Below are 56,794 nucleotides of genomic sequence, written 5' to 3' on the forward strand. Positions count from 1 at the left end.
GGGCTTGAGTATCGTGGCTTTGCTATTGATTCCATTTTGTTGGTTGCTTTCGCCGATTAAGAGCGAAGGCGGTGCAGGAGCACATTAAAATGAACAAGTTTTCGCGATTTCAGCCGTCGCTGACGTTGCTGGCGCTGTCATTGCTGCTGGCCGGTTGCGCCGTTGGGCCGGATTATCAGCCACCGCAGGCGCATACGCCGGGCGGTTACCATGACTTACCTTCACAACAGGCGTCAAAGCCGCTGGCGGCAGCGACCAATCCGCTGTGGTGGAAAAGCTTTAACGATCCGCAGCTGGACAGCCTGATTGAGCGCGCCATTGCCGGTAACTTAACGCTGCAGCAATCCGTGTTGCGCATTGCCGGCGCACGCGAACAGCTGGCGCAAGCGCGCGGAGGGTTATTCCCCTCGCTTAACGGCTCGGCAAAAGTCACGCGGCAGCAGTTGGGATTAAAAGGCCTGCTGAAGTCGAACGGCGTTTACGATCAGGTGGACAGCGATGTTGCTAATCAACTGAATGGATTAGATCACTCGGTCACCTTGTATCAGGGCAGTTTTGATGCCAGCTGGGAGCTCGATTTATGGGGCAAAGTTCGTCGCCAGATGGAAGCGGCGGACGCACAACAGCAGGCGGCTATCGAGCAGCGTAACGATGCGCTGGTTTCACTGGAAGCCGAAGTCGCGCGTGCCTATCTCCAGTTACGTGGTTCGCAGGCGGTGTTAACGACCTTGCAGCAACAGATTGCGGTGGCGCAGCAAACCTGGGAACTGACGCAAAGCCAGCAGAGGAACGGTTTGGCGCCCACCACGGATGTGGAAAATGCCCGGGCACAGTTAGCCTCGCTTAACGCGCAGCTGCCGCAATACCAGGCGCAGCAGTTACAGGCGATGAACGGCCTGGCAGTGCTGCTGGGCAAAACGCCGGGGGCGCTGGATAACGAGTTAATGTCGGAAAAACCGCTGCCCGCGTTGCCGAAAATGGTGCCGGTCGGTATTCCTTCTACGCTGGCGCGGCGCCGTCCGGATATTCGTCAGGCGGAAGCTACGCTGCATGCACAAACGGCCAATATTGGCGTGTCGGTGGCCGATCTGTTCCCAAGCCTTTCGCTCACCGGGCAGCTCGGTGTGCGCAACACCGATGCCAGCTATCTGGATGACTGGAGCAGCCACTTCTTCAGCGTTGGGCCGTCACTCTCGATTCCCATCTTCCAGGGCGGGCGTTTAGTCTCCAGCGTTAAACTGGCGCGCGCTCAGCAGGCAAATGCGGCGCTGGACTATCGCCAAACGGTGTTAACCGCGCTGCAGGATGTTGAGAATGCGCTGGTGAGCTATCGCGCCGATCAGCAACAGGTCATCGCGCTGGATGAGACCACAGGTGCACTGCAACGCGCCTTCGATCTTGCCAGCGACAGTTATCGCCAGGGCATCTCAACCTTCCTTGATGTGTTAGATGCACAGCGTCAGCTGGCGCAGGCTAAAGCGCAATCGACGCAGGCGCGGATGCAAAGTGCGCTTGATCTGGTGGCGTTATATAAAGCGCTGGGCGGCGGCTGGGAGCCTTATCAAAACGTCGACCTTCCCGACTATTCTGTGTTTGGTCCCGCAACGGAAGTGCATTAATTTTTGTTTGATAGCCGGTTAACCACCGGCTTTTTTTCACCGCAACGAAAAAAAATGAGATTTCTCTCTCATCCTCCGCAATATAATAAACGCCTATATCATGGGGTTTTCCGTTACACCATTAATCCTTTTTTACCTTTATGCTCACTTATGCTGCAGCGCGCAATAGTAGCTAAATGGTTGTTTATAACCTGGGAATATTGGTTTGAAATCGATTCCAGTTCTGCTTAAGCAACAAAAGAGGCGTGTTAATTCATGGTTAATTAAAGCCAACCTCGTCGGCATAACCCTCAACGTAAGTAATATGTAAGCGACTTCAGATTAATCCAGGCTATAAAATTAATTTATTTTTTTATTTGAATTAGGTAATCTTGCCACTACAGTTTATTTAACCCCTTAAGCAAGGACATTGTGATGAGTGATGCATTTAAAGTTCTGAACAACATTCGCACATTACGTGCGCAAGCTCGTGAGCTGCCATTGACCGATCTGGAAGAAATTCTGGAAAAATTAACCGTTGTTGTGACCGAGCGTCGTGACGAAGTTCATGCAGAAGAAGCGCAGAACCGCGAAAAAGAAGAGAAGCTGTCTAAATATCGCGAAATGCTGCTGGCTGATGGCATTGACCCGAACGAATTACTGGGCGCTTTAGAAGTTGGTAAAAAACGCGCTAAGCGTGCACCACGTCCAGCAAAATATTCTTACACCGACGAAAACGGTGAAGTAAAATCATGGACTGGCCAGGGCCGTACTCCAGCAGCGATTAAGAAAGCGCTGGATTCCGGTAAGAGCCTGGATACTTTCCTGATCAAATAATCCGCACAATCCTTGTAAGTGGGAGCCGAAGGCAAATGTCTTCGGCTTTTTTTATTTATTTAATTCACTTTATTCTTCACATTGCAGCTGCGTTAGCTGCCGATGCTCGCCCCTGTTGCTTACTGCTGCAAGCCCCCGGCGACTCATCTACGGTAACGCGAATTATTTTGTGTATCAGCTCAACACGTTCAGTGGATTACGCCCTCTGCTTCAGGCGCAGAGGTAGCGCCCAGGTGCCCGCTTCTGGCATAATGCCCGCTGTTTTTTCCTCCACTGCGTAACAAAGGTCAATGCCGTGTTAGTTTCCAGCAATATCACCATGCAGTTCGGCAGTAAGCCGCTGTTCGAAAATATCTCCGTTAAATTTGGCGGCGGTAATCGTTACGGTTTAATCGGTGCGAACGGCAGCGGTAAATCTACCTTTATGAAAATACTGGGCGGCGACCTGGTGCCGACGGGTGGAAATGTTTCCCTCGATCCGAATGAGCGTATCGGTAAGTTACGCCAGGACCAATTTGCCTTTGAGCAATATAGTGTGCTGGATACCGTTATCATGGGCCACAATGAATTGTGGGCGGTGAAGCAAGAGCGCGATCGTATATATGCCTTGCCAGAAATGAGCGAAGAGGAAGGCTATAAAGTGGCCGACCTGGAAGTCGAATACGGCGAGATGGATGGTTACAGTTCTGAATCACGTGCCGGCGAATTATTACTGGGCGTTGGCATTCCTGTGGAGCAGCATTACGGCCCAATGAGTGAAATTGCGCCAGGCTGGAAATTGCGTGTGCTGTTAGCACAGGCATTATTCGCCAATCCAGATATTTTGTTGCTCGATGAACCGACCAACAACCTGGATATAGATACCATTCGTTGGTTGGAGCAAGTGCTCAACGAACGTAACAGCACCATGATCATCATTTCGCATGACCGCCATTTCCTGAATATGGTTTGTACGCATATGGCCGATCTGGATTACGGTGAGCTGCGCGTTTATCCGGGTAATTATGACGAATATATGACCGCGGCGACCCAATCGCGTGAACGTTTATTATCAGATAACGCGAAGAAGAAAGCGCAAATTGCCGATCTGCAATCGTTTGTGAGTCGCTTCAGCGCCAACGCCTCTAAATCGCGTCAGGCGACTTCGCGTGCCAAGCAGATTGATAAAATTAAACTGGAAGAGGTAAAAGCATCCAGCCGTCAAAACCCGTTTATCCGATTTGATCAGGATAAAAAGCTGTTCCGTAATGCGCTGGAAGTCGAAGCGCTGACCAAAGGTTTTGATAACGGCCCGCTGTTTAATAAACTTAACCTGATGCTAGAAGTCGGCGAAAAATTAGCGATTTTGGGTGCCAACGGTATTGGTAAAACCACGCTGTTAAAAACGCTGGTGGGTGAACTGGCACCCGATAACGGCACGGTGAAATGGTCTGAGAATGCGCGTATTGGTTATTACGCACAGGATCATGCGGAAGATTTTGCCGATGATCTGACGGTGTTCGACTGGATGAGCCAGTGGAAGCAGGAAGGCGATGACGAGCAGGCGGTGCGCAGCATTCTGGGGCGTCTGCTGTTTGGGCATGATGAGATCAACAAGCCCGCTAAGGTGCTGTCAGGTGGTGAGAAGGGCCGCATGCTGTTTGGCAAGCTGATGATGCAGAAGCCGAACATCCTGATTATGGATGAACCGACTAACCACCTTGATATGGAATCGATTGAGTCGCTCAACATGGCGCTTGAGATGTATGAAGGTACGTTGGTCTTCGTCTCGCATGACCGTGAGTTTGTCAGCTCGCTGGCTACGCGCGTAATGGAGATGAAAGGTGATCGTATTGTCGACTTCACCGGCAACTATGAAGATTACCTGCGCAGTCAGGGTATTGTGTAAACCGTAATAGCCAGGTGCGCAGAGATGCGCACCTGGCTATTGAATTATCGCCTCTTAACCCGATAAACGCGTTAACCGATTTGCCCAATATTCACATACTGGGTCTCCAGATACTCCTCCAGCCCAATGTCCGCACCTTCGCGTCCCAGACCCGAGGCTTTCACGCCGCCAAACGGCGCCACTTCGGTGGATATCATGCCTTCATTCACCCCGACCATTCCGCTCTCCAGCTGCGGTGTAACGCGCAGCGCACGCGCCAGATCGCGGGTAAATAGATAAGCGGCCAACCCATAAGGTGTGTTATTCGCGCGCTTAATGACTTCCTCCTCCGTGCTGAAACGGAAACACGCGGCCACCGGACCAAAGGTCTCCTCCTGTGCCAAACGCATATTTTCATTCGCATCGGCTAGCACCGTTGGCTGGTAAAAATTGCCACCCAGCGCATGGCGTTCTCCACCGCAAACCAGACGCGCTCCCTGCTGCAATGCATCCTGCACATGTGCTTCAACCTTCTCGACAGCACGATGATGGATAAGCGGTCCCTGCTGCGCGTTGGGTGTCAGGCCGGGCGCGACCTTCAACGCACTCACCGCATCAGCCAGCCGGGTGACGAAGCGATCGTAGATCCCATCCTGCAGGTAAAAGCGATTCACGCAGATACAGGTTTGGCCGCTGTTGCGGAATTTCGCCGCCATTGCGCTCTCCACTGCAGCATCAAGGTCGGCATCATCAAACACAATAAAGGGCGCGTTGCCACCGAGCTCGAGCGAGAGTTTTTTCACCGAACTCGCCGCATCACGCATCAGTAACTTGCCCACCGCTGTCGAGCCGGTGAACGATATCTTACGCACCACATCGCTATGGGTTAGCGTATGACCAATCTCCACCGTTTCGCCGCTGACTGCATTCAACACGCCCGGCGGCACGCCAGCCTGTTCTGCCAGTACCAGCAGAGCAAATGCCGAAAGCGGCGTTTCGTTGGCCGGTTTTACAACGGCGGTACAGCCAGCAGCCAGTGCTGGACCGAGTTTGCGCGTGAGCATCGCCAGCGGAAAATTCCACGGCGTAATCGCGGCGACAACGCCCACCGGCTGTTTCAGCGTCAGGATCAGGTTGCCCGGTTTGGTGGTGGGAATCGTTTTGCCGTTGGCCCGTTTGCCTTCTTCGGCAAACCACTCAATAAAACTGGCGGCATACAGCACTTCGCCACGCGCTTCTGCCAGCACTTTGCCCTGTTCCTGCACCACTAATTGGGCCAGCGCTTCCTGGTTTTCGACGATCAGCTGATACCAGCGCTGCAAAATAGCGGCGCGTGCTTTGGCCGTCTGCGCCCGCCAGGCGGGCAGGGCGGCGGCGGCGGCCTCAATGGCGCGCGTGGTCTCTGCTGCACCCACGCAGGCGACCTGCGCCACCCGGGTGTCATCGGCGGGGTTGGTCACTTCGTAAGTACGATCGCTCTCCAGCCATTGTCCATTGCAATACCAGCCGCTACGCAGCAGTGATGTTGTCATGCGAAACTCCTTGCAGATCGGGATTGGCAAACAGGGTGCGTGCTGCGCGGCTATGGCGCGCGATGCGTTTTCCTGCGGTGTAATCGTTGATGAGATCGCAAGGCGTATAATTGCGTTCCAGTTCAAAACGCTCCTCGCTATCCAGCGGGGTATGTAATGCCGCAATGGCGCTATCGAGTTGGGCGACGCTATCGGCTCCCACCAGCATCGCATCAACGCCGGGATGAGACAGCACCCACGCTTGCGCAATCTGCGCACTCGACATACCGCGCGCGGCGGCCACGCGAGCCACCGATTCTGCAATCTGCAACGAGGTTTCGTCGGCGTACATTTCGCGAGTGAAGAAGTCGGTTTGATTACGCACGGATTGCACATCGCCGCTGAGTAAGCCGCGCGCCAGCGGGCTGAACACCGACACGCCCAGTCCCTGATCGCGACAGAAGGGCATCATCTCGCGCTCTTCTTCACGGTAGGCGCAGTTAAGCTGTAGCTGCATATTGATTGGCTTGACGAAGCCGTTGCGCTCGCAGCACCACAGAATCTTCGCCAGTTGCCAGCAATACATGGTGGAGACACCCACATAACGCGCTTTACCACTGCGCACGATGCTGTTCATCGCCTCCCAGGTCTCTTCAATCGGGGTATTCACGTCGAAATAATGCAGCATGTAGATGTCGACATAATCGGTGCCGAGGCGGCGCAGGCTGCCGTCGATGCTATCGAGAATGTGCTTACGTGAATGGCCCTGATTATTCTGACCACCGCCCAGCGGATACCCGACTTTGGTCGTCAGCACCAGCTCATCGCGCTGGGCGAGGCGTTTAAGTACGCGGCCTACCACTTCTTCACCCGCACCGCTGGAGTAGAAGTCCGCCAGATCGATAAAGTTGATGCCCTTTTCCAGCGCGTGGCGAATGATAGGCTCGCTTTGCGCTTCGTCGAAAATCCACGGTTTCCAGTTTTTACTGCCCATGTTCATGGTACCGAGGCAGAGGCGTGATACCTGTAAACCGCTGTGGCCCAGTTTGATATATTCCATGGCTGCAACTCCTGTCACTTCGGGGAATAGAATGGATTGCCCAGCTCGGGCAACGCGCGGATCAGCTGCTGACGCCCCGGCAGTTTCTCCATCGCCGCCGCAATCGCCACCGTGCAGGCGCGATAATTATTGGCGAACACTTCATCCAGATCGCTACAGCCGGGATTGACCCAGTTGGCTGTAACGATGCACCACTCATCTTCGGCTTCCGGCGGCAGCGTGCCCTGCAGCTGCGCTTCGGTGACCGCTTTCGCAATTGCCGCTTGCGATGCGCCCCACGTGGCGTTGCCGTGTAAATCACTGTCGATGGCCGCTTTGTTGACATACAGCGTCATGGGTTTCGCGGGGACGTTGGGTTTGATCACCACCATAAACGGACAATGTCCCTGCGATGGTGTGGCCAGACTCGTGGCGAACGCCTGGCCCACCACGCCATTGCGCGGTCCAATCATGATATTGATGTGTGAGGCATTTACGCCGTCGCCTGCGAAGCCTTCACCGATATACATTTCCATCATTGCCTCTCGTTACAGATGTTGCGTTGAAGTTGAAGGGGGGGGATTGAGCGTAGGCTCAGCCGGTGGCGTTTCCTGCGACGCATCGGTGAGCGTCAACCCTTTGGTTTCCGGCGCCCAGGCAATGGACACCAGCGCACCCAGAACCAGAATGGCGGCCAGCAGCGCCATGGTGCCGGCAATGCCATAATTGACGATGGCAAGTGGCAGCAGCAGCGTACCCACGGCCGAGCCGAGTCGACTCATTGACGTGGCGAAGCCTACGCCACGGGAGCGAACATCGGTGGGGAAGCTCTCGGCCGGGAAGACGCCAACCAGATTGCTTACCGCCGACATCACCAGCGTGAAAGCGGCAAACAGCACAATCAGCCAGATGCCTGCGCTGTTATGCAGCAGGCTCAGAAGCAGTAGGCAAGCCGCGAGAAACACAAATGAGCCAATCAGGAAACCGCGGCGAGAACAAAGCGCGGTCAACACAATGCCAAGCACGGCACCAACCAGCAGCAGGCCGCTCAGCAGCAGATCGGTTGCGAAGCCCTGATCCAGTCCCATCTGGCGCAAAATGGCCGGCAGAAAGGTGTAGATGGCGAAATAGGGGATCACCAGGCAAACAAAAAACAGGCAGTTAAATGCGGTGCGGCGGCGATAGCGCGGACGGAACAGGGCGCTCAGGCTGCCATCCTGGGTCTGTTGGCGCTCCTCCTGGAGCGTGACGTTTGGGCCGAAAAGGCGATGCACAATTTTCACTGCTTCGTCTCGACGGCCGCGCCGCAGCAGCCAGCGCGGTGATTCTGGCGTACCAATACGCAGCAGCAAAATGGCAAAGGCGGGCAGCGCCGACGATGCCAGCAGCCAGCGCCAACCTTCTGCGTCGGTTTGCAGCGCCAGATGGCCGACAAAACTTGCCGCCACGTAGCCGACAGTCCACAGCACGCTAAACGCGCCAAGCAGCACGCCGCGATGTTTGCGTGGTGCAAATTCAGCCAGAATGGTGTGGCCCACGGCGAAGTCTCCGCCGAGCCCAAAGCCGATCAGCATGCGTAACAGGAAAAGCTGTTCTGCCGACTCGACGAAAAACTGCATACCGGATGCCAGCGTAATAAGGATAAAGCTAAAGCAGAAGATCTTCTGGCGACCGGCGGTATCGGCGATCCAGCCCAAAATCAGGCTGCCGAGAAACAGGCCTAGCAGCGCTGAACTGCCGATCATGCCTTGCCAGAACGGGGTCAGGGCCATCTGCGGCGTCATTTGCGTCAGCGCGAAGCCAACCGAACCGAGAATGTAGCCATCAGTAAGATGGGCGCCAAACGTCAGCCCGGTGATTTTCAGGTGAAAGCGATTTAAGGGTACATCATCCATCAGAGTCGTTTGCGTCATGTTCCTTCCTCCTTCGGGGAGAGATGGTTGTTATTTTATTGTTATCTGGATGAGAAATTACTGTGACACTTGCTTAAGGGGCAGGCCAGTGCGAAAAAGTCATACCCCTATTCCGCAATTTCCTGTGATTGCACTCATAAAATTGCATGTCGGTTCTCCGTGTTAGTAAGGGCTGTGATTAGATTGGCGCTCTGTTTTGCTGCCATGTCTGCCGGAGGCAGGGATGAGAAAATTACCTTCTCTCAGTATGTTGCGACTGTTTGAAGAGACCTGCCGCACGTTGAGTTTCAGTAAATCTGCCGATGCGTTGTTCATGACGCAAAGTGCCGCCAGCCGGCAGATGCGGCAGCTGGAGACCTTTCTAGGTAAGGATCTGTTCGTGCGCAGCCACAGCGGTTTGCTGCTTACGCCAGAAGCGATCCAGCTGCTGCCGGTGGTACGCCAGTCTTTGGATCTGCTGGAGGAGGGGGTGCGCAACGTACAGCAGCACAATCCGCGTCAGCATCTGCGTCTGCAGGTTGCGCCTACTTTTGCCACCCGCTGGTTGGCCCCGCGCCTGGTTACGCTGCGGCAACAGCATCGCCAGCTGCAAATTATGCTGATCAGTGAGGCGCGCCAGAAATACAGCGATTTCGATTGCGCCATTCGCTTTGGATCGCAGGAGGAAGCGCACGCGGCGGGCACCACCGGTGAGTGGCTGTGCCATGAAACGCTGGTGCTGGTGGGCAGTCCGCTGTTGATGCTGGATGGCCTGTGGCCAGAGATCAGCCTGATGCCGCAGCTGCACGTGCTGAATGGCGACAGCCGTCTGGATAACTGGTCGCGCTGGTATCAGGCGTGCGGTGCAGCCCCGCCGCTGGAAGATAACGGGCTGGCTTTTAGCACGCAGGATCAGGTGATCAATGCCTGTGTGACCGGCGCCGGTTACGCGGTGCTCGATCGTGCGATGGTGCGCAATGAACTTAACAGTGGCGTGCTGGCGCTGGTATCGCCCCATTTGCTCTCCAGCGCCAATGGCTACTGGCTGGAAGTGCCGGGCGGCAAGCAAACGCTGCCGCGCGTCACGGTATTTCGCGACTGGTTGCTGGCGGAGATGCAGCGTTTTACCGCTGCGATGCCAGCGGCCAGTCTTACGCTTTAAACGAAAGGGTGGTGTGCAGTGGAGTTAATTGATTTGTTAAAGAACGCGCCAGTGGTGGCAGCGGTAAAGGATGCTCAGAGCCTGCAACTGGCGCTTGATTCACCCTGTCAGGTGGTCTCGGTGCTCTATGGCAATATTTGCAACATTGGACGCATCGTCGGCCAGATCAAACAGGCCGGGAAAATCGCTTTCGTTCATGTCGATCTGCTGGAAGGCAGCTCGCGTCAGGAAGTGGTCATCCAGTTTTTGAAAATCGTCACCCAGGCGGACGGCATCATCAGCACGAAACCGGCGATGCTCAAAGCAGCGCGTCAGCATGGTTTTTGGGCTATTCACCGCCTATTTGTGCTGGATTCCATCTCGTTCAATAACATCGATAAACAGGTGGCGCAGTCGTCTCCGGATATCGTGGAGATCCTGCCTGGCTGTATGCCTAAAGTGCTGGGCTGGATCACTGAACGCATCAGCCAGCCAATTATTGCGGGCGGTCTGGTGTGTGATGAAGAAGATGCGCGACTGGCGCTGGCGGCCGGGGCGCTGGCGGTGTCTACCACCAACGCCAGCGTTTGGCCGCTGGCGCAGCGGCGCTAAACGTTAGCCAGCGGGCTTAAGCGCTGAAGCAGCGGATCGAGTACCGCGTGCAGCTGCTGATAAACCTGCTGGTTAAGCCGTTGATAATGCGCATGATGGCGAGCATCTGGCGTAAAGGTCTCGCCCGGTTTCACAAGCGCCGCCACGGCATCCTGATAATTCTGCCAAACCCCAACGGCCATACCGGCATTGATGGCGCAGCCAATCGCCGCCGAGCTGCGCATGGCATTGCGCCGTGCCGGGACACCAAAGATGTCAGCAAACAGCTGCATAAACAGATCGCTGTTAGCACCACCACCTGAAATCACCAGTTGCGTTAACGGTCGATCAAGGGCTTGCATCATCGGATCCACATGGTTCTTCATCGTCAGTACAATGCCTTCGAGCAGCGAACGGAACAGATGCGCCCGCGTGTGGCGTCCGTCAAAACCGATGATGGCGCCCTTGCGCCAGGGAGCTTCTGCTGGCGCGGCCCAGTCGTGCAGGGTGATCAAGCCATCACTGCCAGGCGGCACCGTGCTGGCCTCAGCACTGAGCAGGCTTTCGATATCCACGCCCTTATCGCGCGCATCCTGTACCGCAGCGGCACCAAATTGATCGCGGAACCAGCTGACGGTCCACATGCCACGCCGCACGCCCATGCATTCATAAAGAAACCGTCCCGGCAGCGCGGCCTGGAAGGGCCAGAAGCGATCGCTGCTGCGCGGTTCTGCGTCGCCATGTACCATTGCGCCAATGTAGGTGCCGAGTGATATCAGCGCTTCACCGCCTGCCAGCGCCCCGGAACCCAAAGCTTCTACCGCTTTATCATGCGCGGTGGCGATAATCGGTAACCCCGCGGGCAATCCACTGGCCTGCGCGGCGGCCGAGGTGACCTCACCCAGGATTTCGCCCGGCCGCACCACGTCGAACAGCTGAGCGCGCTGCAGGTTACACGCCGCCATTTTACCGGCATCCCAATCCTGGCGGAGATCGTCCATCGGCCACCAGCCAATGTAGTTGGCGCTGGTATCCTGCGTCTGGCCGGTTAAACGGTGCGTAATGTAACCTGAGGTGGTGGTCACCCAGCGCACGCTACCGTATTCATCGGCATGCTGATAAGGCTGATTAAGACGCGCATCCATCCAGTTGATGACCGGCCATGCCAGTTCGCCATCGGCACGCATTAATACGCGACAGCAACGAATGACGCATAATCCGGCGGCCAGCAGCTGATGATCCTGGCCGCCCAGCTGATGAAAGCGAGCCATGGCTGCGCGACACGCCTGCTGCACCGCTGTCCAGAGATCGTCATCCGGATGCTCCGCACGGTTCGGCTGTGGAATTTCCAGCGTGCGAAGCGGCTGCTGCGCGCTGCACATCACGTCGCCATGAGTGTGGAAGATCACCACTTTGGCACTTTGGGTACCGACATCAATTCCCATTAAATAACGCGCTGACATAGTTACACTCCTTTTACTGGCGCGGTGCTGGCGGCGGGGCTTATCCGCTTAATCTGACCCATCAATAATGCGGTAAACAGCAACACCATCAGGCTGGCAATGCCGCCCATCACCCACATATTTCGATAGGCGAGGGCGGGAGGCAATGCGTCCTGCCAGTAGCCAACGATGGGATAGACAAACACATCTGGCAAGAAGCCGATCACCGAGCAGATGCCAATGGTGGTGCCAAGAATCTGTTTTGGCGTATTCACTTCGCCGATGCAGGCAAAATAAAGGCCACGTGAGGCGTAACAGGTAAATCCCATCAGCAGGATTAAACCAATCGCCAGCGCCAGGCTCACGGGTGTCCGCGTGACCATATATAACAGTGCCACCACGACAAGGCAGATCGCGGCGAAAAATTGGATCACTCTCGTAGGTGAACGCCAGCGGCTGTAGCTGGTGACCATGCCGCCAAGCGGGCCGCAGATAGCGCGAAACACTTTGTTGATAATGATGCCCATATAGCTTGCCGCCACCAGAGACATACCATAGATTTCAGAGAGATAGTTGGTGGAGTAGCTGAGAATGGCGTAGATGGTATACACGCCAAAGATGATCATGCTGCAGTACCAGGTGGTCGGCATTTTCAACACCTGCAGCGCGTGCTGCAGGCTAAAGGCCGAAGTTTCTTCCTGCTCATCGGGTACAAAACCATCGCTCACCAGAAACCAGCAGGCGATCCCGAGTGCAATGTAGGTACCGCTATAGATCAGAATGACCGCCTTTAAGCTGTTCGGATCGTCGGGATGAAACTGCGCGAAGACCCATACGGTAAACAGCGCCAGCCCCATGACGCCAACCCCACGCAGCCCCTCCATCCAGCCCATGATCTTGCCTTGCTCATCACGCGTGCCGAGTAACGATGCGGCTTTGATTGAGACCGCCCACAGCAGCAAAATGGTGGTAATGGCGAAGGCAACCTGAATTAACAACATTGCCCACAGCGGCGGATAGGTTGCCATCACAGCACCCAGAAGGCCGGTGGCGATCATCGCACCGGACATGACTTTTCGGTGCGAAAACTTATCGGAAATAATGCCGCCAGGCGCGTACAGCAAAATAGCGGTGATACCAAAGGTGCTCATAATGATACCGATTTCAGTATTCGAAAAGCCCATGAATTTTGCCATCGGAATCTGATAAATGTAGCGTAAATAGGCCAGGTCGAAGCTAATGCCGCCGCTGATGCTAATTACCGCCAACGTTAACCAGCGGGTAATATTTTGAGTTTGCATCTTCGATCCCCAAATTAAAAACAAAAAAAAGAGAAAAGCGTCCTCTCCACTTTCGTGGAAAGTTACTTTTCTCTTCGTCTCAGACAGTAACGGACGGCATTTTTAACACGGCAGCCGAGAAAGGTGTTGTGAAGAAAATCACAAATTAAAAGGAAGTGGATATTTCAGCTTTTTCTTATTTCGCTTAATAAAATCCCAGCATTTTTTATGATTTTTATTCTGCCGGAATTTTGTGATGGCGATCGCTTTAAATTTAGAAAAGCCCATGTTAGCGTAATTAACAGTTACTCGAGATTAGGAGAAAAGTAACTTCTTCGCTTCACCGCGAAGGAGCTTGCTTTTCTCCTTTTTTATTGCCCGTTATTCAGCCAGGAGGTTAATAATGACGACGGAAGCGCTGGAGAGTTTTTCTCTCGACTTCTTTGGGTTGCATGGAAAAAGCGCGATTGTCACCGGTGGCAACAGCGGATTAGGCCAGGCATTTGCCGTGGCGCTGGCCAAAGCCGGCGCCAATGTGTTTATTCCTGACCTCGCCGCTGCGAATCCGGAAACACGCCAACTGATTGAAAATTGTGGTGTGCGTGCCGAATTCATGCAGGCCGATATCACTCAGGCCGGTGAACCGGCGCGCATTGTCGCGGAGTGTCTGGAGCGATTGGGTCAACTGGATATTCTGGTGAACAATGCTGGGATCTGTAAGCTGAATTCCGTGCTGGAATTTGATCGCGCGGATTGGGATCCGATGATCCAGGTAAATCTTACCGCGGCATTTGAAATGAGCCATCAGGCCGCGAAAATAATGGTGCCGCAAAAGCACGGTAAAATTATTAATATTTGTTCCCTCTTTTCCTGGCTGGGTGGGCAAGGATCGCCCGCTTATGCGGCCACTAAACATGCTATTGCCGGCTTAACCAAAGCCTATTGTGATGAGTTGGGACAACACAATATTCAGGTCAACGGGATTGCTCCCGGTTATTACGCCACGCCTATTACGCAGGCGACGCGCAGTAATCCGGTTACTAATCAGCGCGTACTGGATCATATTCCCGCTAATCGCTGGGGAAATACGCAGGATTTAATGGGGGCGATGGTCTATTTAGCCAGTCGTGCATCAGATTATGTCAACGGCCATTTATTGGTGGTCGATGGTGGATATCGGGTTCGTTAATTTATACCCGTGATACTTGAAGATTTAGAGGAATATATTATGACGCTTTCACGTGAAGCCATTGTCGAGCAGTTAAAAGAGATCGCTGGCCCGCAGCAGATTATTACCGATGAGGCAGAGTTACGCCGCAGCAGCCATGACCGTTTTCGTAAATATGCCGATATTCACGGCGTTTATACCATGCCGATTCCTGCGGCGGTGGTGAAGTTGCAAAATACGCAGCAGGTCGCGGATGTGCTGGCGTTTATGAATCGTCACCAGATCAATGGTGTGCCACGCACCGGCGCCTCTGCCACCGAAGGGGGATTAGAAACGGCGGCACCGAATTCTGTGGTGCTGGACGGGTCCAGCATGAATAAGGTCATCAAGATCGACATTGAAAACATGCAGGTTACCGCGCAGTGCGGCGTGACGCTGGAGGTACTGGAGAATCAGCTGCGCGCGCAGGGCTATACCACCGGTCATTCGCCGCAGTCCAAACCGCTGGCGCAGATGGGCGGTTTGGTGGCAACACGCAGCATTGGTCAATTCTCAACGTTATACGGTGCGATTGAGGATATGGTCGTTGGTCTGGAAGCGGTATTCCCCAATGGTGATATCACTCGCATCAAAAATGTGCCACGTCGCGCGGCGGGGCCGGATATCCGTCATGTGATCATTGGTAATGAAGGCGCGCTGTGCTTCATCACCGAGGTCACGGTGAAGATGTTCAAATACCAGCCAGAGAACAACCGCTTCTATGGTTATCTGCTTGATTCAATGAAAACCGGCTTCTCAATCCTGCGCGAAGTGATGGTTGAAGGTTATCGCCCTTCGATTGCGCGTCTGTACGATCCGGAAGATGCCAATCAGCACTTTAGCCACTTCTCGCAGAATAAGTGCGTTCTGATATTTATGGCAGAAGGGACGCGCGGCATCAGTGAAGCGACGGGCAAAGGGATTGAAGCGATAGTGGCGCAACACAAAGCGTGTCAGCCGGTCGAGAGCACGCTGATTCAGAACTGGTTCGAAAATCTCAACTGGGGACCCGACAAAGTGCAGGCCGAGCGCGACGTCATCTTGCGTACCGGGAATATGGGCTTCACCACGGAGGTGTCGGGAGATTGGTCAACCATCAACGCGATTTATGAAAACGTACTAAAACGCATCCGTACTGAATTTCCGCATGCGAAAGATATCACCATGCTCGGTGGACACTCCTCACATAGCTATATCAATGGTACCAATATGTATTTTGTCTATGACTACAACGTGGTGGATTGCCGCCCGGAAGAGGAGATGGCGAAATATCATGTACCGCTGAACGGCATGATTGTGGAAGAGACGCTGAAGCTGGGTGGCTCCATGGTGCATCATCACGGCATTGGTAAACATCGCGTACAGTGGGCGAAAGAGGAGCACGGCAGCGCATGGCCCATTTTGCAGGCGCTGAAAACCGCTTTCGATCCGAATGGAATTATGAATAAAGGCACCATTTTCCCGCAGGAATAAAGATGAGCGAGTCGCTATGAATGGCGTAATGCTCGTCAGTTAAGCGTAAACCGGTCACCATCAATGGTGAGCCTACGTGGATATCGCCGGGTTTTCGTAGGGTGCGCATTCATGCGCACCTGCATAAAAAGGCATTTTTTTGCTTAGGTGAGCGGCATTACGCCATGTCTGGCGACTTATTTACCGCAAACCTCGCAATGCGTATCCTGCGCCACGTTCATGCTGCGAAATTCTGCACTCATTGCGTCGTACATCAGCAACTTCGCGCTCGCGGGGGTGCCAAATCCAGTCAGCACCTTTAAGGTTTCCATCGCCTGCATAGCCCCGACGATACCCACCAGCGGTGCCATTACGCCCGCTTCGACACAGCTCAATACCTGATCGCCGAATAAACGGCTGATGCAGCGATAGCAGGGCTCGCCGGGTTGCCAGGTAAATACGCTCAGCTGACCTTCCATACGAATCGCTGCCCCAGAAATCAGCGGCACCTTGTGCTGAAAACAGAGACGGTTGATCTGCTCGCGCGTAGTAACGTTGTCAGTGCAATCCACCACCGCGTGGTGCCGTGCGATAAGTGCGCTTAGCTGTGCATCATCCAGCTGAGCATCAATCGCTTCCAGCTGGCAATGGGGATTGATGGCCGCCAGCTGCTGCTGCGCGGAGGCTACTTTCGTCACGCCAATTTTTGCATCGCTGTGCAGAATCTGGCGCTGCAGGTTACTCAGGCTGACGGTATCGAAATCGAGCAGCGTGAGATGGCCTACACCCGCCGAGGCCAGATAAGGTGCGGCTGCACAGCCCAGTCCGCCCAGCCCGACGACCAACACGCATGCAGCCTTAAGTATCTCCTGGCCGTCAAAATCGAAGCCGCGCAGCACGATCTGGCGGTTATAGCGCAGCATCTCTTCATCACTCAGCTCCATGTGCACTAGCCCTCCAGCAGACTATTAAAGGCTTCAACCTCCACCCATTCGCCGGCTTCCACATCGCCGCGATCGCGCTCCAGCACCACAAAACAGTTAGCCAATGCAAACGAACTGAATACGTGTGAGCCCTGCGCGCCGGTGCTGCGGACTTCCAGCACGCCGTCATCACCGCGGCTGAGAATCGCACGCTGGAAATCGAGACGACCCGGCGACTTTTTCAAACGCTGCGTGGCGCGCGCGCGTTGGCGCAGCGGCATGATGCGCGTGGTTTGCCCGGTCAGCGTCGCCAGCAGCGGCTGTACCAGCTGATAGAACGTCACTGCCGCAGAGACCGGATTTCCCGGCAGGCCGCAGAACCAGCTGTTTGCCAGCCGTCCAAAGGCAAAGGGTTTGCCCGGCTTGATGGCCAGCTTCCAGAAGGTAATAGCGCCGAGCTCTTCCAACATCGACCGCGTGAAATCGGCTTCGCCGACCGACACGCCGCCGGTGCTGATCACCACATCGGCCTGACGATCGGCTTCAGTAAAGGCATTACGCAGCGCAGCCTGATCGTCGGCAATCACACCCAGGTCGATCACTTCGCAGCCGAGTTTATTGAGCATCAATGCCACGGTAAAACGGTTGGTATCGTATATCTGACCCGCAGCCAGGGGGTGGCCAACGGCCTGCAATTCATCGCCGGTAGAGAAAATGGCGACGCGCAATTTGCGCAGCACATTCACTTCGGCGATGCCGAGAGAGGCCAGCAGCGGCAGTTCAGCGGCGCCGAGGCGTACGCCAGCGTCGAGAACCTGTTTTCCTGCCTGGATATCTTCACCGATGCGACGGATATTCTGGCCCCGCTGCACGGGCGCGGTAATGACAATGCCACCATCGCGCTGCTCAGTTTGCTCCTGCATGACCACGGCATCGCACCCGGCGGGAATGGGCGCGCCGGTCATAATGCGAATCACGCTGCCCGCTGGCCACTCGCCGTTAAAGGGGGCACCGGCGAACGCTTTGCCGGCAACCGGCAGCAGGCGCTCGGGTGCGCTATCCGCCAGACGAACGGCGTAACCGTCCATGGCTGAGTTATCAAAAGAGGGCACATCGAGCGGTGAGTTAATCGGTTTAGCCGTGATGCGCCCGGCGGCTTCAAACAGCGAAACGTTGAGCGAATCGCTAATGGGCGTTAACTGCTGCAGCATCTTTTGCTGCGCGTCTTCGAGGGAGATTAATCCTGCGGTAAAAGGTTCCATGTCCATCTCTGCCTGGTTAATTTCAGATGCGGTCTATTATGGGTAATGCGTGGCCGTTAAGCGAGCGCGCACGTTACTCATTCACCGCACATTCCGCAGCGGCGCGATTTATCGCGCAATAAATTGCGTCGCTACGATGCGTGCGATCTGTGATATCGCTTGTCTTGGTTTGCAACTATGCAGCTAATAAACACATAGCGACCAAAAAAGCATAATCCACAATAAAAGGTTATGACCGTGAAGGCAGTTTCTGCTTTACAAGATGAGGGGGGCTTTCTATAGTCGAAAATTGCCAAAAAAAGATGAAAACCATTCTAAATCAGTGTTTTTGGTTCTGATTCCTTTACAGGGTACCGGTTATGGCCAGAGCAGTTATCGCAATTCACGGCGGCGCGGGCGCGATTACGCGTGCGGCAATGAGCGCCGAAAAAGAGCAGCACTATCGTCAACAACTGAACGCAATCGTTACCGCCGGCCAGCAGATTCTGGCGGCTGGCGGCAGTGCGCTGGATGCGGTGACAGAAGCCGTACGCCTGCTGGAAGAGTGCCCGCTGTTCAACGCGGGTAAAGGGGCGGTCTTCACGCATCAGGGCAGCCACGAACTGGATGCCAGCATCATGGATGGCCGCACGCGGGACGTGGGTGCCGTGGCGGGCGTCAGCCATATCCGCAATCCGATCCTGGCGGCGCGTATGGTGCTGGAAAACAGTCCGCACGTTCTGTTTATTGGTGCTGGCGCAGAAGCGTTCGCCGCAGAACAGGGCTTAACGCCGGTTGAGGCCGATTACTTCTCCACGCCGGAGCGCTGGGAACAGCTGCAGCGCGCGCTGCACAGCCAGCAGATGGTGCTCGATCACGACGGCGAAGCAAGCAGTCACAGCGACGATCCGCTGGATCCGGATCGCAAATTCGGTACGGTTGGCGCAGTCGCGCTCGATCTTCAGGGTAATCTGGCAGCCGCCACTTCCACCGGCGGTATGACCAATAAACAGGCCGGGCGCGTTGGTGACTCACCGCTGGTCGGCGCGGGCTGCTATGCCAGTAACGACAGCGTTGCTGTCTCCTGTACCGGCACCGGTGAAGTGTTTATCCGTACGCTCGCCGCCTATGACGTGGCGGCGCAGATGCACTACGCCGGACGCTCGCTGCAGCAGGCCACCGCCAATGTCATTCACGACAAAGTGCAGGAACTGGACGGCAGCGGCGGGCTGATTGCGGTGGATGCCGCAGGTAATGTCGCGCTGCCGTTTAACAGCGAAGGTATGTATCGCGGATTCGCCTATGTTGATGGCGATGTTGAGGTAGCGATCTACCGCGACAGCTAAGGAGCAGGCATGACGGACCAACAGCTGCAGTTTGCGCCGGAGCAGGTTCTGGCGGTGCGCGATCTTAACGTGCGCTTTGAGCATGAAGGACGCATTACCGAAGCGGTGCGCAACCTGTCGCTCGACCTGCATCGCGGTGAAACGCTGGCGCTGGTGGGTGAATCGGGTTCGGGCAAATCCGTCACCTCACTGGCGCTGATGCGTTTAATTCAGCAGGCCGGTGGCGAGGTGAGCGGTGAAATCCAGCTACGTCGCCGTAATGGCGACGTGCTGGATGTGATGCGCGCTTCCAGCGGTCAGATGCGCAAGGTGCGCGGCGCTGATATGGCGATGATTTTTCAGGAGCCGATGACCTCGCTTAACCCGGTTTTTACCGTGGGCGAGCAGATTGCGGAATCCATCCGTTTGCATCAGGGCAAAAGCCACCAACAGGCGCTGGCGGAAGCGCGGCGCATGCTCGATCTGGTGCGCATTCCCGAAGCGCAAAATGTGTTATCACGCTATCCGCATCAACTCTCGGGCGGCATGCGACAGCGCGTAATGATTGCCATGGCGCTGTCGTGTAAACCGGCGCTGCTGATTGCCGACGAACCCACCACCGCACTCGACGTCACTATTCAGGCGCAAATTCTGCAGTTGATCCGCGTGCTGCAAAAAGAGATGCAGATGGGGGTGATTTTCATCACCCATGATATGGGCGTGGTGGCGGAGATGGCCGATCGCGTGCAGGTGATGTATCGCGGCGATGTAGTAGAGCGCGCGTCGGTGCAGCAGCTGTTTGCCGATCCGCAGCAGCCGTATACCCGCGCATTACTGGCGGCGGTACCAAAGCTCGGCGCCATGCACGGCCAGCCGTTACCGGCAAAATTTCCCTTACTGCATGCTAACGGTCGCGAAGAAATTGCTGCACCGCAGGATACGGTACGCCACGATCGACCGCCGATTTTACAGGTCCGTGATTTGGTTACGCGTTTCGATATTCGCGGCGGGTTGCTCAATCGCGTGAAGCGTCGCGTTCACGCGGTGGAGAAAGTCAGTTTCGATCTTTACGCCGGTGAAACGCTGGCGCTGGTGGGCGAATCCGGCTGTGGTAAATCTACTACCGGACGTTCACTGCTGCGGCTGGTAGCCAGCCAGGGCGGCACGATTACCTTTGATGGCCAGCGCATTGATGCGTTGCAGGGCAATGCGCTGGCGTCGCTGCGCCGTGATATTCAGTTTATCTTTCAGGATCCGTACGCCTCACTCGATCCGCGGTTAACCGTGGGTTTTTCCATTATGGAACCGCTGCTGGTGCATCAAACCATGGATCGCCGTCAGGCGGAGAAGCGCGTCGCCTGGCTATTGGAACGTGTTGGCCTGCTGCCGGAACATGCGCAGCGCTATCCGCACGAGTTTTCCGGCGGGCAGCGGCAGCGCATCTGCATTGCGCGTGCGCTGGCGCTCAATCCCAAAGTGGTGATTGCCGATGAATCGGTGTCGGCGCTGGATGTGTCAATTCAGGCGCAGATCATCAACCTGATGCTCGATTTGCAGCGCGAATTTGGTATCGCCTTCTTATTTATCTCGCACGATATGGCGGTGGTAGAACGTATCAGCCATCGCGTGGCGGTGATGTATCTTGGACAGATTGTGGAGATGGGACCGCGCCAGGCCGTGTTCGAACAGCCGCGTCATCCTTACACCAAAAAACTGATGGCCGCGGTGCCGGTGGCCGATCCGGCCCACCGGCATCGTGAGCGGGCGCTGATGGTGGATGAGATCCCCAGCCCGATTCGCCCGCTGGGTGATGAGCCGGAAGTGGCGCCCTTACTGGAAGTGGCACCGGGCCATTTTGTTGCCCGCCACGCAATTAGCGGCGCCTGAGCAGCAAATAACCGCACATCTTTGGATGTCGCGCATGACAGGGATTACAGGAGAACGATAACGATGCACCATATTATGCGAAAAGGGGTTATCACTGCCGGTTTGTTGAGTTCGGCGCTGGCGCTGCCCGCGTGGGCGGCGAAAGATGCGGTGATTGCGGTGGCCTCAACCTTTACCACGCTCGATCCTTACGATGCCAACGATACGCTGTCGCAGGCGGTAGCGAAGTCTTTCTATCAGGGCTTATTCGGCTTTGATAAAGACATGAAGCTGACCAACGTACTGGCGGAGAGCTATCAGGCGAGCAGCGATGGCCTGACGTACACCATCAAACTGCGTTCCGGCGTGAAATTCCAGGATGGCACCGATTTCAATGCCGAAGCGGTGAAAGTTAACCTCGATCGCGCCAGCAATCCGGATAACCACCTCAAGCGCTATAACCTGTTCAAATATATCGCCACTACCGAAGTAGTTGATCCGAGCACGGTGAAGATCACCCTGAAACAGCCGTTCTCAGCCTTCATCAACAACCTGGCGCACCCGGCGGCGGTGATGATTTCACCGACCGCGTTGAAGAAATATGGCAAGGATATTGGCTTCCATCCGGTGGGTACCGGCCCGTTTGCCTTTGATACCTGGAATCAGACCGACTTCGTGAAAGTGAAGAAGTGGGATGGCTACTGGAAAAAAGGCTATCCGAAGCTGGATAGCATTACCTGGCGTCCGGTGGTGGATAACAACACCCGCGCGGCAATGCTGCAAACCGGTGAAGCAAGCTTTGCTTTCCCGGTACCCTTTGAGCAGGCCAAACTGCTGCAAGGCAACAGCAAGCTCGATGTGGTGACCACGCCGTCGATCATGCAGCGCTATATCAGCCTCAACGTCACGCAAAAGCCGTTTGATAATCCGAAAGTGCGTGAAGCGTTGGAGTACGCGATTAACCGTCAGGCGCTGGCGAAAGTGGCCTTTGCCGGTTACGCCACGCCAGCTACCGGCATCGTGCCGCCAACCATCGACTTTGCCCAGAGCTATCCGGCGATCAAATACGATCCGGCTAAAGCGCGTGAATTGCTGAAAGAAGCCGGCTTCCCGAACGGCTTCGAAACCACCTTGTGGTCATCGCATAACCACAGCACCGCGCAGAAAGTGCTGCAGTTCACTCAGCAGCAGCTGGCGCAGGTGGGCGTGAAGGTGAAGGTGACGGCGATGGATGCCGGTCAGCGCGCGGCTGAAGTAGAGAGCAAAGGGCAGAAAGAGAGCGGTGTGCGCATGTTCTACACCGGCTGGTCCGCTTCAACGGGTGAAGCCGATTGGGCGCTGACGCCGCTGTTCGCCACGACGTCCTGGCCGCCAGCGATCTTTAACACCGCGTTCTACAGCAATCCGCAGGTGGATAAAGATCTCGCCGATGCGCTGAAAACCACCGATCGCGATCAGAAGGCCAAACTGTATAAAGACGCGCAGGATCGCATCTGGAACGATCATCCGTGGATCCCACTGGTGGTCGAGCAACTGCTGTCTGCCAACAATAAAAACCTCAGCGGTTTTTATGTCATGCCCGATACCTCATTCAATTTTGATGAGGCCGATCTGAAGTAACAGACGCGGCCAGCCCTGCGGGGCTGGCCGATGCTGCGCAGGACTTTGCATGCTCAACTATTTTCTCAAACGATTACTGGGATTGATTCCCACGCTGCTGATTGTTGCGGTGCTGGTATTTCTGTTTGTTCACCTGCTGCCGGGCGATCCGGCGCGCCTGATTGCTGGCCCGGAAGCGGATGCCTCGGTAGTGGCGCTGGTGCGTCAGGATCTCGGCCTCGATCAGCCGCTGATCAAACAGTTCTGGCACTTCATGCTCAATGCGGTGCAGGGCGATTTCGGTCATTCGCTGGTCTCGAAGCGTCCAGTGATTGATGAAATTGCCGCGCGCTTTTTCCCTACGCTATGGCTGACGCTGAGCAGTATGGTGTGGGCGGTCATTTTCGGTATGGCGATTGGCATTACCTCCGCGGTATGGCGCAATCGCTGGCCGGATCGTATCGGTATGACGCTGGCGGTGTCGGGCATCTCGTTCCCGGCGTTTGCGCTCGGCATGCTGCTGATGCAGGTGTTTTCCGTCGAACTCGGGTGGTTACCGACCGTGGGCGCAGATAGCTGGAAACACTACATTTTGCCGTCAATCACGCTGGGTGCCGCGGTGGCGGCGGTGATGGCGCGCTTCACCCGCGCCTCGTTCGTGGAGGTGATGCAGGAAGATTATATGCGCACCGCGCGCGCCAAAGGGGTACGCGAATCGCTGGTGGTGGTAAAACATGGCCTGCGTAATGCGATGATTCCGGTGGTAACCATGATGGGCCTGCAGTTCGGTTTCCTGCTGGGCGGCTCAATTGTGGTGGAAGTGGTGTTCAACTGGCCTGGCTTAGGCCGCTTGCTGGTGGATTCGGTAGAGATGCGCGATTACCCGGTGATTCAGGCCGAAGTATTGCTGTTCTCGCTGGAGTTCATCCTGATTAACCTGATTGTCGATGTGCTGTACGCGGCAATCAACCCGGCAATTCGCTACAAGTAAGGAGTCGCAATTGAAGAACTGGCGACGTGCCGCGGCATTAAAAACTCTGCCGACCATCACCGAAAACCGGGTGCGCACGCCGTGGCGTGAATTCTGGCGGCGCTTTCGCCGGCAACATGTGGCGCTGCTGGCCGGACTGTTTGTACTGCTGCTGATTGTGGTGGCGTTTATTGCGCCGATGATTGCGCCGTTTGATGCGGAAAACTATTTTGATTACGACCGGCTGAATGAAGGACCGTCGCTGATGCACTGGTTTGGCGTCGATTCGCTGGGGCGCGATATCTTCAGTCGCGTGCTGGTGGGAACGCGCATCTCGCTGATTGCGGGCTTCTTCTCCGTGGCGATTGGCGCGCTGATTGGCACGGTGTTGGGTTTGCTGGCGGGCTATTACGAAGGCTGGTGGGATCGTATCACCATGCGTATTTGTGACGTGCTGTTTGCCTTTCCCGGCATTCTGCTGGCGATTGCGGTGGTGGCGATCATGGGCAGCGGCATGAGCAATGTCATTGTCGCGGTGGCGATTTTCAGCATTCCGGCGTTTGCCCGTTTGGTACGTGGCAATACGCTGGTGCTGAAACATCAAACCTATATTGAGTCGGCGCGCAGTATTGGCGCGTCGGATTGGACCATCATCATGCGCCATATCTTACCCGGCACGGTGTCGTCGATTGTGGTCTATTTCACCATGCGAATCGGTACTTCGATTATCACTGCGGCGAGCTTGTCATTTCTCGGGTTGGGCGCGCAGCCGCCTACGCCTGAGTGGGGGGCGATGCTCAATGAAGCGCGCGCCGATATGGTGATTGCGCCGCACGTGGCGATTTTCCCCAGCCTGGCGATTTTCCTCACCGTACTGGCGTTTAACCTGTTGGGCGATGGTTTGCGTGATGCGCTCGATCCGAAACTGAAAACTTGATGTGAGATTGGGTCGCCATGAATGACGACCCTACAAAAACGTGCTGATTTCAGCCGCACAATACCTGCATCGATCATCCGTAAGGTCGCTATTTATGGCGACCTTTTCATCAACTGTAAGATAACTGCTTTAGAACGTTTCCCAGTTATCGTTACTGTGTGCTGCCACCGCAGGCAGCGCGCGGGTAGGGGTAAGTGCAGGTTTTACCGCTTTGGTGGCAGGCACCGTCGCTTGACGCGTGCCGGTATTGAAGCGCGAAACCGCAGAGGAGAGGCTGCTCGCCTGCTGCTCCAGAGATGCCGAGGCGTTAGCGGATTCCTGCACCAGCGTGGCATTCTGCTGCGTGACGCGATCCATCTCATTCACCGCCTGACCAATCTGATCAATGCCGCGGCTCTGCTCATCAGACGCTGAAGCAATCTCGCCCATGATATCGGTGACGCGCGTTACGGCGCTGACGATCTCCTGCATCGTATCGCCTGCGCTGCTCACCTGCTGTGAACCGATATTCACGCGCTGCACCGAATTTTCAATCAGCAGTTTAATCTCTTTCGCCGCCTGTGCGCTACGCTGCGCCAGATTACGTACTTCACCGGCCACCACGGCAAAGCCGCGGCCCTGTTCACCGGCGCGCGCCGCTTCTACCGCCGCGTTCAGTGCCAGAATGTTCGTCTGGAAAGCAATGCCGTCAATAACGCTGGTGATGTCGGCAATTTTCTTCGAGCTATCGGCGATGTCGCGCATGGTTTTCACCACGCCATCAACCACATTGCCACCTTTGTCGGCCGTTTCTGACGCTGTTTTTGCCAGTTGCGTAGCCTGACGCGCGTTATCAGCGTTCTGTTTAACGGTTGCGGTTAGCTCTTCCATGCTTGCCGCTGTCTCTTCCAGCGACGCCGCTTGCTGCTCGGTACGCGAAGAGAGGTCGTTATTACCGGTCGCGATTTCGCTGGCGCTGCCGAAAATGGCATCAGCACTATCACGTACGTTGTTGATGGTGTTGCGCAGCGCCTGCTGCATATGGTTAAGGCTGGCGGCGATCGACGCCATTTCGCTGCGTCCTTCCACCTGCAAGCTGGCGGAGAGATCGCCGTCAGCAAAACGCTCCAGCTGCTGCTGAACCTGTTTCATCGGGGCCAGCAGAATACGGCGTACCAGCACCCACACGGCAATCAGCAACAGCAACACCACGGCGATCATGACGCCCACCATCACCAACATCTGCTGATAGGTGCTATTGTTTTCTGCATTACGTTCCGCTAGCAGTTGAACATTCTGCTCGCGCCACTGTTTGTAAGCGGCTTCCAGATCGTCCTGTGCCTGCTGTGCATCCAGATTGCCGTAGGCGGCATAGTCATTTGCCTTCAGGAACACGGCGGACTGTTTCAGTATGTCAGCGAAAGCGGTGAACTTAGCCTCAATGACGCTGGCTGCGTCGGCGCTTTGTCCCGGCAGGCGCGGCATGGTTTTATACAGCTGATAGTGCTGATTAGCTTCATCAAGCGACGCGCCTGCGGACAGCAGCAGTTTATTGATCGCCGCAAGTGATGACTCATCAGTTTGATTTTTCAGAATACGAATAGCGACGCGGTTAATGATGACGCGCGTTTTCACCAGCGTTTGCCAGCCATCGGCCACTTCACGCTGCTGCTGTGACAGTTGATTGCTGGTCGTGAAATTATGTTGCCCGGCAATCAGGGATGATAAAAACAGCGAGCCGGAAATCGCCTGCATCGCGGTGAAAACCACCAGAATCATCATGATGGCGGTCACAATTTTCATTCGTTTAAACATAGGGGCATCTCTGAGGAAGTAGGCTGATAGTTATGTTATCGGTGTAAAAGCAAATCGCTTAAGCGCCGTCTGGAAATAATTACGTCACGGGACGATGAAAGGTGGGAAAAACAGATGAAACCGTTTGATTATGAGCAGGATTTCAAGCACATCGATTTTCGTCGCCAGCCCGAGTTATATCAGGTGGGACGCGGTGAGCAGGGCGTGCTGATGGTTGAGCCCTACAAAAGTGAAATTCTGCCGCACTGGCGTTTTCGCACCGTGGAGCTGGCGCAGCACTCTTCGCAGCAGATTATGCAGATGTTTGAGGCGTATCGCGCGCAGGACGATTTTGTCGGCATGGACATGGCGCGTAAATATATTCAAATGGGTTATACGCGAGCACGCCGCTACAGCAATCATCAGGGCGGACGCAAATATGATGGGGAGGGCAAGGTGTTGCCGCGCACCACAGAAAAAGAAAAGGCCGCTGCGGCGGCCGTTTTTAAAGCGTGCTGGGACAAGATAAGGGCAGATACTGACTATCTGGCGCGCAAACGCGCGCACCAGCAGAAGTATGGTTAAACGCGCGTGCCCCAAAGATCGTATTCGTCGGCGTGTTCCACTTTAACGCGCACCACGTCGCCGACTTTTACCTGACGATCGCCATTCAAATAGACCGCGCCATCGATTTCTGGCGCATCCGCCATGCTGCGGCCAACTGCGCCTTCTTCGTCGACTTCATCGATGATCACCAGCACTTCGCGGCCAATTTTCTCCTGCAGACGTTCACTGGAGATTTTCTGCTGCAGCTGCATAAAGCGGTCAAAGCGCGCTTGCTTCACGTCATCCGGTACCTGGTCCGGCAGCTGGTTGGCGGTGGCGCCTTCAACCGGGCTGTACTGGAAGCAACCGACGCGATCGAGGCGAGCTTCCTGCAGGAAGTCGAGCAGCATCTGGAAATCTTCTTCGGTTTCACCCGGGAAGCCGACAATAAAGGTTGAGCGCAGCGTCAGCTCCGGGCAAATTTCGCGCCAGCGCTTGATGCGTTCCAGCGTACGTTCTACGGCGCCTGGACGCTTCATCAGCTTGAGGATGCGCGGACTGGCGTGCTGCAGCGGAATGTCCAGGTACGGCAGAATCTTGCCTGCTGCCATCAGCGGGATGACGTCATCCACGTGCGGATAGGGATACACGTAGTGCAGACGCACCCACACGCCGAGCTTGGCTAACTGCTCGCACAGGCTGACCATGCTGGTTTTCACCGGTGAACCGTTCCAGAAACCGGTGCGGTGTTTAACATCCACGCCGTAAGCTGAGGTGTCCTGCGAGATCACCAGCAGCTCTTTCACGCCGGCTTCCACCAGACGTTTGGCTTCGTCGAGTACCGATCCAATTGGGCGGCTATCGAGATCGCCACGCATCGAAGGAATAATGCAGAAGGTGCAGCGATGGTTGCAGCCTTCAGAAATTTTCAGATAAGCGTAATGGCGCGGTGTCAGTTTGACACCTTGCTCCGGCACCAGGCTGAGGAACGGGTTGTGTTCCGGCTTTGGCACATAAGTGTGCACGTGCGACAGCACTTGTTCGTAGCTGTGCGGGCCGGTGATCTCCAGTACCTTGGGGTGCACTTCGCGGATCTGATCCACTTTGGCACCGAGGCAGCCGGTGACGATCACTTTGCCGTTTTCGTTCAGCGCTTCACCAATCGCTTCCAGGGATTCCTGTACGGCGCTATCAATAAATCCACAGGTGTTAACGATGACAATCTCTGCATCGTCGTAGCGTGGTACCACGTCATAGCCTTCCGTACGCAGTTCCGTCAGGATGCGTTCAGAGTCGACAAGGTTTTTCGGACAGCCGAGGGAGACGAATCCCACGCGTGGTGGATTTTTGACATGGCTCATAAGGATAAAAATTCATCATAATTAGTGTGGATAGGGGGGCGATTGTACAGAGGTTGCGGAGGAAAATGTATAGGCTGTGTAAGAATCTCCTTATGGGGCAACCAATGTGCTGTGATTGTGCTTAACTCAATTGGCGAGGCGGCCAAATCGTTGTGGCGCAGCGCTTAGATACCCGGCAGCAAACGGTCATCCGAGTTGTGTAAAGGGGCGTGTTTTGCTTAAATGTTGGGTCGGTGAATGTAAGTTGTTATCTTCACTGCAAATTTCAAATCGCGCTGACGGTGAATCCTCACTGCCAGGGCAGAAGTGGATAATGTGAGAGCAAACAAATGCAAGAGATCGTCAAAGGTTTTCTGAATTTTCAACAGAATGTGTTCCCTGAAAGGAAGGATCTTTTCAAAAGTTTGGCATCCAACCAAAATCCCAAAGCCCTGTTTATCTCCTGTTCCGACAGTCGTCTGGTGCCGGAGTTGGTCACGCAATCGGAGCCGGGTCAGCTGTTCGTGATCCGTAACGCCGGTAACATCGTGCCGCCGTTTGGTCCAGAGCCAGGCGGCGTGTCGGCCACCATCGAGTACGCCGTGTTGGCGCTGGGCGTGACCGAAATTATTATCTGCGGCCACTCCAACTGTGGGGCGATGAACGCGATTGCTTCCAATGCCGATCTCGAGACGATGCCTGCGGTCGATCACTGGTTGCACTACGCCAATGCGGCGAAAGCAGTGGTGGAAGAACGCAACTATGACTCCGTAGAGAAACGCCTCAACGAGATGGTGAAAGAGAACGTGATTGCGCAGCTGCACAATATCAAAACACACCCTTCCGTGGCAGTGGCGCTGCGTAAAGGCAAAGTGCGTCTGCACGGGTGGGTTTATGATATTGAGAGCGGCGGAATTATCGCCCTGACAAAAGGCGGTGAATCCTTCATTTCGCTGTCGGAAAACCCGGAAACCTGCTTCGAGTAATTCCCGCCTAACCACCTGCAATGCAGGTGGTTTTTCCTCGCATTTCGCGAAAATATCTCTCCTCGCTCATAACCAGCCTCTACACTTGAGAAGCAATTACCTCTATTAAGGGCTTTCTCATGCGATTTTCCCTTTCTGTTCCTGTCTTAACGCTGGCGTTGCTGGCGGCGGGATGTACCTCTCATGTTGCTGACAAAAAACAATATTCCGGTTTTCTCGGTGATTACAGCCAGCTGCAGTCGGCGCAATCACCGAGCGGCAAACCGACGCTGCGCTGGGTCTCTCCCGACTATCATGACGCCGATTACCGTGGCGTGGTGTATACGCCGGTGGTTTATTACCCGGTGCCGCATCCTACTGAGCGCGTTAGCCAGCAAACGCTGGATCAAATACGCGCCTATACCGATAGCCAGCTGAAGCGCGCAATCTCTGAGCGCAAACCGCTGGTGGCGCAAAAAGGCCCACACACGCTGGTGGTGAAAACGGCCATCACGGCAGTCTCTGCGGAAAATGAAGGCATGCAGTTCTACGAAGTGGTGCCGATTGCGGCGGTAGTCGCCAGCACCATGGCGGCCACTGGACATCGCACGCAGGAGAGCGCGCTGTTCCTCGAAGTGGAAGCGGTAGATGGGCAAACTGGCAAGCCGCTGATCAAAGTGGTGCGTAAAGCCTTTGGTAAGCCATTGCCGAATAGCAGCGCGCCAATCACGCTCAACGATCTCCGCCCGGGGATTGATGAGATGGTGCGCGATGCGGTGGCGTTTTCCGCACCGTAACGCTGAGCCCGGCTTCGCGCCGGGCTTAATGTTTTGTAAATCCTGCACATCCTTTATCACACGCTGACTACCCTTAACGGCAGACTGTGATCAAGGAGAATGCCATGCGTTTACTGCCCGCCGCGCTGCTGTTTGGCGCCTTAAGCTCTTCATTGCCGTTATTTGCCGCCGAAGTACAGGTCCAGGTTTTGCAGGATAAGCTCGATCATCCGTGGTCAGTCGCATTTCTGCCCGACAATCAAACGCTGTTAATTACTGAACGATCTGGTCAGCTGCGCAGTTGGCAGCCGGGCAAAGGCTTGTCACAGCCGATTGGCGGTGTGCCGAAAGTGTGGGCCAATCGACAAGGTGGTTTGCTGGACGTGGTGCTGGCGCCGGACTTTGTCCAGAGCCGTCGCGTATGGTTGAGTTATACCACCGCCGATAACACAGGGCGCGCGGGTGGCGTAGTGGGCTATGGGCGACTCAGTGATGACAATCGTCAGTTAAGCGATTTTAAGGTGGTACTGGAGCAAATGCCGAAGCTCTCGAGCGGCGCAAACATGGGGACGCGTCTGGCCTTTGATCATCAGGGTTTTCTCTATATCGCGTTTGGTGACAACTTTGCCAGCAGCAGTGCGCAGCAGTTGGATAAGCTCTCCGGCAAAATCATCCGTCTGACCCAGGATGGCGCCATTCCTCAGGACAATCCGTTTGTTGATCGCAAAAATGCCCGCGCGGAAATCTGGTCATACGGCATGCGCAATCCGCAAGGTCTGGCGCTCAATCCGTGGACGCAGCAAATGTGGGAAAGCGAGCATGGTCCACGCGGCGGCGATGAGGTGAATATCCCGGAAAAAGGCAAAAACTATGGTTGGCCGCTCGCCACCTATGGCATCGATTACAGCGGTGAAAAAGTGCCAGAAGCGCAAGGTACGGCCGTTGAGGGCACGCAACAGCCGCTGCATTACTGGAAAGTCTCACCTGCCATCAGCGGCATGGCGTTTTACAACAGCGCACGCTTCCCGCAGTGGAAAAATTCACTGTTTATCGGTGCCTTGAAAGAGAAAAACCTGATTCGTTTGCAGGTTAACGGTGAGAAGGTGATAGAAGAGCAGCGACTGCTGGAGGACCGCGGCGAGCGCATTCGCGATGTCCGTCAGGGGCCGGATGGCTATTTGTATGTGCTGACCGATGAAGCCAACGGTAAGCTACTGAAGGTGGGGCTGACGGATGATGCCAGCACCCCGCGCGGTTAACTCAGCGTACCCAGTTACACACTTCCCAACCGCGCTGCTGCGCTTCCTGCAGCAGAAGCGGGTTGGGATTAATCACCCAGGCATGATCGGCATGCGCCAGCAGCGGCAAATCATTCATTGAATCGCTGTAAGCCCAGGTGCGTTCGAAGTGCCGATCCTGCTGTAGCGCCTTCCAGTCACGCAGGCGTGTCACTTTACCTTCGCGGTAGGTCATGGTGCCGTAGGTTTGGCCGCTGTAGCGTTCATCGACCACTTCCACGCCAATTGCTAATGCACCGTGCACGCCAAGGCGATTGGCAATCGGCACGGCCAGATGGTCGCCGCTGGCGGTGATGATCATTACCGTGTCGCCGCGCTGCTGGTGCCACTCAATACGCTCGCGCGCGGCAGGGAAGACGCGGGGCATAATGTCGCGATGAATAAAGCGTCGCACCCAACCTTCAACGGTTAACGTTGCCATGCCGGCTAACGGGGCCAGCGTGGTGTTCATATACTCTTCAATTGATAGCGTACCGGCGTGATATTTTTCCATCAGGGTTTGCTCCTGCTGGATGATTGCTTCAGGGGCAAACCCCTGAGAAACCAGCCAGCGCAGCCATAGGCTGGTGCTGTCTTCACAAATCAGGGTTTCGTCCAGATCGAAAATGGCTAAGTCCATCGCGGCTCTCCTCAGGCAGACTGAAATCAGGTTAGCGGAAAAATGTGACTGGCTTAACTGTTCTGCGAAAAATCGGAATTACACGCAATTTTTATTGGCGGGTATTGGAGCAAAAGTGGCGACGCTACGCGGTTGGTGCCAGGGTTACTCTAATAAACTCTATAAAACTTTACGATTGGACGGTTTTTTTCGCTGGCGTGAACCGTTAGCGTTGGGCAAGACATGTCTTGCCTGCAAGAAAACCAAGATTTAACAAGGACAATCTGGTCACGCTCATGAGAAAAAACACCTTCGCTTCTGTCTGGCGGCCGCTGGCCGCCTCTTCACTGCTATTGCTTATTATTCCTGCCACCACGCTGGCTGAACAGGCGCCTGCGGCACCGCAAATTGATGCCAAAGCCTGGATTTTAATGGACTACAACAGCGGCAAAGTGCTGGCGGAGTCTAATGCCGATCAGCGTCTCGATCCGGCCAGCCTGACCAAAATGATGACCAGCTACGTGGTGGGCCAGGCGCTGAAGTCGGGCAAGATAACTAACGACGATATGGTGACCATCGGCCACGATGCCTGGGCAACCGGTAATCCAAAGCTGCGCGGTTCATCGCTGATGTTCCTGAAACCGGGCGATCGCATTCCGGTTTCGGAGCTCAATAAAGGTGTGGTGATTCAGTCCGGCAACGATGCCTGTATCGCTCTGGCCGATTACGTGGCGGGCAGTCAGGATTCGTTCATCGGCCTGATGAACAACTACGTCAAAGCCTTTGGCCTGCAAAACACGCACTTTATGACGGTGCACGGATTAGATGCCGACGGACAGTACAGTACCGCACGCGACATGGCGATCATTGGCCAGCGTCTGATCAGTGATGTGCCAGAAGAGTATGCGATTAACAGTGAAAAAGAGTTCACCTTCAATAAGATCAAGCAGATGAACCGCAATCGCCTGCTGTGGAGCTCTAATCTGAAGGTGGATGGCATTAAAACCGGTCATACGTCAGGTGCCGGCAATAATCTGGTGGCATCGGCAACTGAAGGTGATATGCGCCTGATTTCCGTGGTGCTGGGTGCGGCGACCGATGCGACGCGTTTCCGTGAAAGTGAAAAGCTGCTGACGTGGGGCTTCCGTTTTTATGAAACCGTCACGCCGATTAAAGCCGATAAGCCGTTTGCCCAGCAGCGCGTATGGTTTGGCGAGCATAGCCAGGTCAATCTTGGCGTCGCTAAAGACGCGGCCATTACCGTGCCGAAAGGACAGATGAAAAATCTCAAAGCCAGCTTTACGCTGAATTCACCACAGCTGGAAGCACCGCTGGAGAAAAATCAGGTCGTTGGCACCATCGACTTCCAACTGGATGGCAAAACCATTGAGCAACGTCCGCTGGTGGCGATGGAAGCGGTGCCGGAAGGTGGGTTTATTGGCCGGATTTGGGATTTCGTGATGATGAAATTTCACGGCTGGTTCGGGAAGTGGTTTAGTTAAGTGTCAGGAAATAAATGGTGCGCATCAATGCGCACCTTTAACATTTGTAGGGGCGCTATTCATGGCGACCACATCGCTCACTCGCGAATCCAACCCTTCTTAATCGGCATGGCGAACAGCGCGCGATACACCTGATGCGTAAACGCCAGCATCCGCTCACCATACAGCTGCCACGCCATGTGCGATGCCAGACAACCCAGCATGCCCACCAGGAATCCACCCAGCATATCCAGCGGCCAGTGCACGCCGAGATAGACGCGTGACCAGGCAATGGCGCTCCCCACCACTAACAGCAGTACACCCGACCACATGCGATGCCAGAAGATAAATGCCAGTGCAAACGTGAAAATAGTGGTGCCATGATCGCTTGGGTAGGAGTCATCGGGTCGATGTGACAGGAACTGATGGCCGAAACCAATGGCGAACGGACGCGGATGCGGCAGCAGTTGCCCAACGCACCACGAGATACTCAGCGCATAAAGCAGCGCCATACCGGTTTTCAGCACCAGCGCGCGCTGTGACTGCACCTGTTCGCGCGGTCCCCACAGCCAAAGCGTTACGATGAGCAGCGGCACAATGGCAATCACATCTTTGGCGATAAATGTCGCCAGAACGATCAGCCACTGCGGCGAATCCTGCGTGGCGTTGATCCATAAAAAAAGCGTGTGGTTAAGTGCTTCCATCACGATGGCATATCCTCGACTTGTTTACCCAAACAACACCAGCATAAAAATTGCCAGCAAAATAAAACTGATAGCCTAAAAGCGCGCGCCTCTGGAATAAATAGTCGCGCTCTTAATCTTATTGCGGGTTGTTGGAGTGTTTAACTTTGATGAAAGTTGCATGAATATTGGAAAATAGCGTTAGCGGTGGGAAGGATGACAATTTTCGCTGAAGAGAACCTTAAGCCACAGGATCGAGAGCCATAAAAAAACCCGCAAGTCAGTGACCGGCGGGCTCCACAATTTGGGGATTTCAAAGAAAAGCAGTGGCACTTATTCAGACTGCATCCCCTAAAGAAAGTTCTTTACGCTTGTAAATATATTTTTTAGAAGGGCAGCAGCGGCCAAACAATCACGATCAACGTGCCTGCCAGTGTTAACAGCACATTGGCAATCGCGTAGGTTCCCGCATAGCCCAGAGCAGGAATGCTGCTTCGCGCAGTATCGCTAATGATTTCCATTGCAGGTGCACAGGTGCGGGCTCCCATGATGGCACCAAACAGCAGCGCCCGGTTCATGCGCAGTACGTAAGCGCCAAACAGATAGCAGATCACCACCGGCAGCAAACTCACCAGTAAACCGCTCAGCAACATCAGCGCACCCGCGCTGCCAAAACCATGCTGCAAGCCGCTGCCCGCGCTCAGGCCAACGCCGGCCATAAAGACCATCAGTCCGAACTCTTTCACCATGGTTAGCGCACCCTGCGGAATGTAGCCAAACGTGGGGTGGTTGGCGCGCATAAAGCCGAGCATGATGCCGGCAAAAAGCAACCCGGCGGCATTGCCGATGCCGAAACTAAAGTTGCTGAACTGGAAAGTGATCATGCCGATCATCAGACCAACAATAAAGAAGGCGCAGAAGGCGAGAAGATCGGTAATTTGGCTATGAATAGCGATAAAGCCAATGCGATCGGCAAGGCGCTTCACGCGACGTGCTTCACCGCTCACCTGCAATATATCGCCTTTGTTCAACATGATGCTGTCGTCGATGGGCATCTCAATCTGGCTGCGGATCACCCGGTTGAGGAAGCAGCCGTGATCGGTCAGTTTAAGATGGCTGAGACGTTTATTTACCGCATTGTGGTTTTTCACCACAATCTCTTCGGTAACAATACGCATATCGAGCAGATCACGATCAAACACTTCTTTGCCGTTACGAAAGCTGGGATCAAGACGGGCGTGCGCATCGGGATAGCCAACCAGTGAGATATCATCGCCCAGTTGCAGCATCGCATCACCATCCGGGCTGGCAAGAATGCCATTACGGCGCAGACGCTCAATGTAGCAGCCGGTTTGACGATGAATGCCCAGCTCGCGCAGATTTTTGCCCCCGCTCCACTCCACCAGTTCAGGACCGACGCGATAGGCGCGGATGACCGGTAGAAACACTTTGCGCTGACTGTCGGCATCCAGGCCGCGCTCGCGGGCAATTTGTTGCGCGCAGGTGGGCAGATCCTGATGCTGCAGGCGCGGCAGATAGCGCGCGCCAAAAATCAGGCTGACTAAACCGACCAGATAGGTGAGGGCATAACCGAGGCTGAGATTATCCTGCATCAGCGTAAGTTGATGGCTATCGGTGATACTTTGCCGCAGTGTATCGCCGGCACCGACCAGCACCGGCGTCGAGGTCATCGAACCGGCTAGCATGCCTGCGGTTAAACCAATATCCCAACCGAACAATTTGCCAAGCGTCAGAGCGATTAATAACGCACTCACCACCATTACAATCGCCAAAAAGAAGTAGTTTTTACCGTCACGGAAAAATATGGAGAAAAAGTTTGGCCCGGCTTCTACACCGACACAAAAAATAAACAACATAAAACCCAGACTTAAAGCATCGGTATTAATGGCGAAGTGCTGCTGGCCTAAAATCAATGAAACAACCAGGACTCCAATAGAATTACCGAGTTGAACTGAGCCAAGGCGTAATTTACCTAAGCAGAGTCCGAGCGCTAAAACGACAAATAATAACAGAACGTCATTTCCGCTTAACAATTCTGCGACGTTAATGTTCACTGTTTAACTTCTTCTTTACCTGTAACGGGTTGATGAGAGAGGCTTTTTTCGCTATCTTGTGCCGAACGCAAAGCGACGTGCAACAATATAGCGCAAGCAAATTCTAAAGCGGCGTATTCTAATCATAATTAACACCTTCAGCTATCGGCAGTTTTCATTCCTTCCACAGCCAGCTGTTTCTTTTTATTTCCACCTTGCGCATCAGGGCAGTAAAAGTTTCATAATTGTTAACATCAAAGTTGAGGATAATTATGTTGCAGCGCAATAATCGCTGGCCAGCATCAGTTCTGGGTGTGGTGCTTTATACGCTGGTGTTTATTTATGCACATCATTTCTGGGGCGCAGCCAGTGAACAGGCGGTGCGTGGACAACCAGAATTGCTGCTATTTTTATTGCCGGGCATTTTTATGGCGCTATTACAGCCGGAAAGGCCGCTGCTCAGTACGTTATGGGTGGCATTGGGCGGTACGCTGCTGGGGATGCTGTGGTTAATACTGGCGACGCCAATGATACATAGCGGTTTGCTGATGGTAGCCTGGAGTTTAAGTGCGCTGTTTTGGGCGGGCTGCGGTGCGCTGCTGATCCGTTTGCTGCGGATTATGCTGGCGATGCGTGCCGGATAGCCGCATCAAAAACGGGCCCGCAGGCCCGTTATCTTATGCTTCGATACCCAGATTTTCTTTCGTCCAGGCAGCAAATTCGGTGTAACCACCGATGTGCCGATCGTCGAGGAAAATCTGCGGCACGGTGGTGACCGGTTTGCCAGCGCGCGCTTCCAGATCGGCTTTGGTGATGCCGGTGGCCTGAATGTCCACGTACTGATAGTTAAAATCGTCGCGCTCGCTGGTCAGCTTAGTAGCCAACTCTTTTGCACGTACGCAGTAAGGGCAGCTAGAACGGCCAAAAATCACTGCAATCATTGCTTCTCTCCTTCCGCTGCTGTTTTGTGACTAGAATCACATCACAGCGTGAATAATGCGTAACATCATGCCCGCCCATCCTGCTTAAAGGAAGAAGAATATACCTGTTACTCTAATACTTACCGCCTATACATTGGGTAAAAATGCGGTTAACGCTGATAGAACAACTGAGGAACCATCGCATGCGTAATCTCGCCACATTACCCAAACCCGTGTTACTGCTCGAAGTGCTCGGCGTGCTTGCCGTCATCGGTGCGCTACTGCTGACTAACGACTGGGTGAGCGCCCCCGATTTTATGGCGAAAAAGCCGCTGGCGACGCTACTGTTTTTTCTCGGTATTGCGTTGATGCTGCCAGCTGCATGGATGATGATGTGGCGGACGGCGAAGGCGATGGCACCGCAATTGTTTAATCAATCCAACAAAAAGAAGTAACCACCGGAGAGGATTATGACGCCGACTATCGATTTACTGTGCAGCCACCGTTCCATTCGCGCCTTTACTGAACAGGGCATTGAAGAGGCGCAACGCAGCGCCATTATCAGCGCGGCACAAGCGGCCTCAACCTCTAGCTTTTTGCAGTGTTCCTCCATTATTCGCATTACCGATCGGCAAAAACGCGAGCAGCTGGTACAGCTAACTGGCGGCCAGCCATGGGTCAGCGCTGCGGCGGAATTTTGGGTATTCTGCGCTGACTTCAATCGTCATCAGCAAATCTGCCCGGATGCGCAGCTGGGACGTGCTGAACAGCTGCTGCTCGGCTGCGTTGATACGGCGTTAATGGCGCAAAATGCCATGATTGCGGCGGAATCGCTTGGCCTTGGCGGCGTGTTTATTGGTGGCATTCGTAATAGCATCGCTGAGGTAACCGCGTTACTCGAGCTGCCAAAGTTCGTGCTGCCGCTGTTCGGCTTCTGCATCGGCCATCCGGCAGATACGCCAGACGTTAAACCGCGTATGCCACAGGCGATGCTGGTGCATGAGAATCACTACCAGCCCGTCGATAAACGCGTGCTGGCACAGTACGATGAGCAACTGACCGCCTATTATCAGCAGCGCGACAGTAACCAGCGATCCGAAACCTGGAGCCAGCTGATACAGCGTCTGATTATTAAAGAAACACGTCCGTTTATGCTGGATTACCTGCATCAGCAGGGTTGGGCGACACGCTAAGCACAAGGAACTCTGCAATGAAGATGGCCATTCTCACCCGCGATGGATCGATTTATTCGTGTAAACGTCTGCGCGACGCCGCGGAAGAGCGTGGTCATCAGGTGCAGATCATCGATCCGCTCTCCTGCTACATGAATATCAACTCTGATTCCCCTGCAGTGCACTATCGCGGTGAGACGCTGGGACACTTTGATGCGGTGATCCCGCGTATCGGCACCGCCACCACTTTTTACGGCACGGCCGTTCTGCGCCAGTTTGAGGTGCGTGGCAGCTATCCGCTGAATGAATCGGTGGCGATCACCCGCGCGCGCGACAAACTGCGGTCGCTGCAGCTGCTGGCGCGTGAAGGGATTGATATGCCGATTACCGGCTTTGCCTCCTCGCCGGATGATACCGATGATTTGATCGCCATGGTGGGCGGAGCGCCGCTGGTAGTGAAACTGGTGGAAGGCACGCAGGGCATTGGTGTGGTGCTGGCGGAAACGCGTCAGGCGGCGGAGAGCGTGATCGATGCCTTTCGTGGCCTTAACGCGCATATTCTGGTGCAGGAGTTCATCAAAGAAGCGCAGGGGCGCGATATCCGCTGTCTGGTGATTGGCCATGAAGTGGTGGCGGCCATTGAGCGCGAGGCGAAAGAGGGCGATTTTCGTTCCAATCTGCATCGCGGCGGCAAAGCCCGAGCGGTAGCCATTACTGATAAAGAGCGGGAAATCGCGGTGAAAGCCGCCAGCACGCTCGGCCTCGAAGTCGCCGGCGTGGATATTCTGCGTGCCCATCGCGGGCCGCTGGTGATGGAAGTGAACGCCTCGCCAGGGCTGGAAGGCATTGAGGGCATTACCGGTTTAGATATCGCGACGATGATGATCCAGTGGATAGAGCTGCATGCTTGCCCCGGCTATCGTCCTAAAACCGGCGGCTGACCTGCGCTTTTCAGCGGTTTTCGTGGCATCCAGATCGGTTTTTCCGTAAGCTAAGGCGCTCATTTCTTCACCCCACAGGATATAACGATGGATTCACTGGTCGTTCCGGACATTGACGTGCTGCGTCGCTGGCTGGATCAACAAAATATCACCTGGTTCGAATGCGATGCCTGTCAGGCACTGCACCTGCCGCACATGCAGAATTTTGACGGGGTGTTTGATGCAAAAATCGACCTGGTGGATAACGTTATCCTCTTCTCCGCGCTGGCAGAAGTAAAACCCACGGCGCTGATTCCGCTGGTGGGCGATCTATCGCAGATCAACGCCAGTTCGCTCACGATTAAAGCTTTCGTTGATATTCAGGACGACAATCTGCCGAAGCTGATTGTCTGCCAGTCGATCAGTACCACTGCCGGACTCACCTTCGGTCAGTTCTCGCACTTTATGAAGCAGAGTGAAGAGGGCGTTTCCATGGTGATTATGGAGGCCTTCGCTAACCACCTGCTGATTGTGGAAGAGGAAGAGGAGCGACAACCCAGCTCCAGCAGCCACGCGATGCTGCATTGAGTTCCCCGCCTCGCTAACTGCCGCTTTTTGCGGCAGTTTTCATTTTAGCCCCACCGCTTTTTATTCTGCACTTTGCCCTTTATTGCCAGATATTAGTCGTGCTTTATGCCGCTAATGCCAAACCCCATAGCAGAAACATGCATAACTTATCGCGAAAAGGCGTTTTTTAAGCTGGGATCTGGTGCGGTGGGTAAGGGGGGGCTATTCTTGCGGGGCTGCTTGGGACGTACCACTTCAGCACATGTATAGGTTTTTGCTATTAAACTCCCGCTGAATATTGATTCATTGTGTGCCTGTAATTTTTACAGAAAACGCAACGTTCGGATCGCGTGTATACAGCGTTGTAATGACCCGCTCAGGAGGAAGGAAAACATGTTCAACCAACGTCAAAAATGGTTGCCAGGTGTGGTTGCTGGTGTGCTGATGGCTGCGGCCGCTGGTGCTCAGGCAGAAGATAAAACGCTGCATGTATATAACTGGTCAGATTATATTTCGGCTGACACGGTGCCGAATTTTGAAAAATTGACCGGTGACAAAGTGGTCTACGACGTCTTTGATTCCAACGAAGTGCTGGAAGGCAAACTGATGGCCGGTAGCACCGGTTATGACGTGGTGGTGCCGTCGTCGAGCTTCCTGGCGCGTCAGCTGCAATCCGGTGTGTTCCAGGAGTTGGATAAGAGCAAGCTGCCAAATTACAAAAACCTCGATCCCGATCTGATGGCGAAAGTGGCCCAGCACGATCCGGGCAATAAATACGCGATTCCTTATCTGTGGGGCACCACCGGTATCGGCTACAACGTCGATAAAGTGAAAGCCGCACTGGGGGCCGATGCGCCAGTGGATAGCTGGGATCTGGTGCTGAAACCCGAAAATCTGGAAAAACTGAAAAGCTGCGGTGTCTCCTTCCTTGATGCGCCGGAAGAGATTTTCGCCACCGTGCTGAACTACCTTGGCAAAGATCCAAACAGTTCTGATGCGAAAGATTACTCTGGCGCCGCCACTGATTTGCTGTTGAAACTGCGTCCGAACATCCGTTACTTCCACTCGTCGCAGTACATCAATGACCTGGCCAACGGCAACATCTGCGTCGCAATTGGCTGGTCGGGCGACATCCTGCAGGCGAAAGATCGTGCCGATAAAGCCAACAACGGCGTGCATCTGGGCTACAGCGTGCCGAAGCAGGGCGCACTGGCCTTCTTCGACATGATGGCAATTCCAAAAGACGCGAAGAATCTGGACGCGGCTTACCAATGGCTGAACTACATCATGGATCCGAAAGTGATCGCTGATGTGTCCAATAAGATGAACTACGCCAATGGCAACAAAGCGTCGCTGCCGCTGATCAATGCTGATGTGCGGAATAATCCGGGCATCTTCCCGACGCCGGAGGTGATGGCGAAGCTGTTTGTGCTCAAGGTCCAGGATCCGAAACTGGATCGTGTGCGTACGCGCTCATGGACTAAAGTAAAAAGTGGTAAGTAACTCGTTCTGAACGAGTATTGCCTGAAGACGACGACAGAGGTGCTGTACTGGCCTCTGTTGTGCCATTTTTAGCGGCTGGCTGTGCCGCGCGATTGTAGCGCCGGAGAAATGTTAGTGAACGACGCGATTCCCCGCCCCCCAAATAAAACGGCTAAGGCGTTGACGCCGCTGCTGGAAATTCGCAACCTGACCAAATCGTTTGACGGCCAACACGCCGTGGATGATGTCAGTCTAACCATTTACAAAGGCGAGATTTTTGCGCTGCTGGGTGCCTCCGGCTGTGGCAAATCGACCTTGCTGCGCATGCTGGCGGGATTTGAACCGCCGACCAGCGGCCAGATTGTGCTGGATGGCCAGGATCTCTCGCACGTGCCACCCTATCAGCGCCCGATCAACATGATGTTCCAGTCTTACGCGCTGTTCCCGCACATGACGGTAGAGCAAAACATCGCCTTTGGCCTGAAGCAGGACAAATTGCCGAAAGGCGAAATCAATAGCCGCGTCGAAGAGATGCTGTCGCTGGTGCATATGCAAGAGTTTGCCAAACGTAAACCGCATCAGCTGTCGGGCGGTCAGCGTCAGCGTGTAGCGCTGGCGCGCAGTCTGGCGAAGCGCCCTAAGCTGTTACTGCTCGACGAACCGATGGGCGCGCTGGATAAAAAGCTGCGTGACCGCATGCAGCACGAAGTGGTTGATATTCTTGAGCGCGTTGGCGCCACCTGCGTGATGGTGACGCACGATCAGGAAGAGGCGATGACCATGGCGGGCCGCATTGCCATCATGAACCGCGGCAAATTCGTGCAGATTGGTGAACCGGAAGAGATTTATGAACATCCCACCAGCCGTTACAGCGCTGAATTCATCGGCTCGGTGAATGTGTTCGACGGGTTACTGCGTGAGCGTGGCGAGGATGCATTGATCATTGATGCGCCTGGTCTGGTACATCCGCTAAAAGTGCAGACCGATGTGTCCGTCGTCGATAACGTGCCGGTGCACGTTGCGCTGCGTCCGGAAAAAGTCATGCTGTGCGAAGAGGTGCCGGCCGATGGCTGCAACTTTGCCGTCGGAGAAGTGGTGCACATTGCCTATCTTGGCGATCTGTCGATTTACCACGTGCGTCTGCGCAGCGGCCAAATGATTAGCGCACAGCTGCAAAACGCCCATCGCTACCGCAAAGGCGCACCCACCTGGGGCGATGAAGTCCGCCTCTGTTGGGACGCCGACAGCTGTGTGGTTCTGACGGTTTAAGGGGGCGATATGAGCCAGATTTCTCAACGCAGCGCGCCAGAAGTGGTGGGCACGCCGCTGCAGCGCTGGGCCACACGCATTAAAATGCAGCACGGTCGCAAGCTGGTGATTGCACTGCCTTATCTGTGGCTGATTCTGCTGTTCCTGCTGCCGTTCCTGATCGTGCTGAAGATCAGCTTCGCTGATATCGCGCGCGCCATTCCGCCGTATACCGATTTGGTCACCTGGGCGGATGGTCAGCTCAATCTGGTGCTCAATCTCGGCAACTACTTTACGCTGACCGACGATCCGCTCTACGCCGATGCGTATCTGACGTCGCTGAAAGTGGCGGGCATTTCGACCATCATCTGCCTGATGATTGGCTATCCACTGGCGTGGGCGGTGGCGCACAGTAAGCCTTCAATGCGCACCATTCTGCTGCTGCTGGTGATCCTGCCGTCGTGGACCTCGTTCCTGGTGCGCGTTTATGCATGGATGGGGCTGCTCAACAACAACGGCATTCTTAACCGTTTCCTGATGTGGCTCGGGGTGATCGATCACCCGCTGGTGATTCTCTATACCAATACCGCGGTGTATATCGGTATCGTTTACTGCTATCTGCCGTTTATGGTGCTGCCGATTTATACCGCGCTGACGCGAATTGATTATTCGCTGGTAGAAGCCTCGCTGGATCTTGGCGCGCGTCCACTGAAGACCTTTTTCAGCGTGATTGTGCCGCTGACCAAAGGCGGGATTATTGCCGGTTCGATGCTGGTGTTTATTCCGGCGGTGGGCGAGTACGTGATCCCCGAACTACTCGGCGGTCCGGACAGCATCATGATTGGGCGTATTTTGTGGCAGGAGTTCTTTAACAACCGCGACTGGCCGGTGGCGTCCGCGCTGGCGGTGATCATTTTGCTGATCCTGATTCTGCCGATCATCTGGTTCCATAAGCATCAAAATCGTGAAATGGGAGAGAAGGAATGAGCCAGTTACCGACCATTCGCTCTCCGTGGCGCAGCGTAATTCTGGTGCTGTGCTTTATGTTCCTGTATGCGCCGATGCTGCTATTGGTGGTGTACTCCTTCAACAGTTCGCAGCTGGTGACGGTGTGGGAGAGCTTCTCGTTCCACTGGTACAACGTGCTGTTCCAGGATCAGGCGATGCTGGATGCGGTGGGGCTTAGCCTGACCATCGCCGCGCTCTCGGCCACCATGGCGGTGGTGCTTGGTACTATGGCGGCGGTGGTGATCGTGCGCTTTGGCCGCTTCCGCGGGCATAACGGCTTTGCTTTTATGTTGACGGCACCGCTGGTGATGCCGGACGTGATCACCGGCTTGTCACTGCTGCTGCTGTTTGTGGCGATGGGCAATACGCTGGGCTGGCCAAGCGATCGCGGCATGCTCACTATCTGGCTGGCGCACGTGACCTTCTGTACCGCTTACGTGGCGGTGGTGATCAACTCGCGTCTGCGTGAACTGGATCGCTCGATCGAAGAAGCCGCAATGGATCTTGGCGCCACGCCGGTGAAAGTGTTCTTCGTGATCACTGTGCCGATGATCGCACCCGCGATTGTTACCGGCTGGCTGCTGGCGTTTACCTTATCGCTCGACGATTTGGTGATCGCCAGCTTTGTCACCGGCCCAGGCGCTACCACGTTACCGATGGCGATCTTCGCCACCGTACGTCGTGGTGTGAATCCGGAAATCAACGCCTTAGCTTCGCTGATTCTGTTTGTCGTCGGTTTAGTCGGTTTTATCGCCTGGCGCTTTATGGCGCACGAAGAAAAGCAGCGATTACGCGATATTCAGAAAGCAAAACGTGGCTGAACATCGTAACATTTGCCACCATAAGAACGGGCTGATTATTTCGGCCCGTTTTATTATGGTGACGGAGCTAAACCATGTCGGAAACCCTGAAAAACGGTTCAATGATTAACAGCACGCCGGTGCCAGTGATGGTTGCGGGCTGCGCCATCATCATTACCCGCTGCCTCAGCGTGTTGATGCTGGCTAACGAACTGGGTTTCGACGAACTCGCCAACTTTGTGCATCGTAGCGCGCAAGCCTGGGATTCCACGCTGATTTTTATCGCCAGCCAGCTGATTTTCCTGTTTGAACTGCGCTGTGCCTTTACGCTGATGCGCGGCAGCAACCGCGGACGCTGGGGCTATGTTGCCACGCAAATCGTTGTGCTGATCTATATGTTGATGGCCTCCGTGGGGTGGATCTACCCGGAGATTTTTAGCATTCCCGGCGAAAGCAATGCGCAGATTATTCATCACACCCTGCTGCAAAAGCTGCCGGAGGTGCTGGTTCTGCTGCTGCTGTTTGTGCCTGCCAGCAGCCGCGCTTTTTTCCGAAACCGGTGATACAATCGCCCCCCATTTTTTCTCCCGATTCTGAATACAGGCCAAGCTATGCATTGCGCGCTTTATGATGCCGGCCGCTGTCGCTCTTGCCAGTGGCTGGAAAAACCCTACCCGCAACAGCTCAATGATAAGCAGTCGTTGCTGGAGCAGCTGCTGGCGGAAAGGCCAGTCGCCGAATGGCTGCCGCCGGTGGCATCCGGGCAGCAGGGGTTTCGTAATAAAGCCAAAATGGTGGTCAGTGGCAGCGTTGAGCGGCCCATTCTCGGCATGGTGGCGCGCGACGGTGAACCGGTTGATCTGTGCGCCTGTCCGCTCTATCCCGCTAGCTTTGGCGCGGTGTTTGAGGTACTTAAACCCTTTATCGCGCGTGCGGGTTTAACACCCTACAACGTAGCGCGCAAACGCGGTGAGCTGAAGTTTCTGCTGCTGACCGAAAGCACGCAGGGCGGCATGATGTTGCGTTTTGTACTGCGCTCCACCAGTAAGCTGGCGCAGTTGCGTGCGGCACTGCCCTGGCTGCAGCAGCAGTTGCCGCAGCTGAAAGTCATCTCCGCCAATATTCAGCCGGTGCATATGGCGATTCTTGAAGGGGATGAAGAGATTGCGCTGACGCCAGATCAGGCGCTGGCGGAAAAATTCAACCAGGTGCCGCTCTATATTCGCCCGCAAAGCTTCTTCCAGACCAATCCCCATGTTGCCGCGGATCTGTATGCCACCGCACGTGATTGGGTCGCACAGCTGCCGGTGAGCAGTATGTGGGATCTGTTTTGTGGCGTCGGCGGATTTGGTTTGCACTGCGCCACGTCTGAGATGCAGCTGACCGGCATCGAAATCAGCGCCGAAGCCATTGCCTGCGCGCAGCAGTCGGCGCAGCAATTGGGTCTGGAGAAGGTGAGTTTTGCCGCACTGGATTCAACGCAGTTTGCGACATCACGCGAAGCCGTGCCGCAGCTGGTGCTGGTCAATCCGCCGCGTCGCGGCATTGGTGCAGAGTTGTGTACTTATCTTACTGAGATGGCACCCGATTACATTCTTTATTCCAGCTGCAATCCGGCCAGCATGGCGCAGGATATCGCGCGTCTGGCGGATTACGGCGTTAGCCGCGTGCAGCTGTTCGATATGTTTCCGCATACCGCGCATTTTGAAGTGCTGTGTTTGCTCAGCAAATAACGCTTATTCCGGGAACCACTTCTGATTGATCTGCTGCCAGGTGCCGTTGGCCTTCAGCGCGACTAACGCACTATTCAGCTCGTTCAGCAGCGGTTGGTTGCCTTTACGTACCGCAATGCCTAAGCCGGTGCCGAAGAAGTCGGTATCGGTGATGTGCTCACCCACCGCACTGAGATCGTCATTGGCCTTCAGCCACTGATTGACCACCGCCGTATCACCAAACACGCCATTCAGGCGACCATTTTTCAAATCGAGAATCGCGTTTTGATAGCTGTCATAGGCCACCGCGATCACTTCAGGGTGTTTCTCCAGCAGGTATTTCTGATGCGTGGTGCCGTTCTCCACGCCGACGCGCTTGCCTTTCAGCTGGCTGAAGTTGGTGAACTGACCTTTATGGGCAATAACGATGGCGGAGTTAGCATAATAAGGCTGGGTGAAATCGACCTGCTTGCTGCGATCGGCAGTGATATCCATACCTGAAATTACTGCGTCATAGCGGCGGAATTTCAGCGAAGGAATCAGGCTATCAAAGGCGTTGTTGGTGAAGGTGCAATCCGCTTTCATTTGCTGGCACAAGGCTTTTGCCAGATCGATATCAAAACCCACAATCTGGTTGTCGTGATCGAGGGATTCAAACGGCGGGTAAGTTGCGGAAGAGGCAAAGCGGATTTTTTCGGCCGCATAAGCATTCATTGCCAGAGTTGCCAGTGCAGCAGCAACGATCCATTTTTTCATTATATAACTCCTGTAAACCATGCCAGAGACGGAACGGGTTACACGATGCCAGTTAATGAATTTGTATGCAATATTTTTGCTTAAAGATATCATTGGGCGGGTGCGTTAATTTGCACCCGCTTGGTACATCAGTTGCGACGTTCAAACGCCAGCGCGCGCTTCTCTACCAGGCGCATCATCAGCGTCAGCAAACCGTTAACCACCAGATAGATCAGGCCCGCGGCAGCGTACACCGAGATATCGTAGGTGCGGCCATACAGCAGCTGCCCGTGCCCCATCACTTCCATCAGCGTAATGGTGTAGGCCAGTGAAGTACTTTTAAACACCAGCACCACTTCGTTGGAATAAGACGAAAGGGCGCGCTTGAAGGCGTACGGCAGCAGAATACGCAGCGTGTCTTTGCGATTCATTCCCAGCGCAGCGCAGGATTGCCATTGACCGGATGGAATGGCGCGCACCGCACCGTAAAACAGCTGGGTGGTGTAGGCGGCACTGTTAAGCGACAGCGCCAGCAGCGCACACAGCCAGGGTTGCGACAGCAGATGCCACAGCCACGGAATATTCTGGATGCTGGGGAACTGTCCGGGTCCGTAATAAATCAGGAAGATCTGTACCAGCAGCGGCGTGCCGGTAAACAGCGTGATATAGCCTTTCACCAGCCAATTCAGTACCGGGACTTTGAGTGCCAGTACAATGGTGCACAGCACGGACAGCACCAGCGCAGCAATCAACGAGGCCACGGTCAGCGTTAGGCTGGTATGCAGCCCTTTAAGCAGCTCGGGTAAATAATCCAGCATGCGTTAGGCCCCCCGCTCGAAACGCGTGGTGCGCAATTCAATACGGCGCAGCACTGCCTGACTGAACAGGGTAATAATCAAATAAATCGCCGCCGCCACCAAATACCAGGTAAAAGGTTCTTGCGTGCGCGTGGCAATGCTTTTGGTTTGCAGCATCAAATCGTTAACGCTGATCAGCGAGACTAACGCCGTATCTTTCAGCAGCACCAGCCATTGGTTACCGAGGCCAGGTAAGGCGTGACGCCACATCTGCGGCATAATCAGGCGCAGAAAAATTGCCGATTTTTTCATGCCCAGCGCCTGGCCCGATTCCCATTGTCCTACCGGCACCGCTTTAAGCGCGCCGCGCAGGGTTTGTGACGCATAGGCGGAATAGAGCATCGCCAGCGCAATCACGCCACACAGGAAGGGACTGACGTCGAAGTTCTCGATCTGCACCTGCACCGGGATGTTGAACAGGCCAAGATTAATGTGGAAGCCATCGGACAGGGTGAGCAGCAGCTGTGATGCACCGAAATAGATAAACAGCACCACCAGAATTTCCGGCAGGCCACGAATCAGTGTCACCAGGCCAGTACCAATCCACGCCAGCGGTTTCCATCGCATCGATTCCCAGCCAGCAAAAATCATCGCCAGCACAAGGCCGGCGATCAGTGCACAAACGGCAAGGCCGACGGTCATGCCGGCGGCGCTTGCGAGTGGAATCATTTCATTCATTTGAAATTACTGCTGGAACCATTTGCTGTAGATGGTTTTGTAAGTGCCGTCCGCTTTGATCTTCTCAAGCGCGGCGTTGAACTTGCCCTGCAGCTCAGTGTTGCCCTGACGCACGGCAATGCCGAGGCCGGTGCCGAAGTACTCTTTGTCGGTGACTTTCTCACCCAGCGGTGCAAGATTGGTGTTCTGTTTCAGCCACTCATTCACAACGGCAGTATCACCAAAGACGGCATCGATACGACCATTTTTCAGGTCCAGCACCGCATTCTGGTAGCTGTCGTAAGGAACGACGGTGATGTCGCTGTGCTTGTCAGACAGGTATTTCTGATGCGTGGTGCCATTCTGCACGCCAACACGTTTGCCTTTCAGCGCGGCTACGTCTGCCACTTTGCCTTTCTGCGCGATGAAGATGGCAGAGTTATCGTAGTAAGGCTTGGAGAACAGCACTTGTTTTTCGCGGTCTGGCGTGATGTCCATTCCGGCCATCACCGCGTCAAAACGACGGAATTTCAGGCTCGGAATCAGGCTGTCGAAGGCCTGGTTAGTGAAGGTGCAGGTGGCATCCATCTCTTTACATAGCGCGTTCGCCAGATCGACGTCAAAGCCCTGAATTTTGTTATCGGAATCGACAAACTCAAAGGGAGGATAAGAAGCCTCAGTAGCGAAACGCAGCGTCTGCGCAGCAGAAGCGCTCAGGCTCAGACCAGCAAGTAATGCAGCAAGTACAACTTTTTTCATTAGAAGCATCCTGACTTAATGCGAAAGATAATTAGCAAACGCGTCGGTTTGCGGCTGTGTAAAGTGGCTGGCATCGCCTTGCTCAACAATATGACCGTTTTCCATGTACACCACGCGGCTGGCGGTTTTACGCGCCACTTCCACTTCATGTGTCACGATCACTTGCGTGATGTTGGTCTGTGCCAGCTCACGAATAATGCTCACGATCTGGGCGGTGATTTCCGGGTCGAGCGCGGCAGTTGGCTCATCGAACAGCAGCACCTGCGGCTCCATCATCAGCGCACGCGCAATGGCGACGCGCTGCTGCTGACCGCCAGAAAGGTGCAGCGGAAAGCGATCTGCATAGGGCGTCAGACGCAGGCGATCCAGCAGCTTTTCAGCACGCGCACGCGCGGCATCCTTGCTGAGGCCGAGCACGCGGCAGGGCGCTTCAATCAGGTTTTGCACCACGGTAAGGTGCGGCCACAGATTGTATTGCTGAAACACCATGCCGACATTCTGGCGCAGTTCACGAATGGCGCTGTCAGAAGGTGGTTTGGCGAAATCGAATTGGTTACCGGCAATGTGCAGGCTGCCGGAGCGCGGCTGCTCCAGCAAATTAAGGACGCGCAGGAGCGAACTTTTACCCGCGCCACTCGGGCCGAGCAACACCAGCGTTTCTCCCTGCGGACAAGCCAGGTTGATATCGAACAGTGCCTGGTGGGCACCGTAAAAACAGTTTATGGCGTTTAGTTGAATACTCATGCGCAAAAAATGAATAGTAATTAGTGTCGTGAATCTTAACGTCACCAGAATAGTTATGCAATTGCGGTGGGTTAAAATTTATTTAACAGCAGTAAAACTCCCAAAGCGTAGCACATTATCGCGCCACTCACGGCGGGTAAGGGCTGAGGAGGCGAATGTAGTTCACAAAATATAAACAAAAAGCGCCGCAAGGATGCGGCGCGCTAATCATTAGAACTGAGTGCTGGAAAAGTGAACGACTACTTTTTCGCTTCCAGCAGCTGCGTCAATGAACCGCCATTGACGTGCGGTACATCACTGACATAACGCACGTCATCAACCACCCAGCAGGTGCCTTCGTGGATCATCAGTACTTCGTCATGCCACTTTTTATCGTCGCGACTCAAATCCACGCGCAGCGGGATATTGCGCGCGTCGCGATTAGGAATGGAAGAGGCGCTGGCCACATCGGCCGACGTCGGGCCTTGCGCGAGGCTGGAGAACAGGTCGCCGCTGGTCCACGCCGCCGGTTTCGGGTTCTGGCTGCTGGCACTCAGCAGTTTCTGATACAAACGATCGCTCAGGTAAGGGCGGTATTTCGCCAGCTGGGTGCTATCCGGTAAGCCCTGCGTTGGCTGGCTGACGCGTAAATCGTAGAACTGCTGCGCCACGCTATCCGGGCCGCCATCAATACAGGCCGCGGTGCGCGGGCCATTATCCTTAATGACCGGTTCAACGGTGGTACAAGCACTTAGCAGCAACGCCGCGGGAATAAGCAGCGCAAAGGCATGGGTTCTCATCTCGATTTCCTTATTGTTCACTGGCAAAGCGCCATTTTTAGCATAGAGTATAGCCTTGCTTTTACGCCGTAAGAGCTATAACTCGCTGATTCAGAAAAGGAGAAGTTGATGAAGTTTTCCACTACGCCAACGCTGGAAGGGCACAGCATCAGTGAATATTGCGGTGTCGTCGCTGGGGAAGCGATTCTGGGGGCCAATATCTTCCGCGACTTCTTCGCGGGTATCCGCGATATCGTGGGTGGGCGCTCGGGGGCTTACGAAAAAGAGTTGCGCAAAGCGCGGCAGATCGCCTTTCAAGAGCTGGAAGAGCAGGCCAAAGCGCTTGGCGCCAATGCGGTGGTAGGTATCGATATTGACTACGAAACGGTAGGTAAAGAAGGCAGCATGTTGATGGTGAGCGTTACCGGCACAGCCGTGATTATTCGCTAATGCGCGGAGTGGTCCTGCTGGTGATGGCGCTATTGTTGAGCGCTTGTCACTCATCGATTGAAGCGCGTCACGGGTATTGGGTGGATACCGCTCATCCAGCCCAGGGCGCGCGGCCGCGCATTAAAGTGGTGGTCATTCATTACACCGCTGAGGATTTTTCCAGTTCACTGGCAACGCTGACCGATCGTGAAGTTAGCGCGCATTACCTGATTCCGCAGCATCCTCCGCAGAAAAAAGGCCAGGGCGTGATCTGGCAACTGGTGCCGGAGAGCCAGTTAGCCTGGCATGCGGGGCCCAGCTTCTGGCGCGGCGCAACGCGCATCAATGACACCTCGATTGGCATTGAAATGGTTAATAGCGGCTACCGCCGTACCCTAACGGGGTTACAGTGGCAGCCTTTCACTCCGACGCAAATCAGTGCGCTGGTAGCGCTGGTGCAAGATATTACCCAGCGCTATGGTATCACGCCGGAAAATGTGGTGGGTCACAGCGATATTGCGCCGCAGCGCAAGCAAGATCCGGGGCCACTTTTTCCCTGGCAGCAGCTGGCGGAACATGGCCTGGGTGCCTGGCCAGAGCCCGGAACGGTAAAGCGTTATCTGTATGGTCGTGCAGCGGAAGACGCAGTGGATCAAGCAGAATTACTGGATGCGCTGCAGCGCTATGGTTACGATGTCTCGGCAGCGACAACGCCACAGATGCAGCGCAAGCTGATTGCGGCGTTTCAGATGCATTTCCGCCCGCGTGATTATCGCGGTAGCGCCGATGCCGAAACTCTGGCGATTGCCCGCGCGTTATTAGCGAAGTACGGTGCGGCGCAGTGATGTAGTGCAAGGGGCGCCATCATTGGCGACCCTTGCAGCATTGATGCGTACCAGGATTTACTGCTGCAGGAATGCCTGCCAGTGCGCCACCAGCCGTTGCAGATCCTCACGGCTGACATCCAGATGCGTCACGATGCGCGTTACCGGCCCGACGCTGATGAGCACGTCGCCCGATTGCATCCAGCTCTTCAGTGCTTCAACGTTCTCTGCCGGCACTTTCACAAACAGCATATTGGTGTGCTGATTGACCACCTCAACGCCGATGGCGCTTAGCTGCTCGCCCAGCCACGCAGCGTTATCATGATCGTCCTTAAGACGCGCCACATTATGCTTTAATGCATACAGCCCCGCTGCGGCCAGAATGCCGGATTGACGCATGCCGCCGCCGGTCATTTTGCGCCAGCGGCGCGCTTCTTCAATATAGGCTTCACTGCCACACAGCAGCGAACCGATCGGCGTACCAAGGCCTTTTGACAGGCAAATAGTTAAGGTGTCGCAATAGCGCGCAATCGCTTCCAGCGCAACATTCTGCGCCACCACGGCGTTAAAAATACGGGCGCCATCAATGTGCAGCGCCAGCTTACGCTCGCGGGTGAATTTCCACGCCTGCTCCAGATAGCTCAGCGGCAGTACTTTACCGTGATGGGTATTTTCCAGGCTCAACAGGCGCGTACGGGCGAAGTGGAAATCATCGGGTTTGATGGCGGCAGCCACGTCGGCCAGCGGCAGTGATCCATCTTCAGCGTGCAAAATCGGCTGGGGCTGAATGCTGCCAAGTACCGCTGCGCCACCGGCTTCATATTTGTAGTTGTGCGCCTGCTGGCCAACGATGTATTCATCTCCGCGCTGGCAGTGACACAGCAGCGCAACCAGATTCGCTTGCGTACCGGTTGGGAAGAACAGGGCAGCGGCTTTGCCGCTCAAACGTGCGGCTTCAACTTCCAGTGCGTGAACGGTAGGATCATCACGGTAGACATCATCGCCGGTTTCGGCCGCCATCATGGCATCCAGCATGGCGGCACTGGGGCGGGTTACGGTATCACTGCGTAAATCGATCACGTCGCTCTCCTGAAATAAAAAAGCGGGCGAAGCGCCCGCGTTATCATCATATTTGGCTTGAATTGTTTTACCTTAGCCAGTTGGTTTTCGCTAGCTCCACGATCTCATCACCGCGCCCATTCAGAATGGCGCGCATCATGTACAGGCTGAATCCCTTGGCCTGTTCGGCTTTGATCTGCGGCGGCATCGACAACTCTTCCTTCGCGGTAATCGCGTCAATCAGCACCGGACCATCATGGGCAAAGGCTTCCTGCAGCGCGCCGTTCAGTTCGGAGGCTTTCTCCACACGGATACCTTTAATGCCGCAGGCGGCGGCAATGGCGGCAAAATCCGGGTTCTCCAGATCGGTGCCATCGGTGAGATAGCCACCGGCTTTCATCTCCATCGCCACAAAGCCCAGCACGCTGTTATTGAAAATCACCAGTTTCACCGGCAGTTTCAGCTGTGCCACTGAAATGAAATCACCCATTAGCATGCTAAATCCACCGTCCCCGCATAGCGCAACCACCTGACGCTGCTTATTCAGCGCTTGTGCGCCTAATGCCTGGGGCATGGCGTTGGCCATTGAACCGTGATTGAACGAGCCAATCAGGCGACGCTTACCGTTCATCTTCAGATAGCGCGCTGCCCACACGGTAGGCGTACCGACGTCGCAGGTAAAGATGGCGTCATCATCGGCATATTCACTGATTTGCTGTGCCAGATACTGCGGGTGAATCGGCAGTTTATCGTTGGCGGTTGCCAGCTCGTCGAGCCCTTTACGCGCATCGACATAATGCTCCAGTGCTTTGTCCAGATGCTGACGATCGGTTTTGCTGGTGAGCTGCGGTTGCAGCGCATGCAGGGTCGTTTTGATATCGCCGACGAGTGCCATATCGACATGGCTGTGCGAGCCGAGACTGCCAGGGTTGATGTCAATCTGAATGATTTTGGCATCCGCAGGATAGAACGCGCGGTAGGGGAATTGTGTTCCAAGCAGCACCAACGTGTCGGCGTTCATCATCGCGTGGAAGCCGGACGAAAAGCCGATCAGGCCGGTCATGCCAACATCATAAGGATTATCGTATTCAATGTGCTCTTTACCGCGCATTGCATGCACCACCGGCGCTTTCAGCGTTTCCGCCAGCTTAACCACTTCAGCGTGCGCACCGGCGCAACCGCTGCCGCACAGCAGGGTAATATTTTCCGCCGCGTTCAGCGTTTCGGCTAAGCGCGCCACTTCGCTGGCGGACGGCACCACATGCGGCAGCTGTGGCGGATACCATTCGCTACGTGCGCTTTCCGGCGCAGGCTGCAGCGCGACATCGCCGGGGATCACAATTACCGACACGCCGCGATTGAGAATCGCTTTACGCATCGCAATACCCAGCACCTGCGGCAGCTGCTCTGGATTGGAGACCAGTTCACAGTAATGACTACACTCGCGGAACAGCTCTTGCGGATGGGTTTCCTGGAAGTAGCCGCTACCAATTTCGCTGGAGGGAATATGCGCGGCAATCGCCAGCACCGGGACGTGGTTGCGGTGACAATCAAACAAACCATTAATTAAATGCAGGTTGCCCGGACCACAGGAACCGGCACACACCGCCAGTTCACCGCTGATTTGCGCTTCAGCGCCGGCCGCAAAGGCGGCTACTTCTTCATGGCGTGTGGGCATCCATTCGATGGTTCCCATACGATTCAGGCTATCGCTTAGCCCATTGAGCGAGTCACCGGTGACGCCCCAGATGCGTTTTACGCCAGCGCTTTCGAGTGTTTTCGCCAGCAGTGAGGCCACAGTTTGCTTCATCGTTTGCTCCTTTCTGGTGTTGAGCCATCCATGCCGATGGCGGAAACGTGTCAGTCAGAAAGCGTAGACGATGTCGCTGGGGCGCAGCCGTGAAAAAATGCGCTTCACTATTCAGGCTGAGAAAAGCGCAATCAGGATAGGGGCCAGCAGGCTCATAATAAAACCGTGCACAATCGCAGCCGGGACAATTTCTATACCACCGGTGCGTTGCAGGATTGGCAGGGTGAAATCCATTGAGGTTGCGCCGCTCAGTCCCAGCGTCATGCTGCGCTGGCGGGTGATCAACAGCGGGATGAATATTATGGTGATCAGTTCACGTAATAGATCGTTAAAGAAGGCCGCACTACCCACCACCGGGCCGAACGATTCGCTGATCAAAATCCCTGAAAGCGAATACCAGCCAAAACCGCTCGCCAGCGCCAGACCGGTTTTGATCGGCAAATCCAGCAGAAATGCGGCAAGGATGCCGCCAAACAGCGCGCTGCATAGCGACACCATTGCCACCACCATCCCGCGACGGTTAAGGGTGATTTGACGCAGCGTCATACCGCTGCTGCGCAGTTGAATACCGACCAGCAACAGCATCAGCATTAAAGCATATTCGCTGATGGTGGTGGCGTGACGCAGCGGATCCCATTGGCTCAACCCCAGAAGAAAACCCGCCAGCACCGATGCGCAAAGCTTGAGTGATTCCAGTGCCATATGCAGGCGCGACGGCAGCGTCTGGGGTTTGTGCTGATGATGCCACGGCCAGCGTCGTTCCAGTAGCCACAAAGCCAGCAGCGAACAGGCAAGAATGCTCATCATGCTGACGAGCGCGATGTGGAAAATAGTGAGCAAATTGCTGCTGAGGTTATCCAGAAAGGCCAGGCTGGTGCCCATGAAGAACAGAATGATATACACCAGCGCACTTAATGTGCGGGCGACGGCGTGCAAAAGGGTGGTATTCCGCAGCGGCAGCAGGTAGCCGAGAATCAGCGGCAAAAGGATGATGATCAATCCGTACATGTTGGGTTTCTATCCATGTGTGAAGGGTTGCCACGCTAGCGAAAAACAGTTGAAGTGTAAACCTTTTCCCCCGGTACTGACTTGACCAACGCCACGCGGCGGACCATGCTCAGGCAAAGCAGCGGATGGATTGTATGATGATTCTGGAACATATCGAAATTCACGGTTTTCGCGGTATTAATCGGCTGTCATTGCCGCTCACCGCTACCAATTTGTTGATTGGGGAAAATGCCTGGGGTAAATCGAGCCTGCTGGACGCGCTGACGCTATTGCTGGCACCGGCCGCTGAACCTTATCAATTCACCGAGCACGACTTTCATTTCCCGCCTGGCGATGTGGATGCCCGCATGCGGCAGTTGCAGCTGATATTTTGTTTTCGCGCCCAGAGCAACGAGGAAGACGCTGTGTTTCAGCCCTTCTGGCAGCGCGATGAGCAGGGACGCTTTATCCGTTTTAGTACGCGCGCTAAACGTCAGGATCAGGGGGTAAAAACCTCGTGGCGTTTTATCGATCAACGCGGTGATGTGTTACCCATGCCGGGCACCGACGCAGCGCTGGCACACCTGCGCGCTTATTATCCGGTGCTGCGGTTACGTGATGCGCGGTTTGGCCGCCGGGCCCGGCATACTGAACACGACGCTGAATATCGTGCCACAACGCTGACAGCGTTAGCGCAGGAAGTGGAAAAACTGACGCGAGATTTGGTCGTGCGGCCGCAGACTCTCAGTGATGATCTTCTTCGGCAGGGATTACACACCATGCAGCAACTGCTGGAGCACTATTTTCTGGTGCAGCAATCAAGTAGTAGCGCGGTAAGGGTTGCCCCGGAAATGCGGGAGGGGAGCCAGGGTTGGCGCTCACTCGACAAGCTCAACCATCTTATTGCGGGCACGGAATCGCGGAGCCGTCAGGTGATTTTGCTGCGCATGTTTTCATTACTTATTCAGGCACACGGTAACGAGGCGCTGCCCGCGGGTGCGCACCCGCTGCTGTTGGTGGAAGATCCTGAAACGCGGCTGCATCCTATTATGCTGTCAGTGGCGTGGAATTTACTGGAGCTGATGCCACTCCAAAAAATTGCGACCACCAACTC

At 55.0% G+C, this 56,794-nt stretch carries 55 protein-coding genes (2 of these 55 running past the window's edge); 32 read left to right on the forward strand and 23 right to left on the reverse strand.

Annotated elements, in window-relative coordinates; all coding sequences use genetic code 11:
• The 4 genes from ACIP6T_RS02475 to ACIP6T_RS02490 form a co-directional block, all read left to right on the forward strand.
• Window positions 1-88 carry the 3' end of a DHA2 family efflux MFS transporter permease subunit gene (locus ACIP6T_RS02475; protein WP_345827004.1) on the forward strand. It extends 1,481 nt beyond the left edge of the window, so 88 of the gene's 1,569 nt are visible here — the last part of the coding sequence; its start codon lies beyond the left edge, outside the window; the stop codon is at window positions 86-88.
• Between the two features lies 1 nt (window position 89).
• Window positions 90-1,619 carry an efflux transporter outer membrane subunit gene (locus tag ACIP6T_RS02480; RefSeq protein WP_400455199.1) on the forward strand — a complete coding sequence of 510 codons (1,530 nt, stop codon included), beginning with the start codon at window positions 90-92 and terminating at the stop codon, window positions 1,617-1,619.
• A 414-nt stretch (window positions 1,620-2,033) separates the two neighbouring features.
• On the forward strand, window positions 2,034-2,435 hold the full coding sequence (locus tag ACIP6T_RS02485) for an H-NS family nucleoid-associated regulatory protein (RefSeq protein ID WP_097094432.1): 402 nt from the start codon (window positions 2,034-2,036) through the stop codon (window positions 2,433-2,435).
• 295 nt (window positions 2,436-2,730) lie between these two features.
• Window positions 2,731-4,323: an ABC-F family ATPase gene (locus tag ACIP6T_RS02490; protein WP_345827002.1), complete on the forward strand. Its 1,593-nt coding sequence runs from the start codon at window positions 2,731-2,733 to the stop codon at window positions 4,321-4,323.
• A gap of 71 nt (window positions 4,324-4,394) precedes the next feature.
• On the opposite strand, the gene ACIP6T_RS02495 is transcribed toward ACIP6T_RS02490, so the two are convergent.
• Genes ACIP6T_RS02495 through ACIP6T_RS02510 form a run of 4 tightly spaced genes read right to left on the reverse strand, consistent with a single transcriptional unit; the run spans window position 4,395 to window position 8,765 of the window.
• Window positions 4,395-5,834, reverse strand: coding sequence for an NAD-dependent succinate-semialdehyde dehydrogenase (locus tag ACIP6T_RS02495; RefSeq protein WP_400455202.1), 1,440 nt, complete (start codon window positions 5,832-5,834; stop codon window positions 4,395-4,397).
• Window positions 5,812-6,873, reverse strand: a complete 1,062-nt coding sequence (locus ACIP6T_RS02500; RefSeq protein ID WP_400455203.1) for an aldo/keto reductase — start codon at window positions 6,871-6,873, stop codon at window positions 5,812-5,814. The genes ACIP6T_RS02495 and ACIP6T_RS02500 overlap by 23 nt, the downstream gene beginning before the upstream one ends.
• 14 nt (window positions 6,874-6,887) lie before the next feature.
• Window positions 6,888-7,388 (reverse strand): formaldehyde-activating enzyme, encoded by a 501-nt coding sequence (fae, locus tag ACIP6T_RS02505; protein WP_097094428.1) that lies wholly within the window; start codon window positions 7,386-7,388, stop codon window positions 6,888-6,890.
• A 12-nt stretch (window positions 7,389-7,400) separates the two neighbouring features.
• Window positions 7,401-8,765, reverse strand: coding sequence for an MFS transporter (locus tag ACIP6T_RS02510; RefSeq protein ID WP_400455205.1), 1,365 nt, complete (start codon window positions 8,763-8,765; stop codon window positions 7,401-7,403).
• Window positions 8,766-8,988: 223 nt separating this feature from the next.
• Between ACIP6T_RS02510 and ACIP6T_RS02515 the strand changes: the two genes are divergently transcribed.
• Together ACIP6T_RS02515 and ACIP6T_RS02520 are read left to right on the forward strand one after the other, a co-directional pair.
• The gene (locus ACIP6T_RS02515) at window positions 8,989-9,906 is read left to right on the forward strand and encodes a LysR substrate-binding domain-containing protein (protein ID WP_345827000.1); all 918 of its coding nucleotides are present in this window, start codon (window positions 8,989-8,991) and stop codon (window positions 9,904-9,906) included.
• Between the two features lie 18 nt (window positions 9,907-9,924).
• Window positions 9,925-10,497 (forward strand): glycerol-3-phosphate responsive antiterminator, encoded by a 573-nt coding sequence (locus tag ACIP6T_RS02520; RefSeq protein ID WP_345826999.1) that lies wholly within the window; start codon window positions 9,925-9,927, stop codon window positions 10,495-10,497.
• Here the strand turns inward: ACIP6T_RS02520 and ACIP6T_RS02525 are convergent.
• Complete coding sequence (locus ACIP6T_RS02525) at window positions 10,494-11,939, reverse strand: FGGY-family carbohydrate kinase (protein WP_400455207.1); 1,446 nt, start codon at window positions 11,937-11,939, stop codon at window positions 10,494-10,496. The two genes, ACIP6T_RS02520 and ACIP6T_RS02525, sit on opposite strands and share 4 nt — an antisense overlap.
• A 2-nt stretch (window positions 11,940-11,941) precedes the next feature.
• On the reverse strand, window positions 11,942-13,219 hold the full coding sequence (locus ACIP6T_RS02530) for a nitrate/nitrite transporter (protein WP_097094423.1): 1,278 nt from the start codon (window positions 13,217-13,219) through the stop codon (window positions 11,942-11,944).
• A gap of 382 nt (window positions 13,220-13,601) precedes the next feature.
• On the opposite strand from ACIP6T_RS02530, the gene ACIP6T_RS02535 reads away from it, so the two are divergent.
• Window positions 13,602-14,387, forward strand: coding sequence for an SDR family oxidoreductase (locus ACIP6T_RS02535; RefSeq protein WP_400455209.1), 786 nt, complete (start codon window positions 13,602-13,604; stop codon window positions 14,385-14,387).
• Between the two features lie 39 nt (window positions 14,388-14,426).
• Complete coding sequence (locus ACIP6T_RS02540; protein WP_097094421.1) at window positions 14,427-15,878, forward strand: FAD-binding oxidoreductase; 1,452 nt, start codon at window positions 14,427-14,429, stop codon at window positions 15,876-15,878.
• 176 nt (window positions 15,879-16,054) lie between these two features.
• Here ACIP6T_RS02540 and moeB read toward each other — a convergent pair whose 3' ends face one another.
• Window positions 16,055-16,801: a molybdopterin-synthase adenylyltransferase MoeB gene (moeB, locus tag ACIP6T_RS02545; RefSeq protein ID WP_400455211.1), complete on the reverse strand. Its 747-nt coding sequence runs from the start codon at window positions 16,799-16,801 to the stop codon at window positions 16,055-16,057.
• 5 nt (window positions 16,802-16,806) lie between these two features.
• Window positions 16,807-18,042, reverse strand: coding sequence for a molybdopterin molybdotransferase MoeA (gene moeA / locus ACIP6T_RS02550; RefSeq protein ID WP_345829910.1), 1,236 nt, complete (start codon window positions 18,040-18,042; stop codon window positions 16,807-16,809).
• Between the two features lie 359 nt (window positions 18,043-18,401).
• Here moeA and ACIP6T_RS02555 point away from each other — a divergent pair, with 359 nt between their 5' ends.
• From ACIP6T_RS02555 to gsiD, 5 genes are all read left to right on the forward strand, one after another.
• A complete protein-coding gene (locus ACIP6T_RS02555) occupies window positions 18,402-19,367 on the forward strand; it encodes an isoaspartyl peptidase/L-asparaginase family protein (RefSeq protein ID WP_400455213.1) in 966 nt (321 codons plus the stop codon).
• A gap of 9 nt (window positions 19,368-19,376) precedes the next feature.
• Window positions 19,377-21,233 carry a glutathione ABC transporter ATP-binding protein GsiA gene (gene gsiA / locus ACIP6T_RS02560; protein WP_097094417.1) on the forward strand — a complete coding sequence of 619 codons (1,857 nt, stop codon included), beginning with the start codon at window positions 19,377-19,379 and terminating at the stop codon, window positions 21,231-21,233.
• 63 nt (window positions 21,234-21,296) lie between these two features.
• The gene (gsiB, locus tag ACIP6T_RS02565; RefSeq protein ID WP_097094416.1) at window positions 21,297-22,832 is read left to right on the forward strand and encodes a glutathione ABC transporter substrate-binding protein GsiB; all 1,536 of its coding nucleotides are present in this window, start codon (window positions 21,297-21,299) and stop codon (window positions 22,830-22,832) included.
• Between the two features lie 49 nt (window positions 22,833-22,881).
• Window positions 22,882-23,802, forward strand: a complete 921-nt coding sequence (gene gsiC, locus ACIP6T_RS02570) for a glutathione ABC transporter permease GsiC (RefSeq protein ID WP_097094415.1) — start codon at window positions 22,882-22,884, stop codon at window positions 23,800-23,802.
• Window positions 23,803-23,812: 10 nt separating this feature from the next.
• Entirely contained in the window at window positions 23,813-24,718 is a 906-nt protein-coding gene (gene gsiD, locus ACIP6T_RS02575; RefSeq protein ID WP_097094414.1) for a glutathione ABC transporter permease GsiD, read from the forward strand.
• 129 nt (window positions 24,719-24,847) lie between these two features.
• On the opposite strand, the gene ACIP6T_RS02580 is transcribed toward gsiD, so the two are convergent.
• Window positions 24,848-26,512, reverse strand: a complete 1,665-nt coding sequence (locus ACIP6T_RS02580; protein ID WP_097094413.1) for a methyl-accepting chemotaxis protein — start codon at window positions 26,510-26,512, stop codon at window positions 24,848-24,850.
• 114 nt (window positions 26,513-26,626) lie between these two features.
• On the opposite strand from ACIP6T_RS02580, the gene ACIP6T_RS02585 reads away from it, so the two are divergent.
• Window positions 26,627-27,076, forward strand: coding sequence for a DUF4385 domain-containing protein (locus ACIP6T_RS02585; protein WP_097094412.1), 450 nt, complete (start codon window positions 26,627-26,629; stop codon window positions 27,074-27,076).
• On the opposite strand, the gene rimO is transcribed toward ACIP6T_RS02585, so the two are convergent.
• Window positions 27,073-28,398, reverse strand: coding sequence for a 30S ribosomal protein S12 methylthiotransferase RimO (rimO, locus tag ACIP6T_RS02590; protein WP_097094411.1), 1,326 nt, complete (start codon window positions 28,396-28,398; stop codon window positions 27,073-27,075). The genes ACIP6T_RS02585 and rimO overlap by 4 nt on opposite strands.
• A 329-nt stretch (window positions 28,399-28,727) precedes the next feature.
• Between rimO and ACIP6T_RS02595 the strand changes: the two genes are divergently transcribed.
• From ACIP6T_RS02595 to ACIP6T_RS02605, 3 genes are all read left to right on the forward strand, one after another.
• A complete protein-coding gene (locus ACIP6T_RS02595; RefSeq protein WP_097094410.1) occupies window positions 28,728-29,363 on the forward strand; it encodes a carbonic anhydrase in 636 nt (211 codons plus the stop codon).
• Window positions 29,364-29,482: 119 nt separating this feature from the next.
• Window positions 29,483-30,139: a DUF3313 domain-containing protein gene (locus ACIP6T_RS02600; RefSeq protein ID WP_400455219.1), complete on the forward strand. Its 657-nt coding sequence runs from the start codon at window positions 29,483-29,485 to the stop codon at window positions 30,137-30,139.
• A 104-nt stretch (window positions 30,140-30,243) separates the two neighbouring features.
• Window positions 30,244-31,377 (forward strand): PQQ-dependent sugar dehydrogenase, encoded by a 1,134-nt coding sequence (locus ACIP6T_RS02605; protein ID WP_400455222.1) that lies wholly within the window; start codon window positions 30,244-30,246, stop codon window positions 31,375-31,377.
• Window position 31,378: 1 nt separating this feature from the next.
• Here ACIP6T_RS02605 and ACIP6T_RS02610 read toward each other — a convergent pair whose 3' ends face one another.
• Window positions 31,379-32,035 (reverse strand): HAD family phosphatase, encoded by a 657-nt coding sequence (locus ACIP6T_RS02610; RefSeq protein ID WP_097094407.1) that lies wholly within the window; start codon window positions 32,033-32,035, stop codon window positions 31,379-31,381.
• A gap of 275 nt (window positions 32,036-32,310) precedes the next feature.
• Between ACIP6T_RS02610 and ACIP6T_RS02615 the strand changes: the two genes are divergently transcribed.
• Window positions 32,311-33,516: a serine hydrolase gene (locus ACIP6T_RS02615; protein WP_400455225.1), complete on the forward strand. Its 1,206-nt coding sequence runs from the start codon at window positions 32,311-32,313 to the stop codon at window positions 33,514-33,516.
• Window positions 33,517-33,593: 77 nt separating this feature from the next.
• On the opposite strand, the gene ybjG is transcribed toward ACIP6T_RS02615, so the two are convergent.
• Both ybjG and ACIP6T_RS02625 read right to left on the reverse strand, forming a co-directional pair.
• The gene (gene ybjG, locus ACIP6T_RS02620) at window positions 33,594-34,199 is read right to left on the reverse strand and encodes an undecaprenyl-diphosphate phosphatase (RefSeq protein ID WP_097094405.1); all 606 of its coding nucleotides are present in this window, start codon (window positions 34,197-34,199) and stop codon (window positions 33,594-33,596) included.
• 365 nt (window positions 34,200-34,564) lie between these two features.
• Window positions 34,565-36,253, reverse strand: a complete 1,689-nt coding sequence (locus tag ACIP6T_RS02625) for an aspartate:alanine antiporter (RefSeq protein ID WP_345826991.1) — start codon at window positions 36,251-36,253, stop codon at window positions 34,565-34,567.
• Window positions 36,254-36,504: 251 nt separating this feature from the next.
• Between ACIP6T_RS02625 and ybjM the strand changes: the two genes are divergently transcribed.
• Window positions 36,505-36,876, forward strand: a complete 372-nt coding sequence (gene ybjM / locus ACIP6T_RS02630) for an inner membrane protein YbjM (protein ID WP_400455226.1) — start codon at window positions 36,505-36,507, stop codon at window positions 36,874-36,876.
• A gap of 33 nt (window positions 36,877-36,909) precedes the next feature.
• On the opposite strand, the gene ACIP6T_RS02635 is transcribed toward ybjM, so the two are convergent.
• Window positions 36,910-37,173: a GrxA family glutaredoxin gene (locus ACIP6T_RS02635; protein ID WP_097094402.1), complete on the reverse strand. Its 264-nt coding sequence runs from the start codon at window positions 37,171-37,173 to the stop codon at window positions 36,910-36,912.
• Between the two features lie 182 nt (window positions 37,174-37,355).
• Here ACIP6T_RS02635 and ACIP6T_RS02640 point away from each other — a divergent pair, with 182 nt between their 5' ends.
• The 10 genes from ACIP6T_RS02640 (at window position 37,356) to rlmC (ending at window position 46,082) form a co-directional block, all read left to right on the forward strand.
• On the forward strand, window positions 37,356-37,607 hold the full coding sequence (locus tag ACIP6T_RS02640; RefSeq protein ID WP_345826989.1) for a DUF1418 family protein: 252 nt from the start codon (window positions 37,356-37,358) through the stop codon (window positions 37,605-37,607).
• Window positions 37,608-37,622: 15 nt separating this feature from the next.
• Complete coding sequence (gene nfsA, locus ACIP6T_RS02645; RefSeq protein WP_097094400.1) at window positions 37,623-38,345, forward strand: oxygen-insensitive NADPH nitroreductase; 723 nt, start codon at window positions 37,623-37,625, stop codon at window positions 38,343-38,345.
• A 17-nt stretch (window positions 38,346-38,362) separates the two neighbouring features.
• On the forward strand, window positions 38,363-39,265 hold the full coding sequence (gene rimK, locus ACIP6T_RS02650; protein ID WP_400455230.1) for a 30S ribosomal protein S6--L-glutamate ligase: 903 nt from the start codon (window positions 38,363-38,365) through the stop codon (window positions 39,263-39,265).
• Between the two features lie 87 nt (window positions 39,266-39,352).
• Complete coding sequence (locus tag ACIP6T_RS02655) at window positions 39,353-39,832, forward strand: YbjN domain-containing protein (RefSeq protein WP_097094398.1); 480 nt, start codon at window positions 39,353-39,355, stop codon at window positions 39,830-39,832.
• A 372-nt stretch (window positions 39,833-40,204) separates the two neighbouring features.
• A complete protein-coding gene (gene potF / locus ACIP6T_RS02660; protein ID WP_097094397.1) occupies window positions 40,205-41,314 on the forward strand; it encodes a spermidine/putrescine ABC transporter substrate-binding protein PotF in 1,110 nt (369 codons plus the stop codon).
• Between the two features lie 114 nt (window positions 41,315-41,428).
• A complete protein-coding gene (potG, locus tag ACIP6T_RS02665) occupies window positions 41,429-42,562 on the forward strand; it encodes a putrescine ABC transporter ATP-binding subunit PotG (RefSeq protein WP_176519190.1) in 1,134 nt (377 codons plus the stop codon).
• Window positions 42,563-42,571: 9 nt separating this feature from the next.
• Window positions 42,572-43,528 carry a putrescine ABC transporter permease PotH gene (gene potH, locus ACIP6T_RS02670; protein WP_345826987.1) on the forward strand — a complete coding sequence of 319 codons (957 nt, stop codon included), beginning with the start codon at window positions 42,572-42,574 and terminating at the stop codon, window positions 43,526-43,528.
• Window positions 43,525-44,370, forward strand: coding sequence for a putrescine ABC transporter permease PotI (gene potI / locus ACIP6T_RS02675; protein WP_097094394.1), 846 nt, complete (start codon window positions 43,525-43,527; stop codon window positions 44,368-44,370). Before potH ends, potI begins: the two co-directional genes overlap by 4 nt.
• 74 nt (window positions 44,371-44,444) lie before the next feature.
• A complete protein-coding gene (locus ACIP6T_RS02680; RefSeq protein ID WP_400455233.1) occupies window positions 44,445-44,912 on the forward strand; it encodes a YbjO family protein in 468 nt (155 codons plus the stop codon).
• Between the two features lie 48 nt (window positions 44,913-44,960).
• Window positions 44,961-46,082, forward strand: coding sequence for a 23S rRNA (uracil(747)-C(5))-methyltransferase RlmC (rlmC, locus tag ACIP6T_RS02685; protein WP_400455235.1), 1,122 nt, complete (start codon window positions 44,961-44,963; stop codon window positions 46,080-46,082).
• A gap of 3 nt (window positions 46,083-46,085) precedes the next feature.
• On the opposite strand, the gene artJ (ACIP6T_RS02690) is transcribed toward rlmC, so the two are convergent.
• From artJ (ACIP6T_RS02690) to ACIP6T_RS02715, 6 genes are all read right to left on the reverse strand, one after another.
• The gene (gene artJ, locus ACIP6T_RS02690) at window positions 46,086-46,817 is read right to left on the reverse strand and encodes an arginine ABC transporter substrate-binding protein (RefSeq protein WP_400455237.1); all 732 of its coding nucleotides are present in this window, start codon (window positions 46,815-46,817) and stop codon (window positions 46,086-46,088) included.
• Window positions 46,818-46,945: 128 nt separating this feature from the next.
• Entirely contained in the window at window positions 46,946-47,614 is a 669-nt protein-coding gene (gene artM / locus ACIP6T_RS02695) for an arginine ABC transporter permease ArtM (RefSeq protein WP_008102451.1), read from the reverse strand.
• Window positions 47,615-47,617: 3 nt separating this feature from the next.
• Complete coding sequence (artQ, locus tag ACIP6T_RS02700) at window positions 47,618-48,331, reverse strand: arginine ABC transporter permease ArtQ (protein ID WP_345826984.1); 714 nt, start codon at window positions 48,329-48,331, stop codon at window positions 47,618-47,620.
• 6 nt (window positions 48,332-48,337) lie between these two features.
• Window positions 48,338-49,069: an arginine ABC transporter substrate-binding protein gene (artJ, locus tag ACIP6T_RS02705; protein WP_097094389.1), complete on the reverse strand. Its 732-nt coding sequence runs from the start codon at window positions 49,067-49,069 to the stop codon at window positions 48,338-48,340.
• 15 nt (window positions 49,070-49,084) lie between these two features.
• Window positions 49,085-49,813 carry an arginine ABC transporter ATP-binding protein ArtP gene (gene artP / locus ACIP6T_RS02710; RefSeq protein WP_097094388.1) on the reverse strand — a complete coding sequence of 243 codons (729 nt, stop codon included), beginning with the start codon at window positions 49,811-49,813 and terminating at the stop codon, window positions 49,085-49,087.
• 239 nt (window positions 49,814-50,052) lie between these two features.
• Window positions 50,053-50,592 carry a lipoprotein gene (locus ACIP6T_RS02715; protein ID WP_345826982.1) on the reverse strand — a complete coding sequence of 180 codons (540 nt, stop codon included), beginning with the start codon at window positions 50,590-50,592 and terminating at the stop codon, window positions 50,053-50,055.
• A gap of 108 nt (window positions 50,593-50,700) precedes the next feature.
• Here ACIP6T_RS02715 and ACIP6T_RS02720 point away from each other — a divergent pair, with 108 nt between their 5' ends.
• Window positions 50,701-51,021, forward strand: a complete 321-nt coding sequence (locus tag ACIP6T_RS02720; RefSeq protein WP_097094386.1) for a heavy metal-binding domain-containing protein — start codon at window positions 50,701-50,703, stop codon at window positions 51,019-51,021.
• Window positions 51,021-51,845: an N-acetylmuramoyl-L-alanine amidase gene (locus ACIP6T_RS02725; RefSeq protein WP_097094385.1), complete on the forward strand. Its 825-nt coding sequence runs from the start codon at window positions 51,021-51,023 to the stop codon at window positions 51,843-51,845. Before ACIP6T_RS02720 ends, ACIP6T_RS02725 begins: the two co-directional genes overlap by 1 nt.
• A 57-nt stretch (window positions 51,846-51,902) precedes the next feature.
• Here the strand turns inward: ACIP6T_RS02725 and ltaE are convergent, their stop codons facing one another.
• The 3 genes from ltaE to ACIP6T_RS02740 form a co-directional block, all read right to left on the reverse strand.
• Entirely contained in the window at window positions 51,903-52,904 is a 1,002-nt protein-coding gene (gene ltaE, locus ACIP6T_RS02730) for a low-specificity L-threonine aldolase (RefSeq protein WP_345826981.1), read from the reverse strand.
• 67 nt (window positions 52,905-52,971) lie between these two features.
• Complete coding sequence (poxB, locus tag ACIP6T_RS02735; RefSeq protein ID WP_097094383.1) at window positions 52,972-54,693, reverse strand: ubiquinone-dependent pyruvate dehydrogenase; 1,722 nt, start codon at window positions 54,691-54,693, stop codon at window positions 52,972-52,974.
• A 111-nt stretch (window positions 54,694-54,804) separates the two neighbouring features.
• Window positions 54,805-55,701 (reverse strand): lysine exporter LysO family protein, encoded by an 897-nt coding sequence (locus ACIP6T_RS02740; protein WP_097094382.1) that lies wholly within the window; start codon window positions 55,699-55,701, stop codon window positions 54,805-54,807.
• Between the two features lie 137 nt (window positions 55,702-55,838).
• Between ACIP6T_RS02740 and ACIP6T_RS02745 the strand changes: the two genes are divergently transcribed.
• On the forward strand, window positions 55,839-56,794 hold the 5' portion of the coding sequence (locus tag ACIP6T_RS02745; RefSeq protein WP_097094381.1) for an ATP-dependent endonuclease. It continues 685 nt past the right edge of the window; only the first 956 of its 1,641 coding nucleotides appear in the window; it begins with the start codon at window positions 55,839-55,841; the stop codon falls past the right edge of the window.

It is taken from the genome of Pantoea sp. NPDC088449, assembly GCF_044753225.1.
Lineage (GTDB): Bacteria > Pseudomonadota > Gammaproteobacteria > Enterobacterales > Enterobacteriaceae > Pantoea > Pantoea floridensis.

Coding starts and splice junctions, on each gene's coding strand:
- ACIP6T_RS02480 (WP_400455199.1), top strand. CDS start 90: ATGAACAAGTTTTCGCGATTTCAGCCGTCGCTGACGTTGCTGGCGCTG.
- ACIP6T_RS02485 (WP_097094432.1), top strand. CDS start 2,034: ATGAGTGATGCATTTAAAGTTCTGAACAACATTCGCACATTACGTGCG.
- ACIP6T_RS02495 (WP_400455202.1), bottom strand. CDS start 5,834: ATGACAACATCACTGCTGCGTAGCGGCTGGTATTGCAATGGACAATGG.
- ACIP6T_RS02500 (WP_400455203.1), bottom strand. CDS start 6,873: ATGGAATATATCAAACTGGGCCACAGCGGTTTACAGGTATCACGCCTC.
- fae (WP_097094428.1), bottom strand. CDS start 7,388: ATGGAAATGTATATCGGTGAAGGCTTCGCAGGCGACGGCGTAAATGCC.
- ACIP6T_RS02510 (WP_400455205.1), bottom strand. CDS start 8,765: ATGACGCAAACGACTCTGATGGATGATGTACCCTTAAATCGCTTTCAC.
- ACIP6T_RS02515 (WP_345827000.1), top strand. CDS start 8,989: ATGAGAAAATTACCTTCTCTCAGTATGTTGCGACTGTTTGAAGAGACC.
- ACIP6T_RS02525 (WP_400455207.1), bottom strand. CDS start 11,939: ATGTCAGCGCGTTATTTAATGGGAATTGATGTCGGTACCCAAAGTGCC.
- ACIP6T_RS02530 (WP_097094423.1), bottom strand. CDS start 13,219: ATGCAAACTCAAAATATTACCCGCTGGTTAACGTTGGCGGTAATTAGC.
- ACIP6T_RS02535 (WP_400455209.1), top strand. CDS start 13,602: ATGACGACGGAAGCGCTGGAGAGTTTTTCTCTCGACTTCTTTGGGTTG.
- ACIP6T_RS02540 (WP_097094421.1), top strand. CDS start 14,427: ATGACGCTTTCACGTGAAGCCATTGTCGAGCAGTTAAAAGAGATCGCT.
- moeB (WP_400455211.1), bottom strand. CDS start 16,801: ATGGAGCTGAGTGATGAAGAGATGCTGCGCTATAACCGCCAGATCGTG.
- moeA (WP_345829910.1), bottom strand. CDS start 18,042: ATGGAACCTTTTACCGCAGGATTAATCTCCCTCGAAGACGCGCAGCAA.
- ACIP6T_RS02555 (WP_400455213.1), top strand. CDS start 18,402: ATGGCCAGAGCAGTTATCGCAATTCACGGCGGCGCGGGCGCGATTACG.
- gsiA (WP_097094417.1), top strand. CDS start 19,377: ATGACGGACCAACAGCTGCAGTTTGCGCCGGAGCAGGTTCTGGCGGTG.
- gsiB (WP_097094416.1), top strand. CDS start 21,297: ATGCACCATATTATGCGAAAAGGGGTTATCACTGCCGGTTTGTTGAGT.
- gsiC (WP_097094415.1), top strand. CDS start 22,882: ATGCTCAACTATTTTCTCAAACGATTACTGGGATTGATTCCCACGCTG.
- ACIP6T_RS02580 (WP_097094413.1), bottom strand. CDS start 26,512: ATGTTTAAACGAATGAAAATTGTGACCGCCATCATGATGATTCTGGTG.
- ACIP6T_RS02585 (WP_097094412.1), top strand. CDS start 26,627: ATGAAACCGTTTGATTATGAGCAGGATTTCAAGCACATCGATTTTCGT.
- rimO (WP_097094411.1), bottom strand. CDS start 28,398: ATGAGCCATGTCAAAAATCCACCACGCGTGGGATTCGTCTCCCTCGGC.
- ACIP6T_RS02595 (WP_097094410.1), top strand. CDS start 28,728: ATGCAAGAGATCGTCAAAGGTTTTCTGAATTTTCAACAGAATGTGTTC.
- ACIP6T_RS02600 (WP_400455219.1), top strand. CDS start 29,483: ATGCGATTTTCCCTTTCTGTTCCTGTCTTAACGCTGGCGTTGCTGGCG.
- ACIP6T_RS02605 (WP_400455222.1), top strand. CDS start 30,244: ATGCGTTTACTGCCCGCCGCGCTGCTGTTTGGCGCCTTAAGCTCTTCA.
- ACIP6T_RS02610 (WP_097094407.1), bottom strand. CDS start 32,035: ATGGACTTAGCCATTTTCGATCTGGACGAAACCCTGATTTGTGAAGAC.
- ACIP6T_RS02615 (WP_400455225.1), top strand. CDS start 32,311: ATGAGAAAAAACACCTTCGCTTCTGTCTGGCGGCCGCTGGCCGCCTCT.
- ybjG (WP_097094405.1), bottom strand. CDS start 34,199: ATGGAAGCACTTAACCACACGCTTTTTTTATGGATCAACGCCACGCAG.
- ybjM (WP_400455226.1), top strand. CDS start 36,505: ATGTTGCAGCGCAATAATCGCTGGCCAGCATCAGTTCTGGGTGTGGTG.
- ACIP6T_RS02635 (WP_097094402.1), bottom strand. CDS start 37,173: ATGATTGCAGTGATTTTTGGCCGTTCTAGCTGCCCTTACTGCGTACGT.
- ACIP6T_RS02640 (WP_345826989.1), top strand. CDS start 37,356: ATGCGTAATCTCGCCACATTACCCAAACCCGTGTTACTGCTCGAAGTG.
- nfsA (WP_097094400.1), top strand. CDS start 37,623: ATGACGCCGACTATCGATTTACTGTGCAGCCACCGTTCCATTCGCGCC.
- rimK (WP_400455230.1), top strand. CDS start 38,363: ATGAAGATGGCCATTCTCACCCGCGATGGATCGATTTATTCGTGTAAA.
- ACIP6T_RS02655 (WP_097094398.1), top strand. CDS start 39,353: ATGGATTCACTGGTCGTTCCGGACATTGACGTGCTGCGTCGCTGGCTG.
- potF (WP_097094397.1), top strand. CDS start 40,205: ATGTTCAACCAACGTCAAAAATGGTTGCCAGGTGTGGTTGCTGGTGTG.
- potH (WP_345826987.1), top strand. CDS start 42,572: ATGAGCCAGATTTCTCAACGCAGCGCGCCAGAAGTGGTGGGCACGCCG.
- potI (WP_097094394.1), top strand. CDS start 43,525: ATGAGCCAGTTACCGACCATTCGCTCTCCGTGGCGCAGCGTAATTCTG.
- ACIP6T_RS02680 (WP_400455233.1), top strand. CDS start 44,445: ATGTCGGAAACCCTGAAAAACGGTTCAATGATTAACAGCACGCCGGTG.
- rlmC (WP_400455235.1), top strand. CDS start 44,961: ATGCATTGCGCGCTTTATGATGCCGGCCGCTGTCGCTCTTGCCAGTGG.
- artJ (WP_400455237.1), bottom strand. CDS start 46,817: ATGAAAAAATGGATCGTTGCTGCTGCACTGGCAACTCTGGCAATGAAT.
- artM (WP_008102451.1), bottom strand. CDS start 47,614: ATGCTGGATTATTTACCCGAGCTGCTTAAAGGGCTGCATACCAGCCTA.
- artQ (WP_345826984.1), bottom strand. CDS start 48,331: ATGAATGAAATGATTCCACTCGCAAGCGCCGCCGGCATGACCGTCGGC.
- artJ (WP_097094389.1), bottom strand. CDS start 49,069: ATGAAAAAAGTTGTACTTGCTGCATTACTTGCTGGTCTGAGCCTGAGC.
- artP (WP_097094388.1), bottom strand. CDS start 49,813: ATGAGTATTCAACTAAACGCCATAAACTGTTTTTACGGTGCCCACCAG.
- ACIP6T_RS02715 (WP_345826982.1), bottom strand. CDS start 50,592: ATGAGAACCCATGCCTTTGCGCTGCTTATTCCCGCGGCGTTGCTGCTA.
- ACIP6T_RS02720 (WP_097094386.1), top strand. CDS start 50,701: ATGAAGTTTTCCACTACGCCAACGCTGGAAGGGCACAGCATCAGTGAA.
- ACIP6T_RS02725 (WP_097094385.1), top strand. CDS start 51,021: ATGCGCGGAGTGGTCCTGCTGGTGATGGCGCTATTGTTGAGCGCTTGT.
- poxB (WP_097094383.1), bottom strand. CDS start 54,693: ATGAAGCAAACTGTGGCCTCACTGCTGGCGAAAACACTCGAAAGCGCT.
- ACIP6T_RS02740 (WP_097094382.1), bottom strand. CDS start 55,701: ATGTACGGATTGATCATCATCCTTTTGCCGCTGATTCTCGGCTACCTG.